Below are 57,039 nucleotides of genomic sequence, written 5' to 3'. Positions count from 1 at the left end.
CGCATGGGCAGCGCTGGTCGTCATTGTTCTCGTCACCGGCCAATCTCCTGTCGGATGCGCTTGCATAAGGCCTGTGTGTTGCAATTTCGGTTTCGAGGAACCGTACAATTTGATGAATGGGCCAAATGACGTCCCTGCTCGAGCCAAAACATCAAACCGCGGTTACTCCGGGGGAAAGCTGCGCCGCAACGGTTAACAAAAGAAATATCCGGGGCTTCGCGGCCGGCCGACTATTGCGGCGGTCCGAATATGCCCATGCCGGCAGTCCTGGCCGTCGCCTCTGCCTTGCTGTAGATGCCGCCGGGCGCCGCCATGGCCCAGCCATTGGCCACCAGCCAGGCGCCGACATCCTGCTTGCCGAGCTTGCAGGGCGCGGCAATGGCGAAACGGTCGGTCTCCGGCGGCACGAAGCATTTCAGCGCCCGCCCGCGCAGCCAGGCATTGAAGGCCGCGCGGGCTCGCTGACCGCAAGGCCAGGCCGCCTCGCCAAACGAACAGCTTTGGTCCGGATCGACGCCGAGCGTGCCGCTAATGGCCACCGTCCTGCCCATCGCCTCGAAAGCGGCCGAGGAGGTGGCGATCGGACGGTAGAGCAGGGTCTCCCGCCAGTCGTCCGGCATCGGCGTTTCCGGCCATGACGCCAGACCGAGTTCGCCAAGCGGCAGGCGCGGCTCGATCCGCTCGATTGCCGATACTTCGAGCGGCGGCGGTGCAATGAGGTCCTGTGCGATCTTGCGTGCCGGCTGTTGTGGTCCTGTCTCCAGAGGAGATGCAACTGCTGCGATCGGCTGCTCGCCGTCGACAGCCTGTGCCGGCGCAAGATTGGGCCGGTCGACCGCGAGCAAGGCACCCGCCCAGATGATCAGTAAGGCCCCGGCCAGCAGCCCGACGGCCCCGAACGCGATCGCCAGGCTGGGCCTTTGCGCCGGACCCGCGCCGCTCATCGCCCTGCTCGCTTGGCTTCCCGCCGAAGCCGATATCGCCTGGGAAAACGGCATCGATCCTTCGCTGAACCCGTCCGCGCCGGCGATCCTCGCCGTCGGTGCAAGCATATCACAGGCTTTGGGGACCTGCCGCCGTTAAGCCTTGTGCAATCAATGCCGCCTATTCTGCGCCTCGGATCGTCGAGGATGATATGAAGCGCAAACCGGTACTGCTCTTTGCCTTCCCAGCCCTCATGCTGCTCATTCTGGCGGCGGAGCGAACGGCGACGTTCCTGCTTGGAACCTATCCGTCCAGTCCCGCAATGTGGCGGATCTGGCTTGAACTGCGTCCATTGGCAACGATGTTCTGGCAGCAGGTCGATCTCTATCTGGGTGGCTCGATCGTGCTTGACGCCGCCATGCTGGCCACCGCGTCCATTCTCTGCTGGATGGCCTGCCGGGCGAGGGGATCGGCCGCCTTCTTCCTGGCCAACCATGTCGCCCTGCTTTTCGCCGGCCTGATGATCGCCGTCAGCAGTCATTCGGAAACGGCGAGCACGATTGCCTCATTCACGGCGCCGAGAGGCCTTCAGTTCTCGCTGATGGTCGACTTCACCCTGAAGAACAGCCTGGTGCTGGCTCTCGGCGCTGCCGCATGCGCCTATTGCCATATCGCCTTCCTTAGCGAAGCCAGGGAGCGCACCGAAGCACGCGCGATCCGCATCCTGGCGCTGCAGCGAGATCTTTAGCGCTCTGCGCCAACCAGGCCGAGTGATCTAATTAATCTTCCGATAATAGACCTTGCCGTCCGCCTGCTGGATGCGCTGATAGGCGGGGTTCGGTGGCGGGGCAACAGCCGGGGTCCGCTTTCTCGGCGGGCGCGGCATCTCGATCGCATCCGGCTCCGCCATGTTTTCGGCAACGGCAGGGGCTTCCTCCGCCGTGCTTGTCGTGACCACCGTCGACTCGGGCGCGCTCGACATGCTCTCGTCGCTAGCGGCAACGGGCGGGTTCTGCTCAAGCCGGGCAACGTTGCGGTCGATTTCGTTGAAATCCGATTGCAACTGGCTGTCCAGTTTTTCGAACCGGCTCTGGAAGCCGTTGTTGATCGTATCGAGGCGGGCACCGATGCGCTGCTCGAACTGGCCGAGCTGCTCTAGCCGGGCTTCGACGACGCGCAAATCGTTCATGCCGCGGTAGAGATAGACCGCGGCCGTCAGGTTCACCAGCGTGACCAAAGCTGCACCCGCGACAACGACACCGATGGTGCCTTTGCGGCTTGGCTTGCCGGCGACGACTTCCTGCGCGCCGAGTTCGATGGCCGGCATGTCCGGGTCGCTGATCATAGTCATTCCACCACCACCTTTGCGCCCACCGCGACGCGCTTGAAGAGATCGATCACATCGGTGTTGGTAAGGCGAAAACAGCCCGATGTTCCGTCGAAGCCGACCCCTTTGGGATCGTTGGTGCCATGGATGCGGTAGAGCGTGTCGCGCCCGTCCCGGGAGAGGTAAAGGGCGCGAGCGCCAAGCGGATTATAGGGACCGGCCGGCACCATGGCCGGCAGCTCCGGCTGGCGGGCGCGCATTTCCTTGGGCGGCCGCCATTCGGGCCATTCCGTCTTGGCGCCGACCTTGACGGTTCCGGTCCAGCCGAAGCCGTCGCGGCCGACGCTGATCTGGTAGCGCAATGCCTGCCCCTGGCTGGTCACCAGGTAGAGCGCCTTCTCGTCCTTGCGGATGATGATCGTGCCGGCCTGCTCGCTGGTAGCGAAGGCGACCGTCTTGCGCAGGCTGGGGCCCATGGCCGGCAGCGGCGGGCGGTCCAGCAGCGCGGACCGGGCCTCGGCGAGATCGCAGGCCGACGCCAGTGCCAGGCCCATCATGCAGGCGCCGGTGAGCCCTTGCGCGAAGCGGCGGTTAGCGAGCGGCATCGTCCAGCCGTTCCTTGAACATCCGCTTCAGATCCTTGTTGAAGCGCGCCCGCCCGTCCACCTCCAAAGGCAGGATGGCACGGTTCAAGGCATCGGTCAAAAGCGCGTTGTCGAGCGCGACCGACTTGATGTGCGGCGCCTTGAAGATCTTTTCCAGTTCGCTGCGCGAGAAGTGGTTTCCGAACCATTTGCGCTTGTGCTTGTTGGCGACCAGCGTGATGCTGACCTTGTTGCCGCGCAATTCCCGGATCTTCTTGTAGAGCCGCTTGCCCTGGCGCAGCGAGGCGACGTTGAGCTCGAAGACGATGAAGATCTCGTCGCTCGTCGACAGCACCGAATTGTGCCAGGGCGTCTCGATGTTCGGCAGGTCGATGACGATGTCGTCGAACCGGTAGGCGACGAGGTCGAGCAGCCGGAACACGAAATCCGCGCCCTGCGGCTCGAACGGCAGTTGCGGCCGCTCGAAGGAATAGAGCGTCAGGCCGGACGGGCGCGACAGCTTGATGACGTCCATCAGCTCGACATCGAGCCTTTCCGGCATGCCGATGATGCCGGCGAGGTCAAACTGGTTGAACTGGTTGAGATAGGCGCCGCAATTGGCGCTCTGGAAATCGAGATCGACCAGGCAGGTCGAAGCCGCGCGCTCGGACGATTTCGATGCCAGGAATTCCGCCGCCGACAAAGCCAGCGTGGTGGCGCCGGCGCCGCCGCTGGCGCCGATGAAGGTGATGATGCGGCTCTTGGTTCCCTGGTTGCCGGTGTCGTGGAAGGTGACGGCGTTGAGCAGTTCCTTGGCGTCGAGCGGCTTGTGCAGCCAGTCGGATGCGTTCATGCGCACCAGCGCCCGCGTCTGCTCCGACGTCAGTTCGTCGGACACCGCGATCAGCGGCACGGTTGCCCATTTGGCGCGCGCCTCGACGATGCCCGGCTGGCCGAGCAGTTCGCCATGGCCAAAGTCGAGGATGACGATGCCGGGGCGCGTGTCGGCGGGCGGCCCCTTGAGGAAGTCGTCCGTATCGGAAATCCTGACATCGTAGATCGCCAGCGCCTCGAGCCGTGTGGCGACATCGCGCTTGAAATTTGGATCGGACGAGAACAGGGCGACCTGTTTGCGTTTTGTCGGAAGGACCTTGGTGTTGATTGCATTCATGACGCGGTACTCTTCAAATCTTCGCCCGTGACCGTACTCAGCATGGAGGGCATTGTGAGGTTTCCGTATCCGAGCAGCCCGCCCAGAAAGAAGAACTGGTAGGTCATGCCCTGCAGGCTGACGCTGATCGTCGGCACCGGTCCGCCCAGGCGGGTCTGGTAGCCGAGGCCGGTGGCCACGTAGGTGACGACGACATTGTTTCGACGCAGGCCAGGGAAGAAGTGACACATGCCAGGCCGCGTGGTGGGGCGCTGGGCTGCGGTGATTGTCGGACAGGTGTCGTCGTTGGTGACAGCCGTGTCTCCCCGGAATATGCGGCTGAAATTGTTGGCGTTGAATGTGCCGCCATTGCTGCAAGATCCGGTGGTGCCGGCGTAAGTGCAAACGAAAGGTCCATAGATGCCGGCAACGACCGGCGCGCCTGGCGTCGTTGTCGGTGCGGCTGTCGCAAGCGCGTCAGCAACGGGATCGGAAATGGACGCCAGCCGGGCGCCGACCTGCACGGCCTTGGTCGCCGCGTTCCATTGGTAGAAGGCATAGCCGAAATCGATGAAGCCGAGAGTCAAGCTGAGGAGCAGCGTCAACGCGATGGCCATTTCCACCATCGTCGTTCCGTCTTCCGATGTCACGAACCGCTTCAGCATGATCAAAACCGGATCAACCGCTCCTGATGACTGGCGTTGAGCGTGATCGGGCCGATGCCGAGCAGCGACAGCATGCCCACGCCGTTGTAAGTGAGGGTACCCGACGCCGTCACGACGCAGACTTGGGATGTCGTCGAGAGGTAGAGAACGACCCCGTTGACGTCGACCGTGTTGTAGCAAGTGGAAGTGTTGATGGTCACGTTTAAACCAGGAACGCGCTCAGTGCCCGTGTCAGCTACATTGCCGCGTTCGGCAATGTTTTCTGCAACGACGGCACAGTTAATTGTCAGGTTGGCTTGAGTGTAGATTTGGCTGTTGCAACGCGCGGCGAAACGCGCTCCATCGTCAAGGCCGGCTTCCATCAACAGCTTGTCATGGATGAGATTGCCGAACTCGAAAACGCCCGCCGACAAGAGCAGCATCAGCGGCGCAACCAACGCCATCTCGAGAAGCACGGTGCCGCGCTGGTCGAGGCAGAAGCGTTTGAAACAGCGGGACAACATTCTCGACATCGCCGTCACCGATAGAGCTGGGCTTCGTCGCGCAGGAAATTGTCGAGTGTACCCTGTCCCCCACGCCCGGTGATATCGACCAACTCGACCATGACAGACGCGTCATCAGACGGAGAAGATACCGGCTCGGTGAGGAAGAAACTGCCGAACGCCTCGACCGGCAGATTGGTGCTGTGGCCGGAAAGGTCATTTGTCTGCTCTAGCGCGTTGCAATTGAGGATCGCGCCATAGATCAGGCGCCGATCAACCGTTGTGACTGGTGGTTGGCATGAATTCGGCGGCGTTCCAACCTCGCCTCCGATCGAAGCAGTGCCGACAAGGCCAGCTGATATTTCGTACTTGTAGACCTGGTAACGCGTCGGGGTGGTCGTATTCCACGAAGATGGATACGTCGCGTTGCCAAAGTTCACCTGCCAGTAATTCCCGGTGCCGAGCAGCAAATAGTCGCCATCGCCCATTCGTCCGTTCATCCATGGCGTGGTTTGGTCGCGCGGAAGACCCTTGTTGCCGGCGCCGTTGAACGTCAACTGATTGTATTGGGGACATTGGCTTCCGCCGCCACCACCACCGCCGTTGCCGCCATTGCCGTTTCCGTTGCCATTCCCGTTACCGCCTCCAGATGAAGCACCCTTTCTGACATTGACGGCAGGACCATATTCAGGGCTGTTGAAATGACTGCCGCCTGCTCTGATGCCGAAGCGGACATTGAACGCATCCTGGACCGGGCCAGCATTCTGGCCTGTCTTGGTGGTGACCCCTTCAGCGGAGTAGCAACCAATGGGTCGCGATGTGGCGATTGTCTGCGCAAGTGCCTGCGCACCGTTGCCGACACCTTCCGGCGGTTCGAGAAAACCAAAGTTGCCCGGACCGGCTGCTGCCCCGTTGCCAACCTTGCGGAGTTCGATGAGGCGACGGTGTAGGGCAGGGTTTGAGACGGCCTGCTCAAGTGTGTATCCGCCTGCATTGTTCGTTCCGTTCGCGTCCAATTCATACGGGTTGCAGATGAAGACGGGAGTGAAATCACAGACGCCACTTGTGAAGCCTGCAACAGCGACGGCTCCGACAGGAAAGCTGTTGTCGGCCGTATTTCCTGAAAGGAAAGATACAGGGAAAATGGACGTGAAGCCTTGGGGCTGCGACGTTACCTGGATGAAGCGTGTCACGCTTGGCGAGACCGCATAGTTGGCTGATGTGATCGGGCTAGAGTCGTTTGCCGGTATGCTGGAGAGGAAACACCACGAGATCTGCCCTTTCGACCGGCACGCGGAATAGGTCGGGTCCACAGTGGCGGTTCCGTTGCCGGTGGACAGCGCTACGGTGCCTCCATTCGAGAACCTTGTGCTGTTTGAAACGAGACTGGTTAGGGCGTTCTCGGCGCGCGTCCATGCGTCGGATCGGCCGTTCAGTTCGGCAGCGCCGGCAAGTGCCAGTGCGTCGGTGCCTTTCTGCAGATCATTGTGAAGATTGTTGACCCGGCTCATGTCGATCGTCAGCAGCGAGAAGCCGATGATCGCCGGCAGCATGATGCTGACGAGGATAAGCGCCATACCCCTCTGATCGTGCCAGAACGCGCGAATAGTTCGCAACATGGCTTTACTCTTAGCTCCCCTGGCGCCAGGACCCCTCGTTTGCCTGGCACATGCAAAACCGCATCCTTCTGTTCAATTCGTGGTGTTGCCTACGTTGACTGTGATGCTCGGCGCTGGTGGTGGCGGAGGCGGAATCTTGTACCTCTGGGCGACACCGGCGGCGCGCGCACCGTCGCCATCGATGGTGGTGTTCTTCGAGTTCGGATTGAGCGGGTCGACCGTCTGCAGCAGTGAATTGAACTTCTGCGCATCGCCGGCAGCCAATGTCACCGTGTCGTAGTTGTTCAGATAGTCGGCGGCGCAGCCCGTCAGCGCGCCGGCGCTCAAGAGGAGGATCAGGACGCTATTTCTTGACATAGAGCATCTTGTCCTTCGATTTGAGGTCCAGCATGTGGCCATAGGGGCCGGTGACGCCTTCGCCGAGTTCATATTTGCGGATCATGTCCTTGTTCACCTCGAGCTGCCCGAGGATGAAGAACTCCGGATCGTTGGCCGGCCGCGTCTTGTCGAACGGTGTCGCCAGCTGCTCGCCGGGCTTCACCGGCCGCACGATATGCGGCGTGACGACGACGACCAGTTCGGTCTCTTCCTTCTGGTTGCTCGAATTCCGGAACAGCGTGCCAATAACGGGCACCTGGCCGAGCCAGGGCACCTGTCTCTGAAGCTTGGTGGTCTTGCTGGACAGAAGTCCGCCAACGGCGAAACTCTGGCCATCGCGCAGTTCGACGACGGTCGACAGCTTGCGGTTGGTGAAGATCGGGTCGCCGGCATTGGTGAAGCTGGTTAGATCGCTCACCTCAGGCGCCAGTTTCATATGGATCTTGTTGTCCTCCATCACCACAGGCGTGAACAGCAGATTGACGCCGAACTGCTTGAATTCGACCTGGACCTCGCCATCAGCGCCGATGCTGCGGATTGGGATTTCGCCGCCGGCGTTGAAGCTGGCCTGCTCGCCTGAAAGCGTTGTCAGATTGGGTTCGGCCAGCGTGCGCACCACGCCCTTGGCCTCAAGTGCCTCGATGATCAGATCGACCTTGATGTTGCTGTCGATGACGCGGGTGATCAGCGCGGCAAACGGATTGGTGTTCGACAGCAGGCCGGTGAGCAGGTCTCCCGGTCCCAGCACTATATTGTCTTCGTCGACGGTGGCGATGCCAGTTCCGGTGCGGGATGTGCCGCTGCCATTAGTGCTCCTGATCGACACGCCGAGGTCGCGGCCGGCATTGCGCTTGGCTTCGAGAATACGCACTTCCAGATTCACTTGCTGGCTGTCGTCGACGATCACGGAGTTGATGATGGCGTCGGGGCCATATTGCTGCGCCACCTCCATGATCGACGCCAGCGTCGCGCCGTCCTTGACGTGGCCGGCAAGCCGGACCTTGCCGTTGATCGAACCGATCTCGATGCGCGATTTGGGCGCCACCTGGCGGATCGCCTGCGCCATGTCGCTGACATCGACGCCGACCTCGACCTGGATCACGCCGAGCGAACGCTTGTCCTCGGAAAACAGGTTGACGGTGGTGGTGCCGGCGCTCTTGCCGATGACATAGAGCGTCTTGTCGGTCATCGGCTGGGCGTCGGCGATCTTCTCGTCGCCGACAACGATGTCGCCCAGCGTCGCGTTGACCTGGATCGTCACCGATTGCGACGTGGGGATGAAGACACGGTGGACGGTGGGGTTCGACACGTCGATGTTGCGGTCTGCAGCATGAGCCGCCATGCCCAGCGGCCCTAGCGCTGCAAAACAAGCGAGAGCGGCCACCGCCAGTCGTCCCCAGAACGCACGCATCTACGCTACCCCCCTTGCCGGCTGATTCGGACTCCGCCTATCCTAATATGCCGGTATTACTTTTGTCGCGGCACATCATAGGTTTCGAGTTTTATACCTCGAAAGACACCGACTGTCGCCCGCGCCGGTGGTTCCGGCTGCACATATTTGACCACTTCCTTTACAACTTCCTTTACCTGCGGCGCAGATGCCACAGCTGGGGCCGGCTTGACCTTGCTCAGATCGTCGAGCTTGCTTCCGACCCGATCCACGGCCTGCGTCAGGCCGGCCAACTTATCGTCGGCGCGTTTGCGCTCGGCTGCCGCCTCGGCTTCGGCTGCTGCCTGCTTGTCAAGCTCGGCCTGCCTTTTGGCGACATCGTCGGGCGTGTCGCCGGTAAGATCGGAAAGAGTTACGCGCTCGTTCGTTTCGCCCTTGCTGGCCGCCGCCTGGCGAAGCGCCAGCGAAAGCTGGCCCGCACCGGCGGCCAATGTCAGCTTCTGCGCATCCTTGGTGCTGACTTCGAGCGTCACCGACTTCACCACCGTCGGGCTGTCCTTGCTCTCATCGGCAACCTGGTCGATGGCGAGCACCTTTATGCTCTGCAATAGCACGTCGACAAAACTCTTGTCCGTGCCGGTGTTGTCGCGTGCATTTCGCGTTAGCAGCACATCGACCCGATCGCCGGGAAAGACAAATCCGGCGACGCCAAGCACGTCATTGACCCTTATGGAAACGGCTTTCATGCCTTCGCTCAGCACTGCCGATAGCGTGGCGCGCTGGCCTGGGCCGGTGATCTTGCTGGCGAGAACCGGCTCGTTGGCGCCGATCGTTTGCAGTGCCTGCTTCGTGCCTTCGCCGGCGAGCACTTCTTTTGTCGTCTTGAAAGCGCCGGTTGGTACTGCACCCGCCGGCCATGCGATCTCACGCAATTTGTCGGCCGACAACGTGTCGCCGAACTTCAGTGCCACCGCTGCCACCACAACTGTGTCGCGCTGGGCGCCGTTAGCCTCCGCCATCGCGCTGCGTTGGCCAGCCAGCCAGATGTTTACAAGTACGACCGCCAGAACGCCGAAGACGCCGGCGAGGATGATCATGATCAAAGTATTGGCGCGCATCGACCCAACCCCAAGCCCATTGTGCATTAGCATCGCCCGCCCTGGGCGACAGGTCCGGGCATCGCTGCCCGGACCTGAGATAGTTCAGATATTAGCTTCCGGTGCCTGCTGCCGCGTTACAGGTGCCGATACCGCTGCCGTTGAGCGCAGTGCACAGGCCTGTGAATCGGCCCGTAACCCAGCCGCCGATCGCGATAACCGTCAGGACGACGGCGACTGCGATGATGCCAAGAAGAATAGAATATTCGACCATGGCAGCGCCGTTATCGTCGTCGCGGAACTGCCGGGCCATCGTCATGAGCTTGTTCATGCCAATTTCTCCCTTTGGAGGTTTGAACCCGACGAGACAGAGCTAAGGATGAACCCCATACCCAGCATCCCCCGTCGACTTGATCTAAGTCCCACAAAAAAGCGATGTCAAATGGGATTAACAGTTCCTTAACCTTCGAATACCTGATCGGAAACCAGTTCAATTTCGACAAGGGATTGATTCGATTTGTTTTTCAAGCGTCCTTAACCATTCGTTCATAAATTCGCCCCACCTGTGGCGGAAGCACCATCATATTAGGGTATGTGCATAGTCCTTTATATGTAAGGGTTTACCGAGGTTCCGTGGCGACACATTCGCACGTTGCAGGGCGAAACGTTTCGTGAGGTTGGAGATGAGGTGTGCCCCTGCATACACAGTCTCAAAATAAAACGATTTTTTAGGGTCTCGTCTTAACTATGTTGTAAGTATTCGACCACCACAGTCGGGCTCGGCGCTTGTGCCTTGCGTGGTTAACGCTTAGTTTCTGACCTTGGGGATTCCAAGGGGACCAGGGCGATATGTTAGGCCGCTTCATCAAGGGACCGAATGAGCCGCGGGCATTGCAGCCAGCGCCGGCTGTTGTGGCGGCAAATGGAGCGGCAAATGGCCCGGCGGTCGAAGCCGAGCCGCAAGGCAACGATTTCCTGACGCTCAAGGTCGAGCTTCACCGCCACCTCATCGATCGCTTCAACCTGACCGCTCTTGAAAGCGCGTCCAAGGACGTGATTCTCAACGAGATCCGACCGATCGTGCGAGAGTTCGTTCGCGCTCGCGCCGTGCCGTTGAATGCGCGAGAACTCGACCAGCTGACCAGCGACACGGCCGACGAGATGCTCGGGCTGGGACCGATCGAACCGCTGCTCAAGGATGATTCTATCGCCGACATTTTGATCAACACCCACAACCGCGTCTTTATAGAGCGCCGCGGCGTGATCGAGGAAACCGCGATCCGTTTCCGCGACGAGGCGCACCTGCTGCGTATCATAAACAAGATCGTCTCGGCCATCGGCAGGCGCGTCGATGAATCCGCGCCTATGGTCGATGCCCGACTGGCAGACGGTTCGCGCGTCAACATCGCGGTGCGGCCCATCTCGGTCGACGGCCCGCTGGTGTCGATCCGCAAATTCTCCAAGCATCCTTATTCGCTCGAGCGCCTGATAGCATTTAACTCGATCCGCCCCCACATGGTCGATTTGTTGCGGATCGCCGTGCAGGCGCGCAAGTCGATCCTGGTTTCGGGTGGTACCGGCAGCGGCAAGACGACCTTGCTCAATGCACTGTCGAGCTACATTCCGTCCGCCGAGCGACTGATCACCATCGAGGATGCGGCGGAGCTGCAACTACAGCAGCCGCATGTCGGCCGGCTGGAGACGCGCCCGCCCAATGTCGAGGGCAAGGGCGAGGTTCGTCAGCGCGAACTGGTCAAGAATGCACTGCGCATGCGTCCCGACCGCATCATCGTCGGCGAGGTTCGCGGCGAGGAGGCCTTCGACATGCTGCAGGCCATGAACACCGGCCATGAAGGCTCGATGACCACCATCCATGCCAACACGCCGCGCGACGCACTATCGCGCCTGGAGCAGATGGTCGGCATGGCCGGCATGCCGATGACCCACGAATCCATCCGGGCGCAGATTGCGTCGGCCATCGACATCATCGTGCAGACGCAACGCCTCTCGGACGGCGGCAGGCGGGTCATCTCCATATCGGAACTGACCGGCATGGAGGGCAATGTCGTCCAGCTCCAGGAACTTTACCACTTCGTTCGCCGCGAAGTAACGCCGGAAGGCAAGATCATCGGTGATTTTCGCGCCACCGGCGTGCGCCCCCGCTTTGCCCAGGAAGCCATGACGCTCGGACATCAGTTCGCCCAGGACGCTTTCAACCCGCAGGTCCCACTCTAGATGCCGACCGGTCAGACACTGCTCTATTTCATCTATGTGTTGGCGGCCGCGTCGGTCATCCTCGCCGCTGAATCGCTCTATTTGTCCTATGCCGGCCGGCGCGTCAGAATTGGCACTGTAAATCGGCGCCTTAAGCGCCTGGCAGAGGAGGCACCCGCCGAGCAGACCCTGCAGGGTCTGTTGCGCGAGCGTGGATTGACAGATACGGGCGACTTTGTTTTTCGCGCCATTGGGTTGAACCGGCTCTACACGCAATCCGGCATCACTGGCAGTCCGCTGGCTTTCGCATCGATGTTCCTGCTTGCCGGGTTAGTGCTAGCTATGATCTTGCATTTGCTCTTCGGGTTTTCCGCTATCGCAGCGCTGATCATTTTTCTGCTGGTGGGCTTTGGGTTGCCGCTTCTTGTCCTTCGCCGTGCCCGCAGCAAGCGAATCCAGAAATTCGCCAGGCAACTTCCCGATGCACTCGACATGATCGTGCGTTCGCTGCGCGCCGGACATCCGGCTTCCGTGGCAATAAGCCTTGTCGCTCGTGAAATGCCTGATCCGCTCGGCACCGAATTCGGCATCGTCGCGGACGAAATCACTTTCGGCCTCAGCGTTGAAACTGCTGTGAAGAAACTTTCCCAGCGCGTCGGCTTCGAAGGCCTCCATCTGCTTTCGGTGTCGCTCTCGATCCAGTCCAAGACCGGTGGTAACCTTACGGAGATCCTTGCCAATCTCTCATCAGTGCTCCGCGAGCGCCAAAAGCTGCGATTGAAGATCAAGGCCCTTTCAGCCGAGGGTCGAATCTCGGCTTGGGTTATCTCCCTGTTCCCGGTTGTGATGTTCTTCATTCTACAGATCGCTGCTCCGTCCTACTACGGGACCGTCTGGAACAATCCAATCATCCTCCCCGCCTTCTTGATTTTCGGATCGTGGGCGCTGTTGGGCGACTTTATCATGTACCGAATGGTCAATTTCGATTTCTGACCGGAGCGAAGCATCAGCGTGTTCTCAAACCCTCAGGATATAGGTTTCCTTGTTACTATCGCCGTCTTCCTGGCTGCGGTTGCGCTGTTCCTGTTCGGTGCTCTTGTCCTCCTGCCGGCACTGCAGACTCGAAAGCTGGTCGCAAAAAGCCTCATGGCCGAGGGAATTGCCGACCGTCGTTCGCTCGCTGGTCAGGAGCAACTCGCCAAGATCGCTGCACAGAAGCCGATTGACGCCTATTTCCGCACAGTTGAGAAGGAGCGTGACGAACCAAATACGCTTGAAGCCAAACTGTTTCGTGCCGGCTTTTACCAGTCAGGTGCGCCCCTTATCTACACCCTGTCGCGCATGGCCGCCGTCGGCATTGGCTTTCTGGCTGCCTACGCGCTCCTTTCCCGGGTGCTGCCTCCGGAGTTACCCGGCTTCATTGCATTCACCGGCGCCGCCTTGTTCGGACTTGGATGTCTTGTTGTTCCGAGCATTGCGCTTGATCGGTTCGAGAAGGCGCAGATGCAGACCTATCGTCGCGGCTTTCCGGATTTCATGGATATGATGATCACCTGCGCCGACGCCGGCATGAGTCTGGAGGCGGCGGTCGAGCGCGTCAGTCAGGAATTGGGCGGGACCCACAAATGGCTTGGCATCCAGCTTTCGATCATGAACCTGCAATTACGTGCCGGAAAGCCGTTGCGCGAGGCGCTGCGCAGTCTGTCGGACCGCATTGGTCTCGATGAGGCGCGGGCTCTGGCAGTGTTGTTCAGGCAGTCGGAAGAACTCGGCACCAGTCTCACGGAGGCCTTGCGCGTCTATAGCGACGAAATGCGCAGCCAGAGAATTCTTAGCGCCGAGGAGCGTGCCAATGCGTTGCCGGTCAAAATGATGATTCCATTGGGGCTGTGCATTTTTCCGGTTGTCCTGATGATTCTCATGCTACCGGTAATCATCCGAATGAGGGGCATTTTCTTCTAGTTATTCAAATGCTTTGGTCCTAATGTGGCGTCGGGGAATCCCTAGGGGACTTATATATGAGATGGCAAAATGCGGCCGCAGCCGGCCTGTTGATCATGGCGATTGCCGGCTGCCAGACGGACGCCACCGACGGTGTCGTTCGCACCAACGAACCCTCCAAGGGCGACGTGACGGCTTTCGGCGATGCTTTCGACGGGCTGAAGACGGTCAGCGATGTCGAATACTATGCCTCGGACCTGGCTGTCGCCGAAGCCAAGAACCAGTTCCGCGCGGAAAATTACGGCAATGCCGGCGCCCTGTTCTACAAGGCGACGCAACTCGCACCCAATGACGGTGTTGCCTGGCTGGGCCTCGCCGCCTGCAGCGACCGCATCCATCGCTTCGACCTTGCCGACCGGGCCTATGGCCGGGCGTTCAAGCTGATTGGCGGGACACCGGAATATTACAACAATGTCGGCTATTCCTATCTGCTGCGCGGCAAGCTGCAGGACGCGCGCACCAACTTCCTCAAGGCCTACGAGCTGGCGCCCAAGGATCCGACGGTCGCCAACAATCTGAAGCTCCTAGCCTCCAGCGTGCAGAACGTCGAGCGGTAGAGCGCTCTATGCTGCTCGCCGCATCGCTGCTGCTGAAGGCGTTGGCGATCCCTCTGCTTGCGAGGATCGCCTGGCTCGACTTCACCACCCAGAAGATATCCAACAGCAACGTGCTGTTGCTGCTTTGCATGGGCGCGGGCTCGCTGCTGTTGGTGGCCGTTCAGTCCGGATCCTGGTGGGACATGGGGCTGAGCGCGCTTGCCGGCCTGCTGCTGTTTGTCGTGCTCTTCCCGTTTTGGGTCTTGCGCAAGGTCGGCGCCGGCGATGTCAAGCTGCTGGCGGTCATCCCGTTCCTGATCGGCGGCACCGGTCTCGTCGTGTTTTCTCTACTGCTGCTGGTCTTCGCCGTGGCCATGGCCGTGGTGGTGAAGAACCCGTTTCTGCTGCCGGCAGGCGCATTTCGCCTCTATGTCCAGCATATGGACCGCAAGGGCGTCGTGCCGTTCGGCGTGCCGATTGCGCTCGCGGCGATCTGTTCGATCGTATTCCTGATCTACGCCAGCGTGATGCTACTCACCAGCTCCGGGGTATTGCAGCAGCTTAGCTGAATCGACGGCCCTCAAAACCCCGACGTCGACTTCTCGACCAGCTTCAGCGCGCCCTTCTCAACCCGGTAGAACGGCATCGAGCGCTGGCTTGATCCGTCCGCCCGGAACCGGAACAGGCCCGTCGACCCGCGGAATCCGCTCGGGTTCTCCAGCACCTGCTTGCTGAAGCCGTCGGGGCCGACGGCGCTGGCGATGCCGGCGGTTAGCGCGACCATGTCATAGGCGTAGGCGACGTTGACGTCGGGCAGGTAGTTGTACGTCGTCTTGAAGCGGTCGGCGATCGGCCCGGTCTCGCCCTGGTCGAGGGTCGCGATATAAGCGCCTTCGAACAGCGGATCCATCGGGTGCTCCAGCCAGCGGTCGGTCCCGATGAGCGATGTCGTCTTGCTTGGAATGCCTTTCGATTTCAGTGCGGCTAGCATCGGCGACGGACTGGCGTCTCCGCTGGCGACGATGACGGCATCCGGGGCTTCCACCAGCGAGCCCATATCGGCAATCGCCTTGGCGCCGCCGTCGGCCAGCGAATAGGGCAGGGTGACGGCGAGCGAGGCGCCATAGATGCTGAGGCCGTTGGCGACCCGCTTTTCAACAGCGCCGGCATTGGCGCCCGACGCAACCAGAAGCACGAATTTCTTGGCGCCCTTGGTGGCGATGGCCGCGGCACCCGCTGCCGCGCTGTCGGCTTCGCTCAGCCGCACCGCGTAGACGCCGGGGCCGCCGGCGAAATTGTCAGCCAGCGCCAGCACCGGCGGCCGGTTCGAGCCCGACAGCTTGGCGATATTCTGCGCTGCCGGCAGTTCGCTCGGACCGATGACGACCTTCGATCCTGTCGTGATTGCCCTGACCGCCAGGTCCTTGGCGTAGCCCGAGTCGCCGCGCGTGTCCTCGACGGTCAGCGTGATGAGGTTGTTGCCGAGGTCGGTCATCGCCAGCCTGGCGGCGTCGAACATCTTGCGGCCGTCCTGTCCCGTGGTCCCCGGGGCCGACAGCGGCAAAAGCATGGTGATCTTCGTCGAGCCCGTGCCGAGCGACTGCGTCGCCTGCGGCGCGGTGGCGGCAGCGACGCCGGCCGGCGCTTTGGGCGCGGCGATCTGGGCCGGGTCGAGCACCTCGCTCACGCTGCCTTTCGACTGGCAGCCGGACAGGGTCGCCGCGAGCGCCAGCGCGATCGCCCCCAACTGCTTTTTCTTGGCTCTCATCGACTGCAGGCCGGTGTCCTGGCCTTTCCGGTCAGTTCATGTATTCGACCATGCGATCGTGAAAGCACTCGCATTTGTTGAGATAGTCTTCGTCGCGGTAGTTCGTCTTCAGATAGCCATAGGCCTTGCCGCAGGCGACCTTGGCCTCCGATGCCCAGACGAAGGCCGGGCGGGCCGAATGGATCCACTCCGAGCTGTTGGCGACGGCGACCGATTCGTCCATCAGCTTGACCACCTCGGCCTTGAGGTCGACGATGTTTTCGGTCAGCACCAGATTGGAGGTGCCCACGACACGGCAATAGTCGCCCGTCGGTCCGTCGATGATGTCGGCGGCAAAGCCCGTCGATCCGGCCAGCAACAGCGCGGCGGTGGAAACCAGTAGTCTTGCAGAACGCTTCATCATGAATGCCCCTCCATATCCCAAATATATAACCCTGCTAATACATAGCACGGTCCAATGGCTTAGCGCCACGCCGTTAGACCAGATTTGCCGTGGTCGTGTGCGTGGTTGTTCCGTCGTCGTAAAGCAGCGTGATCGTGTTGGCCGCAGGCAGGTTCTGCAGCGTCGCGACGTCGACGAAATTGGCGCCGTTGGCGGTGCCGTCGGCATCGACGCTGAGCGTGCCCGTTCCCGCATTGTAGTTCACGAAGTCGCCGACATTGGCGCCGCCGGGAGCCGTGTCGAACAAGGCCGACAGGTCGATCTTGTCGCCGTGCCCGCCAAGACCGCTGTAATCGACAATGAGATCCTTGATGTCCAGGCCGTCGAGCTTGAATGTGTCGGCTCCCGCGCCGCCGGTCATGGTATCCTGGCCGAGACCTCCGATGAGCAGGTCGTTGCCGTCGCCGCCGTTCAGAGTATCGGCTCCGGCAAACCCTTGCAGGATATCGTTGCCGCCATTGCCGGTCAGCGTGTCGCCATTGGCTGTGCCCTGCATGGTCTCGGCATCCGCCGTGCCGGTATAGGTAACACCGTTGACAACGTGAACGTCCAGTTGCTGTGCCGGTGACGTATCGCCGTCCGCGTCTTTCACGGTGACGTTGAAGGTCAGATCGGCATTCTGGGCTGTCGTCGTGGTGCTGACCAGGCCGATATCGGAGATCTTGAACCCAAGATCATTGGTATCGGAGCTCAGGTTTTGGGTTGTGGTGCTCGCCCCGCCGGCACCGATGGCGCCGTTGAGATTGATGGCCGTGCCGGTGATGCCTTCATCGGTCGGTGTGACTTGTGCGCCCACCAGCACGTAGTGCTGACCGGCAGCGTTGTAATCGTTCGATTCGATGATCAGCAGGCCGTCATTGTTGTCGAGCGTTACGCTGGAGTAAATGCCCGGACCAGGGCCCGCGCCTCTGAAGATGTCGCCGTTCTCGACATACATTGCCTTGGTTGTATAGGTGCCGGCAACCGTGTCGTAGAGTTTCAGGATGACGATGAAGTCTTCGGAGTTCCCGATGCCATCGAATTTCAGGAACATCGAACCGACCTGGGCATCGGGCGCCAGGCCCGTAAATCCAGTGGGGTTCGTGGTGAAGAAGTCCATGTCAATGACTTCTCCCTTGCCCATCGTATCGCCGGCAACGCCATTAGCTATTCCGGAGATGGACACGAATGCCGAACTCTGGGTGAGCAGTTCTCCGTTCACATAGGTAAGCGTACTGCCGTCAATCGAACCCGATTGCAGGTTGTTGGCATCAGTGCCGGCACCCTGTTCCGCATAGCCGGTGAACTGGATGAACAGGTTTGTATTGACCTGGGCCACCGCCACATCCGGCTGGGTGTTGTCAACCGTCGAGGATCCCGGCTGATAGCCGACGATGGAAGACGAATTGCTCACTGTGCTGATCGTTACCGCGGAGATCGGGTCGGCCAAGTCCACGGTGTAAGTTCCCGCCACCTTGTCGAAACTGATGGTGCCCGTTTCCTGGGTGGCCACTCCACCCGTGAGATAGCTGAAGCTGAGGTTGAAGACAGCCACTGTTGACGTCTCGGACGCCCAGGTTACGGTCGGCGACGTGATCGCGTTTCCTGCCACGGTGCCGGCCAATGTGATGGCGGCAAAGTCAGAATTCAGGCTGCTGTACGTCGTGCGTCCGTCAGCACCGATGGAGTAGTCGAACACACCGGTGCCGCTGACGGTCCCGCTGTTGGCGAAATAGAGATCCGTCTTGTCGAGAACCGTCGGGCCATCGTCATCGAAGGTGACCTGGTTCGACACATCGGCCGTGTTGCTGGTCGCCGTGTCGTTGTCGCCGTCCTTCACCGTAACCGTCACGCCGAGGCTGCCGCTGGCAAGCGCCAGCGTCTCGTCGTAACTGTTGAAGCCGTTGCCGGCCGTCGCTTCGGCCGGATGATCCAGCGACAGATACTGCTCGACCGTAACCGCGCCTGTTGCCGCATTGATCGAGATCGCAAACGCCGCCTGGCCATTGAACGTGCCGCCGGACACAACGCCGACAACCACGCCGTTGACCAGTTGCAGGTTGATCGCCGAGCCGTCCGTCAGCGTCAGGCCGGAGCTGGCGTTCATTACCGTCAATGCGTAGACCGTGCTCGCAGAAGCCGCGGGACCATCCGCGCCGAACAGCGCGCTTACAGTCACCAGCGCTCCTACGCTGGTCGCTGTCGAGATATAACCCGAACCCGACACATCGGGATCGTCGCCCTTCACGATTGCGCCCGTGTTGATCGTGGCAACGCCGCTCGAGGTCGCCGTCTCGTCGAGCGCGGCCTTCACCGCCGACGCCGCTGTCACCGACACTGACGGAATGTGGTCGTCGAAGCCGATGTTGCCGCCGAGATCGGCACTCACGGTGCTGGTCGCCGTGTCGTTGTCGCCGTCCGTCACCGTTGCTGTCGCCGACAGCGTCACCTTGCCGGCGGCAAGGTCGATATGGGCGTTGTCGTTGGTCGCATCGACGTCCTCAGGCAGATGGTCGATCTGCTGGGACTGCGTCAGCGTCACCGTGCCGGCCGCATCGACGGCGATCCTGAAGATCTCGCCATGCGACACCGTCGAGCCGACCACGTCATTGCCCACCTTGGTCAGCGTGATCGCCTCGCCCTGGCTGGTCAGGCCCGAAGCCGCATCGGCGACCGTCAGCGTGTAGCCGCTGATCACCGTCGTGCCGGCGCCATCCGCGCCATAGCTCGGCGTCACCGCCGCCAGGAAGGCGGCCGCGAAGCTCGCATTCGCCGTGTCGGAGGCGGCCCCGATCGTCTGGGCATCCTGCGTCACCAGCGTCAGGCCGCCATCCGCAACCGTGCCGACCGTCAGCGACGGCGCATCGTCGTTGAAGGTGATGGTCAGTGTGCCGGATGCCGTCGAGCCGTCGGCGTCGGTGATCACATAGCCGAGATCGGCCGTTGCATTGTCTTCATTGTTCGGGCCGCCCGTATGCAGCACGTTGTCGGTCAGCGTCACCGTGTAGGCACCGGTCGCCGGATCGGTGACATGGACCGAGAACAGGTCGCCGCGCGGGCCTGTCGCCGTCAGCGTGTTGTTGAGGGAGTTCCAGCTATAGGTGACGTTCTCCTGGCCGACCGTGCCGCCGGTGCCGTTGAGCGTCGCGAACGAGAAGCCGTTGGCGCCGGCGCCGTCGCCGCCGAGACTGCCGCCGAGCGTACCCGAGAACGAGGCTTCGTTGTTGTCGCCATCGGTGTTCGGAACCGCGATGTCGCCCGTCGTGCTCGCCGGATTGCCGCCGGCAAGCGCGTCATCGTCGACAGAGGCGGCCGCTGAGCCGCTCGTTGGCGTATTGGCGTCGGTCACCGCAAAGCTGATGCCGGCCGTTGCGGTATCGCCGTCGCCGTCCGTCACCGTGTAGGTCGCCGATGCCGCGCCCGTGCCGGCAACCGGACTGTTGGCCGTGAACGAGTAGCTGCCGTCGGCCTTGACCTTGATGAAGCCATCGCCGATGTCGATCGCCTGCGAGTAGTTGCTGTCAGCCGGATTGAACACCAGCGCCGTGCCGTCGATATGCGTCACCGTGGCGCCGTCGGCGCCGGCGACGAAATCCAGCGTGCCGGTCAGCGTCGTGCCTTCGGCAACGTTCTGCGAAGCTTCCGCGCTTGCGGTGGGAGCATCGTCATTGAAGGTAACCGTCAACGTGCCCGATGCGGTCGAGCCGTCGGCATCGGTGATGACGTAGCCCAGGTCGGCCGTCGCGTTGTTTTCGTCATTGGGACCCTGTGCCTGCAGCACGTTGTCGAGCAGCGTCACCGTGTAGGCGCCGGTCGCCGGATCGGTCACATGAACCGAGAACAGGTCGCCGCGCGGGCCTGTCGCCGTCAGCGTATTGTTGAGGGAGTTCCAGCTGTAGGTGACGTTCTCCTGGCCAACCGTGCCATTGGTGCCGTCCAGCGCTGCAAATGAGAAGCCGCCGGCGCCGTCGCCGCCGAGACTGCCGCCGAGACTGCCGGAGAAAGTTGCTTCGCTGTTGTCGCCATCGGTGTTCGGAACCGCGATGTCGCCCGTCGTGCTTGCCGCATTGCCGCCGGCAAGCGCGTCGTCGTCGACAGAGGCCGCCGCCGTGCCGGTTGTCGGATGGTTGGCATCCGTCACCGCAAAGCTGATGCCAGCCGTCGCCGTGTCGCCGTCGCCGTCGGTCACCGTGTAGGTCGCCGATGCGGCACCCGTGCCGATGACCGGATTGTCGGCGGTGAACGAGTAGCTGCCGTCGGCCTTGACCTTGATCGAACCATCGCCGATGTCGATCACCTGGGAGTAGCCGTCGCCCCCGAAGATAAGTGCCGTGCCGTCGATATGCGTCACCGTGGCGCCGTCGGCGCCGGCGACGAAGTCCAGTGTGCCGGTGATCGTCGCGCCCTCGGCGACGTTCTGCGAGGCTTCCGCACTTGCCGTCGGCACATCGTCGACGATGTTGACGACGAGCGTGCCGTTGACGCTCTGGCCGTCCTGGTCGGTCAGCGTTACGGTTAAGTTTTCGAACAGGCTGTTCTGGTCGAGGGCGTGGGCATGCGCCTCATTGTCGTTGAGCGTGTAGGTGTAGCTCACTTCGCCTGTAGCTTGATTGTAGGCCGTCACCGACAGCGTGTTGCCGAGCGCGGTCGTGAACGAGCCGGCGGTGAACGCCCCATTGGTGATGAAGTTGTGGCCCTCGATTGCCAGCGCGGCGATGCCGTCCGGTGAGGAGATCGTGAAGGTGCCCGCACCGGTCTCGGCCGTGCTTGCCGGATTGGAGCCGGGTCCGCCCGGCGTGCCGACATTCAATGCCTCTTCATCCACCGTCACGTCGCCGCCACCGGCTTCCGGCGTCAGGTCGGTGATCACAGGCGGTGAGTTGCCGATCGAGATGGTCAGCGTGGTGTGCGAGGTGTCGCCGTCGCCGTCCTTGATCGTATAGGTGAAGACGTCATTGACGCCGCCGGCGGTGCCGGCGTCGCGAACATAGGAGTAGGTGCCGTCGGCATTGAGCGTCAGCTTGCCGTAAGTGCCCTGGATCTGCACGCCGAGCGTGGCGGCATTGTCGACATCGGTATTGGTGTTGCCGGCGGCAACGCCAACCACGGCCGCGCCATCGGCGCCCTCGGTATCGGCATTGCCGTCCGTTGCGTTGGCGTCGGCGCCATCGGTTCCGCCGGCCAGCACATTGCCGGTCGCCGGGCCGAACTGGCCGGCCGCGATGCTGTCGATGTCGGCGACCGCCGTCGGCACGTCGTCGATGATGGCGACGGCAAAAGTGGTGCTGGCCGTATCGCCGTCGACATCCGTAACCGTGATGCTGAAATTGTCCGGAACCGTGTCGTTGGGGTCGAACCCGTTCGTGTGCTCGGGATGGGTGACCGACTCGGTGACCGTGTAATTGTATTCGATGGCACCGGTGCCCGGATCGAAGGAGACGATCGTGATGTAGCCGAACTGCCCCGGGATCTGCTGCCCGACGCCGCTCACGGTGACGCCGTTGATGACGATCGAGCCGATACCGTCCGGTGCGTCGATGTTGATCGTTCCGATGCTGGAGGTTTCCGCGTCGCTCGGCGCGTCGCTACCTGGCGATTGGGCCGGGCCTCCGTCCAGGCCGGTTTCGCTGGCCGCCTCGTCCGGGGCGAGCAATGACGTGGCCACCACGGAAACTTGCCTGTCCACAATAGACGGGAAGAGCTCGCGCCGGTCCAATTGCCCAAACTGCAGGGCAGTCGGAGGCAGCAATGCCGAGAGGTCGAACCCGTCGCCGATGCCGCCGGGGGGAACCGAGAAGTTTCCGCCGGCGCTGTCCGGGCCGTTGCCAGGTCCCGCCGAGATCGAGCCATCGGCGCCGAAGGCGACATCGACATGGCTTGCTTCCAGCGCTGCGATCAAGGCAACGCGCGGCACCTCGACATCGCCGAGGATGAAGGTCGGCACGTTCAGGGCGCCGTCCTTGATGACGATCGCCGACCCGTCGGGCTGTTCGAGCACCAGATTGCGGCCGTCGACACGGATGTTGTCGATCGAGACATTGGCTGGAAGCCTCACCACGTTGCTGGCGTCGGCGACATAGTCATGCGGCGCAGGCGCTGCCGGCGCGTTTGCCGCCGCAGCAGGTGCGCCTTCCACTGGTGGATTTGCCGCCGCTGCCGCGGGCGCTTGCGGCTGCACGGGTGCGCCGCTGCCTACATCGACCGGAACCGAATCGGCTGCTGCCGGAGCTGGCTGCCCGGTCGCTGCCTGGGCGACCTGCATCTCTGCCGGTGCCGTCGTGCCGTTGTGTTCGCTGGAAGCCGAATGCTCGTTCCAGGAGCCCGAAAAATTGTCCAACTCGATATTGGTGGTCATCTCTGAAACCCCTCCGGTATTTCCCGGAAAGAGACAGGGGTGGCCTCTCCTTTGCAACAGTCCTTCAATCTATTTCATATATTGGAATATACAGGCATGAGCATTTTTTACGCATGGTAAACCGCTGCCATATAGCCAGCTATATCTTGCCTTCCGTGAGCCCTTTTCGGCGGCCGGCGGGCTGCAGCCGTCTGGTCAATATAAGTATAAATTAAATTAGAATTTTAAATAAAGTAGATAAAACCAATTGCTGGAAACTTATCCACCTTCCTTTCCAATAATTTGAGGCGAGACTGGTAGCGTCCACAGTCAAAGGTGGGCGTTATGACAATAAAAAAAGCTTCTCCGGCATCAGCCCCGTTTAGGATTCTCCTGCTGGCGATCGGCCTTGCGGGCGTGCCGCATTCGTCGTTGGCGAGCGCCATGTCGGGTGATTCGGTGCCTGCCGGTGCGCTGCTCGAAAGGCTCCAGGCGCCGTCCAGCCTGGGCGGCGTTTCGTTGGCGAGGCCTCAGCCCTGGCAGCCTGCCGCGCCCTACCGCGTCGGCTCCGTCTCCGGCAGTTACGCTCCTGCCGAGGCGGATGGCGCAAACACCTCTTCGATAGCGGAAGCCAATACCGGCATCGACCCGATGCAGACGGCGGCGATCATCCCGGGCGTGTTCGGGTCGGTTGCCCTTTCGATGCGCAACTTCCCGGTCGCGGCCCGCTGGGCGCCTGTCTACAAGGCGATCGTCGGCTGTTCGGCGGGCAGTGCGTGCGAGCGCAAGAACGCAGCGTTCGTCGCGATGGTGGACGCGGCCAAGGCCAAGGGGTTCAGCGACAAGCTGGCCTTTGTCAACACCAGCATCAATCGCCTGATCGCCTACCGCAAGGACAGCGCCGTCTACGGCAAGCTGGACTATTGGGCGAAACCTTCGGAAATCCTCGAGCGGCGCGCCGGCGACTGCGAGGATTTCGCCATCCTCAAGATGACGGCGCTGCTGCAGGCGGGCATTCCGGCGCAGAGCATGTCGCTCGTTGTCCTTCAGGATCGCAAGAGGAAGTTCTTTCACGCTGTGCTGTCGGTGAGCACGGCCAGCGGCGCCTTCATTCTCGACAGTCTTGGCAATGCCGTCCGGCGCGACAGCGATCTCCCCGACTATGTTCCGCTCTATTCCTTCAGCATGGATCGGGCCTGGATCCATGGCTCCAGAACCGGTGGCGCCGAGATGGCCGACATCAAGGGTGGTTTCACGACGATCGCCCCCGGCGAAGGCTTGCAGCCGGATATGGTTTTCGCGGACACGATTTCGACCCCCCTCGGCCCGCAGTGAACTGCGCACTATTTAGCGGCTAGCCGTTGAAGACGAACGCCATCAACAATTCAGGTTCGGCCACCGGCGCGCGCACCGCGCTCAGCTGACCCCGGTAGCGGCGTTCGCCGGCGCCGATGACGAAACCGGTGGCGACCGGCGTCTCGCCATTGGTCTCGAGCCGCGCGAATATGTCGGCCACATTGAGGTCGAGCGCCAGCTTGAGGTCGTGACGCGCATCGTCGTTTGGTGCTGTCGGCAGCTGCCGCTTGACCAACTGCTGGAACGGCGCGTTGAACGTCAGGATCTTCTTCGACGATGACAGCGCGAAGGCAGGCGAGGGACAGGCGACCAGAATGGCGTTGATCGTCCTGATCGAGGCGAGCTTTCGCAGCATCAGATTTTCTTCCGCCATGCCGCGCATGCAGGCGACCCGGATCGCCGACGTCAGGTTCCCCTGATCGGCATGGCTTTCGGCGATCTCGTCGACCAGCATGCCGATCGTGCATTTCCGGGCTTCGGCCATCTGCTTGAGCGACGCCCAGAACGCGCGTTCCAGGCGAATGCCGCGGCGTATGCCGCCTCGTGCGACGACCCGGAACTCCGGGCCGAAATCATCGGCCGCAAGCGGCAGCATCAGCCGCTCGCCTTGGGTGGCGGGAAGGGCGGAGCTATCGTTCACTCATGGCCTCCTGGCGCGCTTTGTTGATCGGCTTCAGCAGGTAGTTCAGGATCGTCTTGCGCCCGGTCTTGATGTCGACCGAGCAGATCATGCCCGGGATGATCGAATAGGCCTTGCCGTCCCTTTCCAGCGTCGACGTGTCCGTCGCGACGCGCACCTGGTAGTAGGGTTCGCCCGTCTTCTGGTCGACCAGGCTGTCGGCGGTGATGTTCGAGACCTTGCCTTCGATGCCGCCGAAGATCGAGAAGTCGTAGGCGGTGACCTTGATCAGCGCATCCTGGTTCTCACGAATGAAGGCGACATCGCGTGGCGAAACCCGCGCTTCGACCAAAAGGGTCTCGGAGGTGGGCACGATGCCGGCCACGACGGCGCCGGGCTGCACGAAGGCGCCGACCGTGTTCAACTCCATCGTGTTGACGATGCCGTCCACCGGCGAACGGATGTCGGTGCGCGCGACCTTGTCGGTGGCACCGCGAATGGTCTCGTCCACCACCGAAAGCTCGGCCAGCGCCTGGGTCAGGTCGTCCAGCGCTTCCTGTTGCAGCTGGAGACCGAGCTCGTCGACCTGCAGCTGCGCTTCGGTGATGGCACCCTTGGCCTTCTTTATGGTCTCGCCGGCCAGGTTCAGCTGGCCATTGAGCTCAGCCTGCTGCCCATCGACGCGGATCTGCTCGGTCCTGGCCATCAGGCCTTTTTTGACCATCGCTTCGACCAGCTTTGCCTCCTGGTCGCTAATCACCAGGTTCTTGGTCAGGCGGTCGGCATTGGCGGTTGCTTCGTCCAGTTCCTTCTCGCGCTGGTCGAGGCGCGATTTGAGCACCGACAGCTTGATATCGAAATTCTGGCGCCGGGCGATGAGCAGTTTCTGCTCGTTGTCGCAGATCTCCGGTGCGACCGACTGGATTTCCTCCGGGCACGGAAAGGGGCCGGAAAGGCTGCCGGCCTGCTCGAATTTGAGCCTCGCGATGCGCACCTGCAATGCGCGCGCCTTGGCCTGCTGTTCGCCGAGGCTGGAGGTGTTGACCGTGTTGTCGAGCCGGATGATGAGGTCGTTCTTCTTGACCACCTGGCCGATCCTCACCGCGATTTCCTGAACCACGCCGGCCTCGCTGGCCTGGATGATCTGGGTCTTGGATGCGGGTATGACCTTGCCGTCGCCGCGCGCGATTTCATCGACTTCGGCGAACGACGCCCAGCCTACGAACGAGACGAACAGCGCCCCGATGATGAATATGGACGCCGACGCAAACAGCGGTGGGCGGTCTTCCCTTGCAAGCATTTCCCACGTCCCATTATATTGAAATGGTTCAATATAATCCGTTTTGTCAGGCGCTGTTCTTCTGCAGCGCCTGTATGACTTGTTCCTTCGGCCCGTCGGCGACGATCCGGCCTTGATCGATGACGATGAGGCGATCGGCGAGTTCGAGCATGCTGAAGCGGTGGGTCGAGACGATCAGCGTCGTGTTCCGCTCGAAAGCCACCTTGAGCTGCCTGATCAACTGCCGTTCCGAGGCAAGGTCCATCGACCCCGACGGCTCATCCAGAAAAACGATCTTCGGCTTGGTCAAAAGCAGCCGCGCGATCGCCACTGCCTGCCTCTGGCCGCCCGAGAGATTGGTGCCGCGCTCGCCGACATTCATGTCGTAGCCACGTGGGTGACGGGAGACGAATTCGTCGACGCCGGCAGCCTTCGCGGCGTCGATGATCTCCTCGTCGGAGGCTTCCGGGGCCGCCATCAGGAGGTTCTCCTTGATGGTGCCTGAAAACAGATCGCCGGCCTGGGCAACGATCCCGACTGCGGCGCGAACCTCCGAAGGGTGATATTGGCGAATGTCGATGCCGTCGAGCAGCAGTTCTCCCGAGGTCGGCAGGAAAAGCCTGCCGATCAGCCGCCCCATCGTTGTCTTGCCGGATCCGATGCGACCGATGATGCCCACCCGCTCGCCCGGTTTGACGGAGATGTTCAGCCCGCTCAGAACCTCGTTCTCCGAACCCGGATAGACAAAGCCGACATTCTTGAAGACCATCGCGCCGTTGCGGATCGGACGGTTGACGAAGCCGACCGTATCCGGCCGGTCCTCCGGTTGAGACATGATCGCGTTGACTATTCGCAGCGACAGCATGGCCTGGCGGAACCTGGACAGCGTGATGGCGATCTGGCCAAGCGGCGCCACCGCCCGGCTGGCCAGCATGACAGTGCCGATGATCGCGCCCGTCGACACATAGCCCGCGGAAAAGGCGTAGGCGCCGGCCACGACCAGCGCGACGGTCACCAACTGCTGGATGGATCCGGTGATGTTGCCGGCGGCGGCCGAAAGCTGCTTGATCTTTTCCGACGTGTTGGCAGCATTCTTGGAGTGCTCGCCCCATTTGCGCAGCAGATAGGCCTCGGCGCGCAGCGACTTGATCGTCTCCAGGGTCGAAATGGATTCGACCAACAGGGCTTGGCGCTGCGCGGCTTCGTTCATCGAGGCGGCGACACGCTTGCCGATACGGCGCTGCGTGATCAGGCCGACGATGACTGAAATCACAAAGGCCAGCGCCGGTATGATCACCAGCCAGCCACCTATCGCATAGATGACCAGCAGGAAGATGAAGACGAAGACCGTATCGATGAAGACGCTGATGGTGTTGGAGGTGAAGAACTCTCGCACGAACTCGTATTGGGTCACCCGGTTTGCGTATTCACCCGTCGAACTGGGCCGCGCCGACAGTGACGAATTGAGCACTTTCTCGAACAGCAGATACGAAATCCGCAGATCCGCCTTGCGCCCGGCATAGTCGATGAGCGAGGCGCGGGCCGTCTTCAAAAGCAGATCGAACACAATGACGGCGCCGATCCCGACCGCCAGGACCCAGAGCGTCGCGACCGCTTTGTTCGGCAGGATCCGGTCATAGACGTTCATGGTGAAGATCGGCGAGGCGATGGCGAGCAGGTTGATGAAGACCGCCGACAGCACGACCTTCGAATAGGTGCGCCAGAACGCGCCCATGGTTCCGGTCAGCCAGTGCCGTCTTTCGATCTTCGCCGCCGAGCCGACCTTCATCGCCTCGGTGGTGTTGGCATAGGTGATCGAGAAAGAGGCGCCGCCGCTGATATAGCTTTCGACCAGCTCGGATTTGCCGATCGTGGTGCGGCCGTTCTCCTGGGGAGCGGTCAGATAGTCGCCGCCTTCGATTTCCGCGAGCAGGGCGACCGGCAGCTGGCTGGCGCGAAAGACGATGGCCGGAAGGTCGAAGCGACCGCGCACGAAATCGCGGTGGTTGAATTCCGCGACCTCCAGGCCGATGCGCTCGGCCAGATGCCTGATGTCGCCGGCCTCGATGCGCGTCTCCGCGATCGGAACGCCGGCGAACAGCACGGTCTCCGCGCTCGGCCTGCCGAGATAGGCGGCAACGGCCGAAAAGCAGGCCTTGAAGGCCTCTTTGGGCGACAGGATATTGGGCTGCTGGTTCACGATCCGCTCCCGAAGGACCCGCGATCGATCTTACATCGGCTGCTTTTTCCGGACTGGAGCGAGGATGTCGAAGGGCAGATCGTTCTTCTGTTCCGACGGCGTCCGTGCATAGGTTTCAGTGTCGGCGGTTGCCGGCACGGCGAATTCGGACCGCGCATAGGCCGCGGCCTGTTTGGCCGGCTGGATGTTCATCGTCTTCAGCAACTGTCCCGTTGCGGCCAGCAGCCGATACTGGGCGAAAAGTGACGCGTAGGATGCGGTATCCGCCAGCGTCGCCGTGTTGAACCGCGTATTCTGCGCGTCCAGCACGTCGAGCAGCGATCGCTGGCCGACCTTGAACTGTTCGCGATAGGACGCGACCAGCCGTTCGTTGGCGGCAGCCTGTTGCCGCAGCGTCTTTGCCAGGTCGGCTTGCCGGAAGCGACGATCCCATGAGGTCCGCACTGCTTCCTCGATCTCGCGCTGGACCTGATGCAAAGCGAGGCGCTGTTCGCTGGTGCGGCGGATCTGTTCCTGCTCGTTGGCCTTGTCGATGCCGCCGCGGTAGAGGTTCCAGCGCAGCACCAGCCGCGCCTGCAGGTCGTTGGTGTCGCCATCGTCGCCATCGATGTCGGTTCCCGCCCGGGCGCGACCTTCGGCGATGATGGAGGGTCCGAATTTCGCCCGTGCTGCGTCGACAAGGGAGGCCGCCGCGTCGATGTCGCTGTTGGCCATGTGCACGCGCGGATTGCTTTCCCGCGCCAGCCCGATTGCTTCATCGAGCGACCTTGGCAGTGCGGCGGAGACATCGCCCGGCCTTGAAGCGTTGGTCAGCGGCTTTCCGACGGTTTTGAAGAAGCGTATCTTGGCTGCTTCCAGTTCCTCGGTGGCTTCCTGCATGCGCGCCTTGGCGGCGAACAGCCGCTCCTCGGCCTGTTGCCGGTCTGCGTCGTTCAGCGCCCCGCCGTCGATACCCTGCCGGATGTCGCCGAGTATAGCCTGGTGGAAGCCGAGGTTTTTCTTGGCCTCGGCAACGATCGACGCCTGCAGCATGTATTCCAGATAGTCCTGGACAACGGAGAGCCCGATGAATTCGGACCGTTCCAGAACCCGGAACGAAGCGCCGTCGACGCGCGACGCCTGACGGGTCAATTCGGCCCGTCTTGCGCCGCTGTCATAGAGCGTCTGCGAAATCGTAAGATCGGTTTCAACGGGATAGAGCGCGTCGTCCTCGATGGAAAGCGCGCGCCGGGATGGATTGTCGAGGCGCCGGGCGCCTGCCGACCCTTCCAGATCGACGCTGGGAAGGTAAAGACCTTTCGCCTGGCGCAGCTCGAATTCGATTGCTTCGCGGTTTTCAATCGCCTGGCCGATCTCCGGATTGGATTCGACGGCGACTGCCATTGCTTCTTTGAGAGAGAGTGCGCCGGCGCTTCCGCAAGCCAGCACTGACACCGTCACGGCAAGCGCAATACGCCAGCCGACGGTCACTTTACCCGTCCTGTTCATGTCTACCCCGTGACTTTCCCCGCGCCTTTGTTGTTTTTTTGGCGCTTAATTGCCCAAGCCTGCCACCGGAGCTTGCGGCGAGTATCTATCAGATTTTCAAAGGATGTGAGTACTTAATGATTTAGACGCCTCTAAAACCGGGCGTTCGCGCCATTAGACCCAATAGATGTAGCAAAAATGGCACATAGGGCCTTGCGTCGCCGCACTGTCATTCAGCGCGAATCGGGCCAGAAGCACGAGTCTCCTGGAAAACTGCAGGCCCGCACTCGCGAAAGCCGCCCGGTCGCCGCTACTGACCCTGCTGCAGCATTTCAGCAGTAATGCGCCCCGTTGGTAAATATGTCGGGAATGCAATGCTTTCTCTCAGCGTCAGCTCAATCCTTTGAGACGATTGGCCTGCAAGCCTGGTCGCTCACGCCACCGACCACCCGCCATCGACCAATATATTGACGCCGGTGATCATCGACGCCGCCGGCGAGGCCAGGAACACCACTGTTCCCGCGACATCGATCGGGTCGCCGATGCGGCCAAGCGGAATGTGCCCCAGCACATGCGCGTGAAAGTCGGGCTCGGCCAGCGATGGACGTGTTCCGTCGGTCCAGATGAAGGTTGGCGCGACGCTATTGACGTTGATCCGGTGTTGCGCCCATTCGGCGGCCAGGCAGCGCGTCAGGTGGTTGATCGCGGCCTTGCTCATGCAATAGATCGCCTCGCCCTTCAGCGTCACCGTACCGGCCTGCGAGCTGATGTTGATGATGCGCCCGGATTTCTGCGCGATCATCAGTTTTGCAACTGCTTGCGTAGTGAAAAACGTGCCCTTGAGGTTGACGTTGACGGTGAGGTCGAAATCTTCCTCGGTGACGTTCTCGGCCAGGTTTTCCGGCCCGAGCCCGACATTGTTGACCAGCACATCGATGCGGCCGAAGGCGGCGTGCGCCTCGGCGACAGATTTTCGCACCGTAGCGAGATCGGCGAGATCCATCCGCACGGCCAGCGCCCGGCGGCCGATGCGCTCGATTTCGGCGACAAGCTCTGCGCCGTCGGCAGCGCTGCGCACACTGACGATCATGTCGGCGCCTGAGCCGGCGCAGGCCAGCGCGCAGGCGCGCCCGATGCCGCGCGAGGCGCCTGTGACCAGCACCACCTTGCCGGCCAGATCGAATTTCGGCGTGAATTCCGCTGTCATCTCGTCCTCCCTGGAAGTCTCCCTTCCCGAACATTAGCCGGTCGCGCTACGAAAGCCAGAAGCCTGCAAATCGCTGCGCAAAATCTATTCGGGTTCTGCACAGCGTGCGCAACAAATTGCCACGAGCGGCTGGTTTTGTTGGCAAACGGGGATCGTTCCCTGTATTGCGGGCCAAAGGCAAAAGCGTGGACGTTCTTGTATGACAAATGTCGCCCTGACCGGGCTTGCCCGCGACCTCGCCAGGCGCGCCACCGAGGGTAAGCCGGTGCGCATCGGCGTCATCGGCTCCGGCGAGATGGGCACCGATCTGGTGACACAGGGCATGCTGATGCCGGGCATTTCGGTCTGCGCGGTGTCGACCAGGCGTCCGCATACCGCCCGTGACGCCATCCGCATCGCCTATGGCGACGAGGCGATGGCGGTGGAAGCGGACACGGCCTCGAAAGTCACCGCCGCGATCGAGAATGGAAAAATCGCCATCACCTCGAACGAGATGCTGGTGACCAGTCCACTGATCGACGTCGTCATCGACGCCACCGGCAAGCCCGGCGTCGCCGCCGATTTCGACCTGAAGGCGATGGAGCACGGCAAGCACCTGGTGATGATGAATGTCGAGGCCGACGTCACCATCGGCTGCTACCTCAAGCAGCAGGCCGACCGGCTCGGCGTCGTCTATTCGGTCGGCGCGGGTGACGAGCCGTCGAGCTGCATGGAACTGATCGAGTTCGCCGCCGCTCTCGGCTACACCATCGTCTCGGCCGGCAAGGGCAAGAACAACCCGCTCAACCACGACGCCGTGCCTGACGACTATCGCGAGGAAGCGATCCGCCGCAACATGAACCCGCGCATGCTGGTCGAGTTCGTCGACGGCTCGAAGACCATGGTCGAGATGTGCGCCATCGCCAACGCCACCGGCCTGGTGCCCGATGTTCCGGGCATGCACGGCCCGAAGACCGACCGCGATGAACTGGCCAAGGTGCTGATCCCGAAGGCTGATGGCGGCATTCTCTCCAAAAAGGGTGTCGTCGACTACACGGTCGGCAAGGGCGTCGCGCCCGGTGTCTTCGTCATCGTCGAGGCGACGCATCCGCGCGTCATCGAGCGCATGGACGATCTCCATGTCGGCTACGGCCCCTATTACAGCTTCTTCCGACCCTATCACCTGACCTCGCTGGAGGTGCCGCTGACCGCCGCCCGCATCGTGCTCTACGGCCGGCCCGATATGGTGCCGCTGCCGAAGCCGGTGGCCGAGGTCTGCGCGGTCGCCAAGCGCGATCTTGCCGCCGGCGAGAGTTTCGACGCCATCGGCGAGACCTGCTACCGATCCTGGACCATGACCGTCGGCGAGGCCCGCGCCAATCGCGCCGTGCCCGTCGGACTGCTCGAGGGCGGCAAGGTGCTGAAGCCTGTCAAAAAGGGCGAGTTGCTCACCGCCGACAACGCCGCTCCCGACCAGACGACCAGGCTGTTCGCCCTGCGCCGGCTGCAGGACGAAATGTTGTACGGGTCAAATTAAGGGTTACTTCCCCAACTCTATCGACCTCAGCCGCGCCGCTTCCACCGCCTCGGTGAGGAGTTTGGTCAACCGCTCCTCGCCCATCAGCACGGCAAGGGCGGCGGCCGTGGTGCCGTTGGGGCTGGTCACCTGCTGGCGCAGCAGGCCCGGTTCCTCACCGCTTTCGGCGGCCAGCGATGCGGCGCCATAGACGGTCTGCATGGCGAGCAGCTTGGCGGTTTGGGTCGGCAGCCCGGCCTTCACTGCCGCCACGGTCAGCGCCTCGATGAAATGGAAGATATAGGCCGGCCCTGAGCCGGACACTGCCGTCACCGCGTCCATCAGGCTCTCGTCGTCGATGGTGGCCACTTCCCCGCTCGCCGACAGCAGGTCGGCGACGAAACGCCTGGCGTCGTCGGAAACCAGCGGGTTGGAAAACACCACCATCATGCCCTTGCCGATGGCCGCCGGCGTGTTCGGCATGCAGCGCACGATCGGCGCGCGATGGCCGAGGATCGCCTCGAAGGTGGCGACAGGTGTGCCGGCGGCGATGCTGACGAAGGTGGTGCGGCCGTCGCCAAAGCGCTTGTAGGCGGCGGTCACGTCGCGGATCACCTGCGGCTTGACGGCGATGACGACAAGCGCTGGCACCGCATCCGCCGGAATTGCAGCGGCATCGGTCGCCGCGCCGCATCCCAGTGCTTCGGCACGCTTGCGCAGATCGTCATTGGGCTCGACAACGAAGACTGCTGCCGGGGGAAGCTTGCCGGATTTCAGCCAGCCCCAAAGCATGGCGTAACCCATATTGCCGCAGCCGGCGAGAACGAGCCTGATCGTCATTGAAGAACCTCCGCGAAGATGGCTCTCAATAGACGCTCGCGGCGGGACGGGAAAGCCCTCGCCGGAGGAGCAATCAGGAAGGCCGCACCGCAATCGGCCGCAGCGACACTTGCCTCAAACCAAGCACGCCGAGCACGAAGAACAGCCAGACCGGGTCGCCGCGGTGGAAGAAGAAGCTTTCCAGGAAGGCGTTCAGCGCCGCGAACAGCACTACCATCATGAAGAAGTCGCCGAGGTAGATGTTCTCCTTGCGCAGCGGGATGCGCATGTAGTCGCGCAGCGGCGCAATGAGGAAGGTGTAGACCGCAACGCAGAGCGCCGGGATGCCCATCAGCACGGCAATGTCGAGATAGCCGTCATGGCCGTGCACAATGGTTCTGATATCCCAGGGCCGGTCGAAAGGCTGGTCCTGGTTGAGCAGCAGCGGCGTGCCCCAGAAGCTCTCATAGCCGTAGCCGGTCCAGGGCTTCTTCGCCAGCATGTCGCCGGCGAACTCCCACAGCGTGGTGCGCCCGGTATAGGTCAGGTCGGGAAAATAGATCGCCGCCAGATGCTTCACCGGCGGCAGGAAGACGATGCCCAGCGTGCCGACCGCCGTGGCGATGATTGCCGCCGTAAACAGGATCGGCGTGCCGAGCCGCATGCCGATCAAGCTAGGCAGCACCACGATCAGGATCGAGAACGGCACCAGGCCCGCCGTCGTCTTGGAGCCGGTATGCAGCATGAAGATCATCGCCGCGCAGAAGATTATCGCGCCCCACCAGCGTTGCCCGCGCCGATAGAGATAGAGGCCGGCAAAGCTGAAGCAGGCCATGATCGGCCCGGCGATGTTCTTGTGGGTGAACACACCGCGCCACAGGCCGGCATGCTCCGGCTCCTGCGAGTCGGCCGTGTGCATGGCCTCGTGCGGAAAGACGATGAGGCCGAGGTAGGAGAGGCCCATGACGACGATGGCGGTGAAGATGATGACTTTCGAGAAAGCCTCGCCGTCGCGCGGCAGCACCAGGATCGTCGCCATCGTCAGGATGCCGATCAGCGTGAAGGATGCCGCGCGCATCGCCGACGGCGGATCGGTCGCCAGTACGACCGACAGCATGAAGCAGCCCAGCATCAGCATCCAGGACGGGCTGAGCAGCGAGCGCACCACACGCGGGTCGGCGAAGGCCACCAGCGAGAAGATCGAGATCGCGCCGAGCGACGAGAAGCCGAGCTGGTTGACGATGTCGCCGCCTTCGCCGGTGAGCTGGGCGCCGGCCGGCTGAAAGGGGCGGAAGGACACCAGGATCATGGTGAACAGCAGCGCCGCGATCGCTGTCGCCACGCCCTCGCGCGTGAACGCCGCGCTGAGCGGTGCGCGCTCAGTTCTTCTCAGGCTGCCGGTATTGCTCATTGGCATATCCGAATTCGGCGAGCACGCGGCCGAGCGCGACATGGATGGGGTAAAGTGCCGTCGCCGGCGATCCGGTCCGCACCAGCCGGACCGCGCCGCGCAGCGGCGAGGCGGCAAGCAGTGCCAGGCTCTTCGCAAACACTTTGGCGCCGGCAAGCGGCGTGCCGGCACGTTTCTTCTTTTCGACTAGGGTCGAGATCACGCCGTTGCGCAGGCTGCGGGCGCGGATCCAGTCGGCCGCGACACGACGGGCCGGAACGGTCTCCTGTACCTTCGCCTCGGCGCACCAGCCGAGCACGAAGCCCCTCTGCGCCGCCCGGCTGAGGAAATCGGAATCGCCGCCGCCCATGAAATTGAATCTGAGATCGAGGAAGGGCGGCCCCATGGCGGTCAGCACGTTGCGCCCGACCAGCAAATTACCGGAGGAATAGAGCGCCGCAACAAGCCCGGTTTCCCGGTAGGGTGACGCGAAGACCGGGTGTTCCGCCCATCTCGCATGCGCCGGTTCGGCAAACACGGGCACTTGCGGGCCGCCGACAATGTCGGCGCCGAGCGTCTCGGCCGCCTTGCACATGTTCTCCAGCCAGAACGGGTCGGCGATCTCGTCGTCGTCGATGACCAGCAGATGCCTGAAGTCGGGGAAATGCACGATCGCGGTCTGCCAGCCGGCATTGTAGGCGCTGCAATTGCCGCGCTCATGCGCGATGATCACCACACCGGCGATCTCGCCGCGCTCGAACAGCGGCAGCGCCGCCTTGGCGCCGTCGCGCGCCTCGGCCTCGTTTTCCATGACGATGACGGCGAAGCGCCTGGCGGTCTGTTGCGCCTTGAGCGACGCCAGCGTCGCGAGCACCTGTTCGGGCCGTTTGAAAGTCGGCAGCGTGACGACGGCTTCGATGGTCTTGGCGGCGAGCCTCGGAGACCGTCCCGCGATCGATACCGAACCGTCCGATGGCAATGGGATCATCCGTGTCCAGCCGCCTGATGATTTTGGTTTTCGATAGCACCCCGGTGATAACGTTTCGTTAATCACCTTTCGCGGCGAAGCCCGCAAAACCGAGACTCCCGGCCTCGATTGCGTTCACTTAATCAAGGGTTCACCCCGCTTTGCTATCTGGGCTGCACTGGATAGGTGAGATGCATCTGCTGTTCGCCACATCGATCGTGCCCGACGGCGCTCTCGCTTCGGGTTACGAAATCGCCAACGCTGCGATCATCGCTGCTTTGCGGCGCGCCGGCGCGCGAGTCACCGTGATCGGCTTCACCTGGCCGGGAAAGCCTGCCGCCGATCCGGAAAACACAATCGTGCTTGGCGCCGTCGACGTGCGCACCGAGAGCGCCTCGCCACTGCAGAAGCTCGCCTGGGTTGCCAGGGCGGTGCTGTCAGGTCTCACCTTCGCATCGGTCAAGCTGCGCGTGGTCTCCGACGCGGAAGTCCGCGCCGCCGTCGAGCGCGCCGGGCCTTTCGACGGCTATGTACTCAATTCCGTGCAGTTCGCCGGCGCCTTCGAAAAGCTGTTCGGCGACCGTCCCTCGATCTTCGTCGCCCACAATGTCGAACATCGCTCGGCGCAAGAAAATGCGGCCGCCGCGGGTAGCATTCTCCAGCGCCTGCTGTTTTGCCGCGAGGCACGGCTGCTCAAGAGCGTGGAAGACCGGCTTTGCCGCCGGGCTCGCTTCGTTTTCACTCTGGCCGATGAAGACCGCGTAGCGCTTGGCGTCGCCTCAGATGATCGCTCGGTGGTGCTGCCGCTGGTGACCCGCGCCGATGCGCCGGCAAGAACGGGCCAGCGCCGCATCGAATGCGACGCAGCACTGATCGGCACCTGGACCTGGCAGCCGAACCGCATCGGGCTCGACTGGTTCCTGGGCAAGGTGGTGCCGCATCTGAGGCCTGGCTTCCGCATCAGGATCGCCGGCGGTATGCCGTCCGGCATCACGTCCACGCATCCTGGTGTCCAATTCGTCGGCCGCGTGCCTGACGCGCAAGCCTTCGTGCGCACTGCGGCCGTCATTCCGCTGATCAGCACGGCCGGCAGCGGCGTGCAGTTGAAGACCATCGAGACCTTCGAGCTCGGCCTGCCTTCAGTCGCCACCAGCCGCTCGTTGCGCGGCATCGATCACCGGCCGGACAATTGCGTCGTCACCGACGATCCCGTTGCCTTCGCCGCGGCACTCGAAACTGCTGCTTCCGCTGTCAGGGATGTCGATGGCGGCGCTTTCCATCGCCGCCAGGTGAGGGCGCTCGACGCCGCGATCAGGCTCGGCCTGAACAAGCTTGGTCCGGTCAGGCAGGAGGTGTTTGCATGAATATGCACACCGCCCGCGCCGCCATCGGGCGCGACACGTTGAAGACGATCCTCGGCATTCCGGTCCTCGCCATCCGTTGGGACGACGCCATCACCATGCTTGCCCGGCTGATCGCCGAGCGTCGCTTCACCAAGGTCAGCTTCCTCAACGCGCACAACGCCAACATCGCCTATACCGACCCGACCTTTGCCGAAGCGCTCGATGACTTTCTCATCCTGCCTGACGGCGTCGGTGTCGACATGGCGGCAAAACTTCTCTACGGCGCGCCGTTCCCGGACAATCTCAACGGCACCGATTTCATCCCGGCCTTCCTGAAGGCGTCGTCCCGGCCATTAACCGTCGGCTTGCTCGGCGCGACGCGCGTCAACGCCGAGGCGGCGTCGTCGAAGCTTTCGGCGCTCGCCGTGCAGCACAAATTCGTCGTCATCCATGACGGCTATTTCTCCGCCGCCGAGGAGCCGACGATCGTCGACAAGATCGAAATGCTGCGGCCCGACGTGCTGCTCGTCGCCATGGGCGTGCCGCGCCAGGAACTGTGGATCGCGCGCCACATCGACCAGCGCCATTGCACGCTGCCGATCGCCGTCGGAGCGCTGCTCGATTTCCTCAGCGGCACCGTGCCGCGGGCACCGCTGTGGATGCGTCGTCTGCGGCTCGAATGGCTGTTTCGCCTGTGGATCGAACCCGGCCGCCTCTGGCGCCGCTACGTGGTCGGCAACCCATTGTTCCTGTGGCGTGTCGTCGGGCAGAAACTCTCGGGCGCCGGAGCAGGTGCCGGAGCAAACCATTGAACAGCCGGTTCGTGCCTGACGCCGCCGCAGGGTCCGATCCGCTGCGGCAGACGCCGACGGCCGCGGTCGTGACCGCCAGCTATGCGCCGGATTTCGAGCGCTGCCGTCTGTTGTGCGAAACGATGGACCGCCAGGTGTCGGGTGTCGCGCATCACTACATCCTGGTCGAGCACCGCGACGTGGCGCTGTTTCGCCAATTGGAGACCGGCAGCCGCACTGTCGTCGACGAGCGGGACCTCTTGCCGCGTTGGCTGCGTGTCGTCGACGATCCGGCGAGCCTGTTTCGTCGCCGCGTCTGGCTCAGCCTGAAGACCCAGCCGCTGCGCGGCTGGCATGTGCAGCAGCTTCGCCGCATCGCCATCGCGGCGCATGCGAAGGAAGACGTGCTGGTCTTCTGCGATTCCGATGTTGCCTTCGTCAAGCCGTTCGACCTGAGCGCCTTCTGTCGCGACGGCAAGGTGCGGCTGTTCCGGCGTGACGGCGTCCTGTCCGGCGAAGGGCATGAGGAGCATCGCATCTGGTCGCGCAACGCCGGTTCGGCGCTAGGCATCGATAGATCCAAGGTTTCGACGCACGACTACATCTCGACGCTGATCGCCTGGCGCCGGCAAACCGTGACGGCGATGTGCGCCCGGATCGAGAAAGCCCATGGCCGCAGCTGGGTCGAGGTCGTTGGATCGAAAAGAAAATTCTCCGAATGCATGATCTACGGCCGCTATGTCGACGAGGTGCTGGAGCGCGCCGGCCATTTCCGCGGTTCGGAAGAGTTCTGCCGCGTCCACTGGACCGGCGAGGCGCTGTCGGACGACGAGTTCCGCCGCTTCGTCGCCGCCATGGCGCCGCAACAGGTGGCGATCGGCATGCAGTCCTTCATCGGCACCGATATCGGCCGCATCCGCCGCCTGATCGACCTCACCTGATCAGGGCGAAATTGTGCTAGATTGCCTTAGCCGGCTTGCGCATCGCTGAATAGGTGAGCAGCGCCGAGGCGATGTAAAGCAGCAGGAAGACGAGGTTGAGCGACAGCACAAGATTGGGCGTGTCGGCGATCGCGGTCAGCACATAGGTCAACAGCACCGCCTTCAGCCCGGCCAGCAGGCCGAGGTTGAGCGCCCTGACCGCCGTCTGGCCGCGCGCGAACAGAAGCTCGGCCTGGTATTCGACCAGGTTGCGAAGTCCTGGAACGCAGATTGCCAGCGCCACCAGCGGTGCCGCCTCCGCGACATTCCTGCCCAGCGCATTGGGGAAGAAATGCAGCACGATGCCGAGCGCCGCCAGCGCCAGCGTCGAGACCAGGAACACGCCGCCTTCTATGCCGCTCTTGACCGCCAGCCGCGACAGCTGTTCCGGCGCCCGCATCATCCGCTGCACCAGCATCATCGAGAAGGTGCGGATCGGGATCGCCGTCAGGTCGACCAGCCGCATGATGATAGCGTAGATACCGGCAAGATGCGGCCCGCCGATCGCCAGCACCAGGAGCTTGTCGAACTCCATCTGCAAATAGAACAGCACCTCGGCACCGGCGACGTAGATCGAATCGGCAATCCGCCTGAGGTAGAGCTCGGTGCGTAGCCTCAGCCGCTGGCGCGGATAGAAGAAGCCGAAGGCGATAATCAGCGAAACGGCATTGGCGCCGACATAGTACCAGGACCAGACGCCGACCGTGTGTTGCGCCGCAAACATGAACAGCACCGCGCCGGCGGCCCGCAACGCTGTCGCCAGGATCGTCAGCACGGCGGCGCGGCCGAATTTGCCGAGGCCGTTGTTGACGATCAGCACCACCTCGACCGGCCGCCACAAAAGCGCCTCGGCAAAGACGATGGCCGCGAAGACCGAAAGCGGCACGGTGCTGGCAAAGAAGACCAGGTAGACGCCGTATGAGGCGGCGGCCAGCAACGGCAGCGACACGACGCCAAGCAGCAGGAAGCCGGCGGTGAAGGTGCCGATCAGATTCGGGCGGATGGTGGCGGTGCGGTACAGCGCCGAGATGAAGCCGAAGGCGAGGATGCGCGACAGCATGACGCCAGCCGCCGATGCGGTGGCGAACATGCCGAACTCGGCGATGGACAGCGTGTTGGCCAAGGCGATGAAATAGGCGAGCGAGAACACCAGCCGCCCGCCGGCGCCGCTGATGGCGGAGAAATAGTCGATGACAAGCTTCCGCCGTGCGGCCACGAAGGTGCCGATCCGGGCGAAGGTCCGCCTTTGCGGTATGTCACTGGCTTGGGTCATGTGTCCGGCAGAACATAGGCCGGAAAGCTTAACGTGCGGTTCTGGACGCCTCGATCGCACCTGAAAACGATGCAATCAAAGCGCGAAAACTCTGCCTTCCTCATCCGAAAATTAACCATTTGTTTCCTATGCCTGTTTAGCGTGGCTTAACGATTGGCCGACGCCTTTCCCAAGCCGCCGAACAGTAAAGTTCCAAGAAAATGGTCGACAGGGAAAACCGAGACGACTGGAGGCGTGAGCGCTCTCTGCTGGCGCTCGGTCAGGCCATGCGTGGCGAGGACGAGGCCGACGCGTCGCTGGTGTCGATCGGCGACCGGGCAGACCCGGCATGGCGCGAGGATGCCGCCGCACGCCACCGTCTCGCCCGCTCACAACGCGAGGCGCGGTCGAACCCGCCTGCGACCACGGCAGAGCCCGGCCAGTATCAGCCCGGTGGCGGCCCCGTTTTGGAAGAGGCCTCGCCCGAGGACGGTTGGGCGGCTCGAAACAGTTACGCGCAGGCCGGGCCGCGCGAAGAGCCAGTTGTCCGCCCCTCCCAGGACTACCGCGCCAAAGCCGCCTTCGAGCCTCGATACGCCAGCGAAGAGCGGCGGCCCGCAGGGGCTGATGACGACGGGCAGGAATGGAAGCCGCTGATCGATCCGGCGCATGTCGTTCGCCGCATTGCCCGTTCGAAGCTGCTGATCCTGTCGACGACAATACTGGGTGCGGCGCTCGGCATCGCCATCGCCCTGTCGACGCCGAAGAAATACGAAGCCACCACCCAAGTGGTCATCGAGCCGGGCGACCTGAAGCTTTCCGACAACGATCTCACTCAACCGGTCGGGCAGCCCGATGCCGCGCTGGCCGTCGTCGAAACCCGGATCAAGATGGTGTCGTCCGGCAAGGTCCTCGACCAGGTCGTCAAGGATCTCAATCTTGTCAACGATCCGGAGTTCAACGGGCAAGGTTCCGGCGGCCTTGGCGTCATGTCGCTCATCCGCTCGATACTGTCACGCCAGGATGGACCTGGCGGCGCCGATGACATTCGCCGCCAGGCGCTGGCGGTTGGCAATCTGGCCGAGAGCCTGTCGGTCGAGCGCAGCGGCAAGACTTTTGTCGTTTCCATCAGCGCCACCACCCAAAGTGCCGAGAAGTCGGCGAACATCGCCAACACGACGAGAACCGTCTTCCAGGAGGAGGCGGCCAACTACCAGTTCGACATGGCCGGACGCGCGACGAACCAACTGACGTCCAAGCTCGATGACTTGCGCAAGGGTGTCGAGGCGGCCGAGCGCAAAGTCGAGGATTTCAGGGCCACGCATGGTCTTATCGACGCGCAGGGCCATTTGATCAGCGACGACCAGATGCTGAAGCTCAACGAGCAACTCTCCGTTGCCCGCGCCCGCACGCTGGAGCTCAATGCGCGAGCGGCGTCGACGCGTTCGATCAACGTGAATTCGGTTCTCAACGGCACCTTGCCGGAAGAAATCAACTCCAACATGATGAGCGAACTGCGCTCGCAATATGCGACGCTGAAGCAGGAGGCCGACCGCGCCGCGGTACGGCTTGGGCCGCGCCATCCCGAATTCCAGGCGCTCAGTGCCCAGCTCGATGGCGCGCGCGAGCGCATCGCCGGCGAACTGCGTCGTATCTCCTCTTCACTGCAGGTCGACCTCAAGCGCGCGGTCCAGGTCGAGCAGGACCTGGCTTCGCGCCTGGCGCAGGCAAAGGTCCAAAGCGGCGACGTCAACAACGACCTGGTCAGCTTGCGCGAACTGGAGCGTGACGCCGCGGCCAAGCGTTCCGTCTATGAGCGCTATCTTCTGCGCGCCAAGGAGACCGGCGAACAGGAAAACATCAACACCACCAACATCAATCTGATGACCGAGGCTCGACCCCCACTCGAACCAAACGGGCCGTCGCGCGCCGTGATTGCGCTTGCCGGACTGCTGCTCGGGCTGGCCGCCGGCATCGGCCTCGGCGGCATGCGCGGCGCCTATGAGAGCGTGCGCGAAACTGCGGCGTTCCGGTCCCGGAGCAAGACCGACAAAAGCAGGCCGGCTTTCGACGACAAGGCCTATCGCGCTGCACCGCCGCCGGCCGCACCGGCCGCGCGGCCACCTGCTGCACCGCAAGTTTCGAGGCCCCAGGCCGTCGACGTTGGGACCGAACAGTCCGGACCGATTGGCGCAGTGCTTTCAGCCATAGGCGGGCTTCTTCCAGGCAAACAGCAGAAGCCTGCCACGATGCGCGCCGACAAGCCCGTCTCGCCCCCCGTCGCCCAGGCGACAAAGCCGGTACGGAACGCAGATCCGCAACCGAAGTACCAGCAGGAGACTCCGCGCCAGTCGATGTATCCGGCTCCTCGGGCGGAGGCCTACTCCCATGCCAGCCAGCCCGAATACCCTCCGGCCCGGCAGACGCCGCCGAGCCCCACTCAACAGCCAGTGATGCCTCCGGTTGGGCAGGGACCGAATCCTCCTCAGGAACCGGACGCCGATCAGCAGACCCAGATCGATGAAATCCGCGACAGCCTGCGCGAATTCCGCGATGCGGTGCGCGAACTGACCGAAAGCCGTTCAAACCGCCGCTATTTCTAGAACTCCCGGCAACCGATAAAAGCGGCCGGTTTCGAGTTTACGGCATGTGACGGCGTTTTGACGGGATTGCCCGCTGGAATTTTCGTGAAAATGCCGCGCTGCATGGTGCCCGAAACCGCAAGGCGTTTCCGGGTGCATCGATGTGCAACCAGAGATCGAGCGTGCACGGACAGGCGCGCTCCAGGCAGAACAGTGTTGAAGGTGGTCCATGGCCGAATTGATTGACGGAAAAAGCGTCGCCGAAGACGTGGTTCAGAAGGTCAAGGCCCTGACCGCGGAACTGGTGGGCAAGGGTGCGGAGAAGCCCGGCCTGGCGGTGGTGATCGTCGGCGAGGATCCGGCAAGCCAGGTCTATGTCGCCTCCAAATCCCGCACCGCGAAGGAATGCGGCTTTCATTCGCTCCAGCACACGCTACCGGCCGACACCTCCGAACAGGCGCTGCTCAAGATCATCGGCGATCTCAATGCCGATCCGGCCGTCAACGGCATTTTGGTGCAGCTGCCGCTTCCCGCCCATATCGATTCCGGCAAGATCATCCAGGCCATCGCACCGGAAAAGGACGTCGACGGTTTCCATTTCATCAATGTCGGCAAGCTCGGCACCGGCGAACTCGATACGGCCTTCGTACCGTGCACGCCGGCCGGCTCGATGCTTTTGATCGAGCGCGTGCGCGGCAAGGACCTGTCCGGCCTCAACGCGGTCGTCGTCGGCCGCTCCAACATCGTCGGCAAGCCGATGGCCAACCTTCTGCTCGCCGCCAACTGCACGGTCACCATCGCGCACAGCCGCACCAGGGACCTGCCGGCGCTCGCCCGCACCGCCGACATTCTGGTGGCGGCCGTCGGCCGACCCGAAATGGTCAAGGGCGACTGGGTCAAGCCGGGCGCTACCGTCATCGATGTCGGCATCAATCGCATCGCCGCGCCCGAAAAGGGCGAAGACAAGACCCGACTCGTCGGCGACGTCGCCTATGCTGAGGCGGCGCAAGCGGCCGGCGCCATCACCCCGGTTCCCGGCGGTGTCGGACCGATGACCATTGCCATGCTGATGGCCAACACTGTAGCTTCCGCCTACCTCGCGGCCGGGATGAAGCGGCCGTCCTTCTGACCCGGAAAGCTTGAGCGTTGCCAAACCTTACTGCTTCCGTCGAACGGCCGCTCACGAACGAACCCGTTCAAGGCGGCCGGCAGTTCGCCTTCCTGCTGGTCGACAAGTTTTCGATGTTTTCGCTGGCTGCGGCGATCGACACCTTCCGTTCGGCCAACCGCCTGCTTGGCCGCGATTTCTATGGCTGGACGACGGTCTCGGCCGACGGCGACGCCGTCATGGCCTCCAACGGCTTGCCGCTCAAGATCGACTATTCTGTCGCCGACTTGCCTCCTGTCGACATCCTGTTCGTCTCGGTCGGGCTCACCACCGAATTCCCCGGCAAGAGCAAGGTGCTGGCGGCGCTGCGCAACTGGGGCCGGCGCGGCAACGCGCTCGGCGCGCTCTCGGTCGGCTCCTATCTGCTCGCCGAAGCAGGGCAACTCGAAGGCTATCGCTGCACTATCCATTGGGAGAACCGCGCCGGCTTCATGGAGCGCTTCCCCGACATCAACTGCACCGGCAACGTCTTCGAAATCGACCGCAAGCGCTATACCTGCGCCGGCGGCACCACCTCGATCGACCTGATGCTGGAGATCGTGCGCGGCGATTTCGGCTCCAACCTCGCCAACGGCGTCGCCAATCAGTTCCAGCACGAGCGCATCCGCTCCGCCGGCGACCGCCAGCGGGTCGGGCCGGAGCGCGACCTGACCGGCAAGTCGGAGAAGCTCAGGCGCATCGTCGAACTGATGGCCGATCACCTCGACGAGCCGCTGTCGGCGGTGCAGCTCGCCAAATCGGCGGGCCTGTCGGTACGCCAGGTCGAGCGCCTGTTCCTGCGCCATCTCAGCGTCACGCCCGGCCGCTACTATATGCGGCTGCGGCTCGAGCGGGCGCGCGAATTGCTGCGCCAGACCAATATGCCGATCCTCGACGTGGCGATCGCCACCGGCTTCACCTCGCACTCCTATTTTGCCCAGAGCTATCGGCTGCAATTCGGTCGCCCGCCTTCCGAAGAGCGCCGCACGACCTATTGACCTGCGGTTCTCGCAGTCTCGGACTTGTGTCCTGACGCCGGGTCAAATACCTTTCCGGCGCGGACCAGAGGGCGATCTCGGGAGATTTTGATGGCGGGACTTTTGCGGAGCGTCGCTGCGGCGATCCTCCTTTTGTTAATGACTTCGGTTGGCTTTGCCGCCGGCAAGGTCGTCATCGTTCTCGATGCGTCAGGCTCCATGTGGGCTCAGATCGACGGCAGGCCGAAGCTCGAAATCGCGCGTGAATCGCTGCGCAACGTGCTGCAGTCGGTGCCGGCCGACGCGGAAATCGGCTTCATGGCCTATGGCCATCGCCAGAAGGGCAGCTGCGACGACATCGAACTCATCGTGCCGCCGCAGGCCGGCTCGGCCAGCGCGATCTCGGCCGCCGCCGACAGCATGAAATTCCTCGGCAAGACGCCGCTCACCTCCGCCGTCAAGCAGGCGGCCGAGGCGCTGAAATACACCGAGGACAAGGCAACAGTCGTTATCATCACCGACGGGCTTGAAACCTGCGGCGGCGACCCTTGCGCGCTCGGCAAGGAGCTGGAAGCGTCCGGCATCGACTTCACCGCCGACGTCGTCGGCTTCGGGCTGACCGCCGATGAGGGCAAGCAGATCGCCTGCCTCGCGGAAAACACCGGCGGCAAATACATCCAGGCCTCCGACGAGAAAGCGCTGCAGGAAGCGCTGGTCGAGACGGTGGCGGCGCCGGCACCGGCGCCCGAACCTGCTCCGGCCCCTGAGCCGGCGCCCGCGCCGGAGCCTGTCAAACCGGAGTTCAATTTCATCCCGACCGTCGTTATGGCCGAAGGCGGCGAGCCGCTCACCGACGGCAATGCCTGGGAGATCTACAAGGCTGGGTCCGACGGCACGCGCGGCGAATCCGTCACCACCCAATATGGCGCTTACAAGGGCAATCTGGAGCCGGGCGACTACGTCGTCGTCGCCCAGGACGGCGAGGCCAAGGTCGAGCAAAAGATCAAGATCGAGGCGGGCCAGGTCTACACGCCGCTCTTCACCTTGAATGCCGGCACGCTCATCATTCATCCGCGGCCGAGCCCGGGGGCGGACGTCGTCGATGGCGCGGCCGTCGTCATTGACTATCCGGGCGCCGATCACCCTGCGACCTACTATGGGACAACGAAAGTCCTGTTGCCGGCCGGTGACGAGAAAGTGACCGTCACGATCGGGCAGGGCGAGGTCACAGAGACGATTGCGCTGGCTGCCGGCAAGACCGTGGAAAAGGACATGATCGCCGGTGTCGGCCGTGTCGTCGCCAATGCCTATTATACCGCCGGCGGCGACAAGGCCGACGCCTCAGGCATCGGCTTCAAGGTGCTCAAGGCAAAAAAGAAGATCGACGGAACCAGGGACGAGGTCACCTATTCCTACGGGCCCGACAGCAAGTTCGATCTGCCGCCGAATGACTACGTGCTGATTGCGACGGTCGATCTCGCCGTGGTCGAGCAGCCGTTCACCGTCAAGGTCGGCGAGTTTCAGGACGTAAAGGTTGCGTTGGATGCCGGCGTGCTGGCGATCACCGCGCCCGGAGCCTCGAAGATCGAGATTTTCGAGATGGAGAAGGACATCAACGGCAACCGCAAGTCGCTCGGCTATGCCTACGACCAGAAGTATCAGGCGGCGATACCGGCGGGCGACTATACTGTCGTGTCGGAGAAATCGGACAACAGCTCGAAGGAAGGCACCGTAACGGTCAAGGCCGGCGAGCGATCCGAACTGACGGTGCAATAGGATCCTATGGGCGAACGCAAAAGGGCGGCCGCAAGCCGCCCTTTTTCATGAGGAGGACAAGGCGTCCTTCAAGCTGTTCCGAAGGCGCTGGCGCCGTGGTCGGCGCGGCCGACCAGTTGCCGGAACCCGGCGAACAGCTCGCGGCCGAAACCGAATTCATTGCCGATGAGGTCGGCATCCGCCGTGCGGCGCAAGGCAAATTCCGTCCCCGGCACCAGCACTTCCAGCGTTCCGGCATCGGCATCGAGGCGGATGATGTCGCCCTCGTGGATCCTGGCGATAGGGCCGTCCTCGACCGCCTCCGGCGTCACATGGATGGCCGCCGGCACCTTGCCGGAAGCCCCCGACATGCGACCGTCGGTCACCAGCGCCACGCGCTGGCCGCGATCCTGCAGGATGCCGAGCACGGTGGTCAATTTGTGCAGTTCCGGCATGCCGTTGGCCTTCGGCCCCTGGAATCGGATGACGGCGATGAAGTCGCCGGTCAAAGTCCCGGCCTTGAACGCCTCGTTCAACCCTTGCTGGCTATCGAAAACCTTGGCCGGCGCCTCGATGACGCGCCGTTCCGGCTTCACGGCGGACGTCTTGATGACGGCGTGGCCGAGATTGCCTGAAAGCACTTTCAGCCCGCCGGTCGGCTGGAATGCCTTTGCGAACGGCGCCAGCACCTTCTCGTCGCCGCTCTCCAGCGGCGAGGCCTCGCGCACCACGCTGCCGTCTTCGCCGAGCCTAGCCTCGACCGCATAGGGCCTCAAGCCTTCGCCCCACACCGTCTGCACGTCCTCGTGCAGTATGCCTTCGTCGAGCAGCTCGCGGATCAGGAAGCCTAACCCGCCGGCGGCGTGGAAATGGTTCACGTCGGCAAGGCCGTTCGGATAGACCCGTGCCAAGAGCGGCACGGCTTCCGACAGGTCGGAAATATCCTGCCAGGTAATGGCGATGCCGGCCGCGGCAGCCATGGCGATCAAATGGATGGTGTGGTTGGTCGAACCGCCGGTGGCGTGCAGGCCGACGACGCCGTTGACGATCGAGCGCTCGTCGATCATGCGGCCGACCGGCGTATAGGCATTGCCGAGCGCGGTGATCGCCAGCGCCCGCTTCGTCGCCTCGCGGGTCAGCGCATCGCGCAGCGGCGTGCCGGGATTGACGAACGAGGCGCCCGGCGTATGCAGGCCCATGATCTCCATCAACATCTGGTTGGAGTTGGCGGTGCCGTAGAAGGTGCAGGTGCCCGGCCCGTGATAGGATTTGGACTCGGCCTCGAGCAGTTCGGCCCGCCCGGCCTTGCCCTCTGCATAGAGCTGGCGGACCTTGGCCTTTTCGTCGTTGGGCAGACCTGTCGTCATCGGTCCGGCCGGCACGAACACTGCCGGCAGGTGGCCGAAGGTCAGTGCGGCGATTACCAGCCCCGGTACGATCTTGTCGCAGACGCCGAGATAGACGGCGGCGTCGAACATGTTATGCGACAAGCCGACCGCGGCGGCCATGGCGATTACGTCGCGCGAAAACAGCGACAGCTCCATGCCGGGCTGTCCCTGGGTGACGCCGTCGCACATCGCCGGCACGCCGCCGGCCACCTGGGCGATACCGCCGGCCTCGCGCGCCGCTTCCTTGATCAGCGCCGGAAACGTCTCGAACGGCTGATGCGCCGACAGCATGTCGTTGTAGGAGGTGATGATGCCGAGGTTCGGTACCTGGTCGCCGCCAAGCGCCACCTTTTCCGATGGGCTGCAGACGGCAAAGCCATGCGCGAGGTTGCCGCAGGACAGCACCGCCCGTTTGGCGGTGCGGTTCGACGCCTCGGCGATGCGGCCGAGATAGCGTTCGCGGCCTGGCTTGGAGCGCTGGCGGATCCGTTCGGTGATGGCTTCGATGTCGCGTCTGGCTGTCATGGCGGTCGGTCCTTTCAAGTCCCGGAAAACATCCTCCCACCGTCTGCCGGGACCATTGGCGAGTTGAAAATCAGGGTGCCCAGAAAACCTCTACGGCGCTGGGCGCCGCCTCGAGCACGGCACGGATCGGCTTTTGCGGTCCCGGCCCCATGGCGTTCTCGAAGGCGCTGCGTTTCTCCTGGCCTTCTATATGGAGCGCGATGAAGCCGGCGGCGACGATACGCGCCAGCGACAGCGTCAGCCGCGGCTCGCCGGCGCTGTCCGCGTGGACCGGCAGAACGATCCTTGGCGAGGACGGGTCGAGCAATGTGGCCAGGTCGTCCGCGTCGGGAAAGAACGACGCGGTGTGGCCGTCGCCTCCCATGCCGAGCACGACGACGTCGAGCGGCCAGGGCAGCGACTGCAATGCCGCGTCGTCGGACGCCGCGGCGGTCTCGATGCTTGTCGCCTCATGGTAGAGCGGCACGAAACGTGCGGCCGCGGCCGCGTTCTGCAGCAGGTTGGCGGCCACCAGTCCGGCATTCGAGCGCGGCGAGGAGGCCGGCACGAAACGCTCGTCGACCAGCGTCACCGTGACCTTGTCCCAGGCGATCGGAATATGAGAGAGCGCGGCGAAGAACTTCGCCGGCGTCGTGCCGCCGGAGACGGCGAGCAACCCGGTGCCGCGCTCGGCGATCGCCTTGGTCAGGCGGCCCGCGACATGGCCGGCGAGTGCGGCCGCCAGCTCCGGGCGATCGGCAAAGCCGTTCCAGCTAAAGCCGGCGTCGCTCAATTGCTCTCGTGCCATGTCCGCCCGTCGCGTTCGATCAGCGCAATCGAGGCCGATGGCCCCCATGTGCCGGCCGTATAGCCCTGCGCCTCCTGCCTGGCGCTCTCCCAGGCGTTCTGAATCGGGTCGATCCATTTCCACGCGGCCTCGACCTCGTCGCGGCGCATGAACAGCGTCTGGTTGCCGCGCACGACATCCATGATCAGCCGCTCATAGGCGTCCGGCGCGCGTCCGTCGAAGGATTGCGCGAAGCTCATGTCGAGCGGAATCTGGCGCAGCCGCATGCCGCCCGGACCGGGATCCTTGATCATGATGAACTGCTTGACGCCTTCGTCGGGCTGCAGCCTGATGACCAGCTGGTTGGCGAAGATCGGCCCGGCGCTATCGCCGAAGATCGAGTGCGGGATCGGCTTGAACTCGATGACGATTTCCGAAACCCGGGTCGCCAGCCTTTTGCCGGTCCTGAGGTAGAACGGAACGCCCGACCAGCGCCAGTTGCCGATCTCGGCCTTGATGGCGACGAAGGTCTCGGTGTTGCTGTCCTTGCCGAGTTCCTCGACATAGCCTTTCACCGGCCCGCCGGCCGAGGCACCGGCGCGATACTGGCCGCGCACCGTGTGCTTCGGCGCCTCGTTGCCATTGACGCGCTTCAGTGCCCTGAGCACCTTCAGCTTTTCGTCGCGCACCGCGTCGGCGTCCATCGACGACGGCGCCTCCATCGCGACGAGGCAGAGCAGCTGCAGCATGTGGTTCTGCACCATGTCGCGCAGCGCGCCAGCCTTGTCGTAATAGGTGACGCGGTCTTCCAGGCCGACCGTTTCGGCGACCGTGATCTGCACATGGTCGACATTGGCCGAATTCCACAGCGGCTCGTAGAGCGCGTTGGCGAAACGCAGCGCCATCAGGTTCTGCACCGTCTCCTTGCCGAGATAGTGATCGATGCGGAAGATTTGGCTTTCGTGGAAGTCGTCGCCGACCAAATCGTTGAGCGCCCGTGCCGAGGCGAGATCGCGCCCGATTGGCTTCTCCAGCACGATGCGCGAGTTCGGCGTGATCAGATTGTGCTCTTTCAGCTTGTGCGAGATGTCGCCGAACAGTGCCGGCGCCACCGCCAGGTAGAAGGCGCGGATGCGGTCGCTGTCGCCGATCGCCTTCTTCAACTTGTCGAAGCCGGCGCCGGTGGTCGCGTCGGCCGAGACATAGGAGAGCCGCGCCAGAAAGGTTTTCAGCTCCTTGGCGTCGATATCGGCTGGTTTCACATGATCCGATATCGCTTGCTTGGCGAAGGCCTGGAATTCCTCGTCGGTCATCTTCGAGCGCGAGGTGCCGATGATCCGCGTCGGTTCGGAAAACTGGTGGTCGCGCTGGCGATGGTAGAGCGAGGGCAGGAGCTTGCGTTCCGACAGGTCGCCGGTGCCGCCGAAAATGATGAAGTCGAAAGGATCGACGGGTATGATCTGGCTGGTCATGGTCTGTCCGCTTTGACGCCGGTCGCATTGACGGGGCTGATATAATCTAATCGATTTAAATTTTCCAGTGCCATGGTGTCACATCTAAGTCTGGAGTGTGCCCCTTGACACTGGCACAAGCCGGAGGTCTGTCGACGGACGATGGTTCCGGGAAGCCTTCGCACCTGCAACATAGAGCGGGATTGTGACGAAAGCCAAAGGAGAAATTGGCGTTTGCCGCACATCTTTCGAGGGTTGTGGCCGGCGCAATGGGTTGTCTTCATCATGGGTGAGAAAAGCATGCGCCTGGAAAACAAGGTCGCCATCATCACAGGTGCGGCGTCGGGCTTCGGCGAAGGCATGGCCAGGCGCTTTGCCGAGGAGGGCGCCAAAATCGTTGTCGCCGACCTCAATGCCAGGGGCGCGGAACGCGTCGCCGCCGAGATCGGCAAGGCCGCGATCTGGACCCAGACCGACGTTTCGCTACGTTCCGAGTTCGATGAGATGGTCTATGCCGCAAAGAGCGCCTTCGGCCGCATCGACATCATGGTCAACAATGCCGGCTACACCCACCGCAACGGCGACATGCTCGATGTCAGCGAAGAGACTTTCGACCTGATCACCGCCGTCAACATGAAGGCGATCTACCACGCGGCGCTTGCCGTGGTGCCGATCATGGAGCGGCAAGGCGGTGGCGTCATCCTGACCACCGCCTCCACGGCCGGTCTCAGGCCCCGGCCCGGCCTCACCTGGTACAACGCCTCGAAAGGCTGGGCGATCACAGCGACCAAATCGATGGCGGTTGAACTGGCGCCGAAGAACATCCGCGTCAACTGCCTCTGTCCCGTCGCCGGCGAGACCGGCATGCTGGAGAAATTCATGGGCGCCGACACGCCCGAGATCCGCGAGAAGTTCCGCGCCTCGATCCCGCTCGGCCGGCTCTCAACGCCGCTCGATATCGCCAACGCTGCACTCTGGCTTGCCTCGGACGAGGCTGCCTTCATCACCGGCGTGGCGCTGGAGGTCGATGGCGGGCGCTGCATCTGAGCTGCGACCGCCGGGAAACTGATCGCCCGGCTGTCCGGCTGCTATCCGGCGCTTAACCGCCACTGCCGATCGTCAGGCGCCAGTCTTGATGTAGGTCTTGTAGACCCAGCCGCGCTTGCCGTTATAGACGATCTGGCACCATTTCTTGCAGCTTATGACTTGCACCGAAGTCTTGGCTGGCACGGTGAGCATCGCGGCCGCTTTCTGTTTCGGGCCGGCCCGCATCGTGACGGCCTTGAGGATGCGTCCGGTAGCGGCGCTCGCTTTCTGTGGCTTGGCCTGGCTGTCGTCAGCTTGGCTCGCGGCCGCTGCCGCAACCTGCGGCTTTGGCGTGGGAATTGCGGCGGTCTGTGCGCCGTCCATGCTGTCGTCGGTCGCTCCATCCTCTGGTGCGGCGACGTTGGACAGCGCAGTCGTTGCGTCGTTTTTCGCTGCCGGCTCGGCGAAGGCCGCTGCCGACGGTTTGGCGTTATCGTCAGCAGGCTTGCTTGCCGCCTGCTCGGAGGTGGCGGTCGCCGTGCTGGCGGACGCGGCTTCCGTGTCCGCACCGGACCAGCGCGGGTCATTGGCCGCCAGCGCCGGGATGCTGGCCTCCTTGGCCGCCACCGCGGGTGAAACCGCGTCGGCCTTGCGCGCTGCCTGCGGTGCAGCCGCAGCCACCGTCGCATTCGCGGTCGGGGGCGCAATCTTCGTTGTTTTCACCGGAACGGCTGGAACGGTCTGCGCGGGGCTCGCGATTGCTTGCCGGTCGTTGGCCGGCAATGCCAGCCATAGCGCCACACCCGCGACGCCAAGCAGCGCGGCAGTGCCGACCGCTGCAATCACCAGATGTGCGTTCGAGCGGACTCCCTGCCAGAAAGAGGGCCGCATCTCATAACCGAACTGCATGGCGAAGCGCCGCCGTTCCGGCGCACCGAAACTGAAGGGCTCGTTCACTCCACTACCTCCAACATACGGGCCGACGTTCTTTCGATCGGCGCCAGAAATGCGGCTTTCGATCGGCATCGGTCCCAAAACCTAAGCGGGCAAGCCCGCGGAAGTCCCCGTTTGATAGCCCAGAACCGCTACCTTTTGCCGGCGATTGTGGCATCAGTGCGCCCTAACCGGGAATTTTGCACACTTGTTAAGGATTCTGCAACGTGTCGCTGGGGCAAGCCAACAGCAGACTTAACAGTCTGATTCCGCGTGGAGATGCCTTTTCTAGATCCTGTCCCGCAGCGCAAACCAGTTGAGCGCCAGGAACAGCAGCGGCGTGCGAAAACGTCGACCGCCGGGGAAGGGCGGTATCTTCAGGTCCTCGATCAGCTTCAGCCGGTCGCGATTGCCGGCGATCGTCTCGGCATAGAGCTTGCCGAAGAAGTGGGACAGCATGACGCCGTGGCCGGAATAGCCACCGGCCGAGATGACGTTCGGCATCACCTCGCGCACGAACGGTTTGCGCGGCACCGTGATGCCGACATAGCCGCCCCAGCCATGGGTGATCTCGACATCCTTCAACTCGGGATAGAGCTCCGATATCTGCCGGCGGATGTGGATATGGATGTCCTTCGGATCGTTGACGGCATAGATCTCGCGCCCGCCGAACAGCAGACGGCCGTCCCTGGTCTTGCGGAAATAGCGCACGACGAAGCGGGAATCGTCGACGGCCTCGCCGCCCGGCAGCACTTGTGTGTCAGTCCCGAGCGGCACTGTAGCGCCGATGAAGGAGCCGATTGGCATGATGTGCGCGGCGCTCACTGGCTCGAGCGTGCCGCCATAGGCGTTGACGCCGATCAGGCATTTTTCAGCAGTGATCGTGCCTTTCGGTGTCGTGACCCTTACCTTGCCGCCACTGGAGCTGATGCCGGTTGACGGCGTTTGCTCGAACAGCTGGGCGCCCGCTTCCGCCGCCACCATTGCCGTGCCGATCACCAGCTTCAGCGGGTGGATATGCCCCGTGCCGGTGTCGCGCGTGCCGCCGAAATAGGCGGTCGAACCCAGCCGCTTCGCCGTCTCACGGGCGTCCATGAACGTCATATGCGGATAGTTGAAGCGGTTCGCCATGATCTCGGCATGCGCCTTGTAGTCGTCGACGTAACGCTGCTTGTGCGCCACCGACATCTGGCCCGGCATGTAGTCGATTTCGATGTTGTTGACGGCAGCGAATTCAAGGAGGTGCGCCTTGGCCTCTTCGGCAAGGTCGAACAGCGCCTTGGCGCGGGCAAAGCCGTATTCCGCCTCCAGTTCCTCGGCCCAGGCGCGCTGGCCGGTACCAAGCTGGCCGCCATTGCGGCCCGACGCGCCGTCGCCGAAACGATGCGCCTCGATCAGCACGACATTGGCCCCCGCTTTGGCCAGATGCGCCGCCGCCGACAGCCCGGTGAAGCCGCCACCGACGATGACGACGTCGCATGTCCGGTCGCCATCGAGCGACGGGTACTCGGGCCTTGGTCCGGCCGTGTCCTCATACCAGGACCGCCCGGGTGAAATCGGAGATTGATAATTCATGATCGGTCAGACGTTGAGCAGCAGATACTCCCGCTCCCACGGGCTGATCACTTCCATGAAGGTCTCGAATTCTGCCCGCTTGATCGCCGCATAGGTTGCGGTGAACGACTTGCCGAGGAGCGCGCCGAGCTCTTCGTCCGCCTCGAACAGGTCGACGGCTTCGAGCAGGCCGCGTGGCAGGTCGATCTCGTCTTCATTGGCGGTCGTCAGCACCGGCGGCTCGGCCTTGATCTTGTTGGTCATGCCGATCAGCCCGCAGGCGAGCGACGCGGCCATCGCCAGATAGGGATTGGCGTCCGAGGAGGGGATGCGGTTTTCGACGCGCCGCGCCGCCGGGTCCGAGCGCGGCACGCGGAAGGCCGTGGTGCGGTTGTCGTAGCCCCATTTGTTGTTGACCGGCGCCGAGGCCGCCTGCGTCAGCCGGCGGTAGGAATTGACATAGGGCGCGAACATCACCAGCGCGTTCGGCACATGCTTCTGCATGCCGCCGATGAAGTGGAAGAAGGCGTCCGTTTCCGAACCGTCCTCGGCCGAGAAGACGTTGCGGCCGGTCTTCTTGTCGATGATCGACTGGTGGATGTGCATGGCCGAGCCGGGCTGGCCCTGGATCGGCTTGGCCATGAAGGTGGCATAAATCTCATGCTTCAGCGCCGCCTCGCGGATGGTGCGCTTGAACATGAACACCTGGTCGGCGAGTTCGATCGGGTCGCCATGGCGCAAATTGATCTCGAGCTGACCGGCGCCCTCCTCATGGATCAGCGTGTCGATCTCCAGGCCCTGGCTCTCAGAGAAATGGTAGATGTCGTCGATCAGCTCGTCGAACTCGTTGACGCCTGCGATCGAATAGCCGGCGCCACCGCCGATAGGCCGCCCTGAGCGCCCGACCGGCGGCGTCAGCGGATAATCCGGATCGGGGTTCTTGCGCACCAGGTAGAATTCGATCTCGGGCGCCACCACCGGCTTCAGGCCGCGTTTGTCATAGGCTGCAAGCACGCGCTTCAGCACATTGCGCGGTGTGAACTCGACCGAGCGGCCGTCCTGGTGGACGAGGTCGCAGATCACCGCGGCCGTCGGATCCTCTTCCCAAGGCACCACGGTCAGTGTCGAAAGGTCGGGCATCAGCTTGAGGTCGCCGTCGTCCTCCGGATAGTGGAAGCCGTTGCCGTCCTCCGGGTAGCCGCCGGAAATCGTCGTCATGAACACCGCCGAAGGCAGCGCCAGCGAGGTGTTGGAGGTAAACTTCTTCGACGGCATCATCTTGCCGCGGGCGACGCCGGCCTGGTCCGGGGTGATGCATTCGATGTCTTCGATGCCGCGCCATTCCAGCCAGGCGCTGACTTCCTTCCAGTTCTTGACGCCACGTTGGTTTTTCACAAAGGCAGGCGTACGGACACGTCCTCCGCGGCTCGACGGACGGACTTCCTTTTTCGCAGGCGGCATCATTCACCAGATTGGGTTGCGGATTGCCGAGTATAGCCGTGGCCGGCGATGGAAGGGAAGGGGAGCCGGTTGCCGTACGCCCCGCCAGTTGAAAATCGCTGCAGGCAGCTTAGGTTTTGGCCACCCGCAGACTCGGGCGGTCCCAGGGTGGAAGGCGTCGAATGCAAGACAGGCCAAAACTGACGACAATCGGCTTCGATGCCGACGACACGCTGTGGCAGAACGAGCAGTTCTTCCGCATGACCGAGAAGCGCTTCGCCGGGCTGCTCTCCGATCATGGCGAGCCGGAACACATTTCGGCAAGATTGCTGGAGGCCGAGAGGCGCAACCTTGGCGTCTACGGTTTCGGCATCAAGGGGTTCACCCTGTCGATGATCGAGACGGCGATCGAAATCACCGAGGGTCGCGTGCCGGCGCCCGTCATCGCTGAAATCCTCGCCGCCGGCCGTGAGATGCTGAGCCACCCGATCGAGCCGCTTCCCCATGCGCGCGAGACGGTAGAGAGGCTCGCCGGCGCCTATCGCCTGGTGCTGATCACCAAGGGCGATCTCTTCGACCAGGAGCGCAAGCTGGCGCAATCGGGCCTCGGCGATCTGTTCGACGCCGTCGAGATCGTCAGCGACAAGAGCGCGGCCACCTACACCAGGATCTTCGGCCGTCATGGCGACGGGCCTGAGAAGAGCATGATGGTTGGCAACTCGCTCAAGTCCGATGTGGTGCCGGCCATCGAGGCCGGCAGCTGGGGCATCCACGTGCCGCATGAATTGACCTGGGTGCTCGAACATGTCGAGCCGCCGTCGGCCGCGCTGCGCTTTCGCCAGATCGCCGATCTCGGCGAACTGCCCGCTCTGGTGGAGAGCATCACGACACCAGGCTGATGACATCGCGGCCATTGAACCGGCCGCCGAAAATTCAAACCGTCAGCTACGGCACAATCCGATCAACCGGTCGATCACCGGTTGTAGCCTTTCGGGTGTGATCGGCTTGGCGACCACGACATCGATCACGCTCGACAGGCCGAGGCTCTCGGGCGTGCCATTCTTGGTTGAAAGCAGGACCACCGAGGGTAGTGCCCTGCCCGAGGTCCGCCGCAGCGCGTCGATGCCGGACAGCAGCGTGTCGCAGTCCTTGTTGTCGGCTCCCCCGTCCAGCACGATCGCGCCGGGGATGAGGGAACGCAGCGCCTTCGCCGCCGTCTCGGGCGACTCCGAGATCGGCTTGAGCCCGGATTTCTCGACGATTTTCGAAACCACGACCCGGTTGATCGGTGATTTCCCAACGACGAGCACCTGTGAGAAGTCCGTTACCATCTCGATGCTCGCGCCGCGTTCCGACAGATCGAGGTGTTTTACAGTCCTGGTCTCGCGATTCAAAGGGGACATGGGCGGGCGGGCACTCATCTCTGTTTCAATGCAGGGT

At 63.0% G+C, this 57,039-nt stretch carries 48 protein-coding genes; 17 read left to right on the top strand and 31 right to left on the bottom strand.

The features are described from left to right. Positions 1 to 230: 230 nt before the first annotated feature. On the bottom strand, positions 231 to 944 hold the full coding sequence (locus AC04SI_RS26425; protein WP_488475199.1) for a thermonuclease family protein: 714 nt from the start codon (positions 942 to 944) through the stop codon (positions 231 to 233). 191 nt (positions 945 to 1,135) lie between these two features. On the opposite strand from AC04SI_RS26425, the gene AC04SI_RS26420 reads away from it, so the two are divergent. After that, entirely contained in the window at positions 1,136 to 1,672 is a 537-nt protein-coding gene (locus AC04SI_RS26420) for a hypothetical protein (protein ID WP_488475198.1), read from the top strand. A 27-nt stretch (positions 1,673 to 1,699) separates the two neighbouring features. Here AC04SI_RS26420 and AC04SI_RS26415 read toward each other — a convergent pair whose 3' ends face one another. From AC04SI_RS26415 to AC04SI_RS26370, 10 genes are all read right to left on the bottom strand, one after another. Continuing rightward, positions 1,700 to 2,269 (bottom strand): hypothetical protein, encoded by a 570-nt coding sequence (locus AC04SI_RS26415; RefSeq protein ID WP_488475197.1) that lies wholly within the window; start codon positions 2,267 to 2,269, stop codon positions 1,700 to 1,702. A 2-nt stretch (positions 2,270 to 2,271) separates the two neighbouring features. After that, positions 2,272 to 2,856, bottom strand: coding sequence for a L,D-transpeptidase (locus tag AC04SI_RS26410; protein WP_488475196.1), 585 nt, complete (start codon positions 2,854 to 2,856; stop codon positions 2,272 to 2,274). After that, positions 2,843 to 4,006: a CpaE/TadZ family protein gene (locus tag AC04SI_RS26405; RefSeq protein ID WP_488475195.1), complete on the bottom strand. Its 1,164-nt coding sequence runs from the start codon at positions 4,004 to 4,006 to the stop codon at positions 2,843 to 2,845. Before AC04SI_RS26405 ends, AC04SI_RS26410 begins: the two co-directional genes overlap by 14 nt. Beyond that, positions 4,003 to 4,650, bottom strand: coding sequence for a TadE/TadG family type IV pilus assembly protein (locus AC04SI_RS26400; protein ID WP_488475194.1), 648 nt, complete (start codon positions 4,648 to 4,650; stop codon positions 4,003 to 4,005). The genes AC04SI_RS26405 and AC04SI_RS26400 overlap by 4 nt, the downstream gene beginning before the upstream one ends. A 2-nt stretch (positions 4,651 to 4,652) precedes the next feature. Beyond that, positions 4,653 to 5,162 (bottom strand): TadE/TadG family type IV pilus assembly protein, encoded by a 510-nt coding sequence (locus tag AC04SI_RS26395; RefSeq protein WP_488475193.1) that lies wholly within the window; start codon positions 5,160 to 5,162, stop codon positions 4,653 to 4,655. Between the two features lie 5 nt (positions 5,163 to 5,167). Next, the gene (locus tag AC04SI_RS26390) at positions 5,168 to 6,709 is read right to left on the bottom strand and encodes a pilus assembly protein TadG-related protein (protein ID WP_488475192.1); all 1,542 of its coding nucleotides are present in this window, start codon (positions 6,707 to 6,709) and stop codon (positions 5,168 to 5,170) included. 114 nt (positions 6,710 to 6,823) lie between these two features. Then, a complete protein-coding gene (locus AC04SI_RS26385; protein ID WP_488475191.1) occupies positions 6,824 to 7,108 on the bottom strand; it encodes a hypothetical protein in 285 nt (94 codons plus the stop codon). Next, positions 7,095 to 8,540, bottom strand: a complete 1,446-nt coding sequence (locus AC04SI_RS26380; protein ID WP_488475190.1) for a type II and III secretion system protein family protein — start codon at positions 8,538 to 8,540, stop codon at positions 7,095 to 7,097. Before AC04SI_RS26380 ends, AC04SI_RS26385 begins: the two co-directional genes overlap by 14 nt. A gap of 56 nt (positions 8,541 to 8,596) precedes the next feature. Then, positions 8,597 to 9,637, bottom strand: a complete 1,041-nt coding sequence (gene cpaB / locus AC04SI_RS26375) for a Flp pilus assembly protein CpaB (protein WP_488475189.1) — start codon at positions 9,635 to 9,637, stop codon at positions 8,597 to 8,599. Positions 9,638 to 9,728: 91 nt separating this feature from the next. Then, on the bottom strand, positions 9,729 to 9,947 hold the full coding sequence (locus tag AC04SI_RS26370) for a Flp family type IVb pilin (protein WP_488475188.1): 219 nt from the start codon (positions 9,945 to 9,947) through the stop codon (positions 9,729 to 9,731). A 518-nt stretch (positions 9,948 to 10,465) separates the two neighbouring features. Between AC04SI_RS26370 and AC04SI_RS26365 the strand changes: the two genes are divergently transcribed. The 5 genes from AC04SI_RS26365 to AC04SI_RS26345 are packed head-to-tail and all read left to right on the top strand — an operon-like array spanning position 10,466 to position 14,936. Continuing rightward, entirely contained in the window at positions 10,466 to 11,851 is a 1,386-nt protein-coding gene (locus AC04SI_RS26365) for a TadA family conjugal transfer-associated ATPase (protein ID WP_488475187.1), read from the top strand. Continuing rightward, positions 11,852 to 12,823 (top strand): type II secretion system F family protein, encoded by a 972-nt coding sequence (locus tag AC04SI_RS26360; RefSeq protein ID WP_488475186.1) that lies wholly within the window; start codon positions 11,852 to 11,854, stop codon positions 12,821 to 12,823. A gap of 18 nt (positions 12,824 to 12,841) precedes the next feature. Beyond that, a complete protein-coding gene (locus AC04SI_RS26355; RefSeq protein WP_488475185.1) occupies positions 12,842 to 13,792 on the top strand; it encodes a type II secretion system F family protein in 951 nt (316 codons plus the stop codon). Between the two features lie 56 nt (positions 13,793 to 13,848). Further along, positions 13,849 to 14,388: a tetratricopeptide repeat protein gene (locus tag AC04SI_RS26350; protein ID WP_488475184.1), complete on the top strand. Its 540-nt coding sequence runs from the start codon at positions 13,849 to 13,851 to the stop codon at positions 14,386 to 14,388. Between the two features lie 8 nt (positions 14,389 to 14,396). After that, on the top strand, positions 14,397 to 14,936 hold the full coding sequence (locus tag AC04SI_RS26345; protein WP_488475183.1) for a prepilin peptidase: 540 nt from the start codon (positions 14,397 to 14,399) through the stop codon (positions 14,934 to 14,936). Positions 14,937 to 14,947: 11 nt separating this feature from the next. On the opposite strand, the gene AC04SI_RS26340 is transcribed toward AC04SI_RS26345, so the two are convergent. From AC04SI_RS26340 to AC04SI_RS26325, 4 genes are all read right to left on the bottom strand, one after another. After that, on the bottom strand, positions 14,948 to 16,135 hold the full coding sequence (locus AC04SI_RS26340; RefSeq protein WP_488475182.1) for a type 1 periplasmic-binding domain-containing protein: 1,188 nt from the start codon (positions 16,133 to 16,135) through the stop codon (positions 14,948 to 14,950). Positions 16,136 to 16,166: 31 nt separating this feature from the next. Then, positions 16,167 to 16,535, bottom strand: coding sequence for a hypothetical protein (locus AC04SI_RS26335; protein ID WP_404281621.1), 369 nt, complete (start codon positions 16,533 to 16,535; stop codon positions 16,167 to 16,169). Between the two features lie 76 nt (positions 16,536 to 16,611). Continuing rightward, positions 16,612 to 22,911: a DUF5801 repeats-in-toxin domain-containing protein gene (locus tag AC04SI_RS26330; protein WP_488475181.1), complete on the bottom strand. Its 6,300-nt coding sequence runs from the start codon at positions 22,909 to 22,911 to the stop codon at positions 16,612 to 16,614. Between the two features lie 224 nt (positions 22,912 to 23,135). Continuing rightward, positions 23,136 to 23,336, bottom strand: coding sequence for a hypothetical protein (locus tag AC04SI_RS26325; protein ID WP_488475180.1), 201 nt, complete (start codon positions 23,334 to 23,336; stop codon positions 23,136 to 23,138). Here AC04SI_RS26325 and AC04SI_RS26320 point away from each other — a divergent pair. After that, positions 23,335 to 24,225 carry a transglutaminase-like cysteine peptidase gene (locus tag AC04SI_RS26320; protein ID WP_488475179.1) on the top strand — a complete coding sequence of 297 codons (891 nt, stop codon included), beginning with the start codon at positions 23,335 to 23,337 and terminating at the stop codon, positions 24,223 to 24,225. The two genes, AC04SI_RS26325 and AC04SI_RS26320, sit on opposite strands and share 2 nt — an antisense overlap. 19 nt (positions 24,226 to 24,244) lie before the next feature. Here AC04SI_RS26320 and AC04SI_RS26315 read toward each other — a convergent pair whose 3' ends face one another. From AC04SI_RS26315 to AC04SI_RS26295, 5 genes are all read right to left on the bottom strand, one after another. Further along, entirely contained in the window at positions 24,245 to 24,841 is a 597-nt protein-coding gene (locus AC04SI_RS26315; RefSeq protein ID WP_488475208.1) for a ribbon-helix-helix domain-containing protein, read from the bottom strand. A 34-nt stretch (positions 24,842 to 24,875) separates the two neighbouring features. After that, complete coding sequence (locus AC04SI_RS26310; RefSeq protein WP_404281075.1) at positions 24,876 to 26,165, bottom strand: HlyD family type I secretion periplasmic adaptor subunit; 1,290 nt, start codon at positions 26,163 to 26,165, stop codon at positions 24,876 to 24,878. 46 nt (positions 26,166 to 26,211) lie between these two features. Then, positions 26,212 to 28,344 (bottom strand): type I secretion system permease/ATPase, encoded by a 2,133-nt coding sequence (locus tag AC04SI_RS26305; RefSeq protein ID WP_488475178.1) that lies wholly within the window; start codon positions 28,342 to 28,344, stop codon positions 26,212 to 26,214. Positions 28,345 to 28,374: 30 nt separating this feature from the next. After that, entirely contained in the window at positions 28,375 to 29,832 is a 1,458-nt protein-coding gene (locus tag AC04SI_RS26300; RefSeq protein ID WP_488475177.1) for a TolC family outer membrane protein, read from the bottom strand. A 412-nt stretch (positions 29,833 to 30,244) separates the two neighbouring features. Beyond that, positions 30,245 to 31,018, bottom strand: coding sequence for an SDR family NAD(P)-dependent oxidoreductase (locus tag AC04SI_RS26295; RefSeq protein ID WP_488475176.1), 774 nt, complete (start codon positions 31,016 to 31,018; stop codon positions 30,245 to 30,247). Positions 31,019 to 31,217: 199 nt separating this feature from the next. Here AC04SI_RS26295 and AC04SI_RS26290 point away from each other — a divergent pair, with 199 nt between their 5' ends. Next, on the top strand, positions 31,218 to 32,534 hold the full coding sequence (locus AC04SI_RS26290) for an NAD(P)H-dependent oxidoreductase (RefSeq protein WP_488475175.1): 1,317 nt from the start codon (positions 31,218 to 31,220) through the stop codon (positions 32,532 to 32,534). Positions 32,535 to 32,537: 3 nt separating this feature from the next. Here the strand turns inward: AC04SI_RS26290 and proC are convergent, their stop codons facing one another. The 3 genes from proC to AC04SI_RS26275 form a co-directional block, all read right to left on the bottom strand. Beyond that, positions 32,538 to 33,353: a pyrroline-5-carboxylate reductase gene (gene proC, locus AC04SI_RS26285; protein WP_404281085.1), complete on the bottom strand. Its 816-nt coding sequence runs from the start codon at positions 33,351 to 33,353 to the stop codon at positions 32,538 to 32,540. 73 nt (positions 33,354 to 33,426) lie between these two features. After that, complete coding sequence (locus AC04SI_RS26280) at positions 33,427 to 34,743, bottom strand: O-antigen ligase family protein (RefSeq protein ID WP_488475174.1); 1,317 nt, start codon at positions 34,741 to 34,743, stop codon at positions 33,427 to 33,429. Continuing rightward, entirely contained in the window at positions 34,712 to 35,710 is a 999-nt protein-coding gene (locus AC04SI_RS26275) for a glycosyltransferase family 2 protein (RefSeq protein WP_488475173.1), read from the bottom strand. The genes AC04SI_RS26280 and AC04SI_RS26275 overlap by 32 nt, the downstream gene beginning before the upstream one ends. Positions 35,711 to 35,880: 170 nt before the next feature. Here AC04SI_RS26275 and AC04SI_RS26270 point away from each other — a divergent pair, with 170 nt between their 5' ends. The 3 genes from AC04SI_RS26270 to AC04SI_RS26260 are packed head-to-tail and all read left to right on the top strand — an operon-like array spanning position 35,881 to position 38,764. Then, positions 35,881 to 37,053: a glycosyltransferase family 4 protein gene (locus AC04SI_RS26270; protein WP_488475172.1), complete on the top strand. Its 1,173-nt coding sequence runs from the start codon at positions 35,881 to 35,883 to the stop codon at positions 37,051 to 37,053. Further along, on the top strand, positions 37,050 to 37,844 hold the full coding sequence (locus AC04SI_RS26265; protein WP_488475171.1) for a WecB/TagA/CpsF family glycosyltransferase: 795 nt from the start codon (positions 37,050 to 37,052) through the stop codon (positions 37,842 to 37,844). The genes AC04SI_RS26270 and AC04SI_RS26265 overlap by 4 nt, the downstream gene beginning before the upstream one ends. Next, a complete protein-coding gene (locus AC04SI_RS26260) occupies positions 37,841 to 38,764 on the top strand; it encodes a DUF6492 family protein (RefSeq protein WP_488475170.1) in 924 nt (307 codons plus the stop codon). Before AC04SI_RS26265 ends, AC04SI_RS26260 begins: the two co-directional genes overlap by 4 nt. 16 nt (positions 38,765 to 38,780) lie before the next feature. On the opposite strand, the gene AC04SI_RS26255 is transcribed toward AC04SI_RS26260, so the two are convergent. After that, positions 38,781 to 40,076, bottom strand: coding sequence for a lipopolysaccharide biosynthesis protein (locus tag AC04SI_RS26255; protein ID WP_488475169.1), 1,296 nt, complete (start codon positions 40,074 to 40,076; stop codon positions 38,781 to 38,783). Positions 40,077 to 40,276: 200 nt separating this feature from the next. Between AC04SI_RS26255 and AC04SI_RS26250 the strand changes: the two genes are divergently transcribed. The 4 genes from AC04SI_RS26250 to AC04SI_RS26235 all read left to right on the top strand — a co-directional run bounded on the left by AC04SI_RS26250 (position 40,277) and on the right by AC04SI_RS26235 (position 46,537). Beyond that, the gene (locus AC04SI_RS26250) at positions 40,277 to 42,658 is read left to right on the top strand and encodes a GumC family protein (protein ID WP_488475168.1); all 2,382 of its coding nucleotides are present in this window, start codon (positions 40,277 to 40,279) and stop codon (positions 42,656 to 42,658) included. 208 nt (positions 42,659 to 42,866) lie between these two features. After that, positions 42,867 to 43,766 carry a bifunctional methylenetetrahydrofolate dehydrogenase/methenyltetrahydrofolate cyclohydrolase FolD gene (folD, locus tag AC04SI_RS26245; RefSeq protein ID WP_488475167.1) on the top strand — a complete coding sequence of 300 codons (900 nt, stop codon included), beginning with the start codon at positions 42,867 to 42,869 and terminating at the stop codon, positions 43,764 to 43,766. Positions 43,767 to 43,783: 17 nt separating this feature from the next. Continuing rightward, positions 43,784 to 44,782: a GlxA family transcriptional regulator gene (locus AC04SI_RS26240; protein WP_481838759.1), complete on the top strand. Its 999-nt coding sequence runs from the start codon at positions 43,784 to 43,786 to the stop codon at positions 44,780 to 44,782. Positions 44,783 to 44,872: 90 nt separating this feature from the next. After that, complete coding sequence (locus AC04SI_RS26235) at positions 44,873 to 46,537, top strand: vWA domain-containing protein (RefSeq protein WP_488475166.1); 1,665 nt, start codon at positions 44,873 to 44,875, stop codon at positions 46,535 to 46,537. 68 nt (positions 46,538 to 46,605) lie between these two features. Here AC04SI_RS26235 and edd read toward each other — a convergent pair whose 3' ends face one another. The 3 genes from edd to zwf all read right to left on the bottom strand — a co-directional run bounded on the left by edd (position 46,606) and on the right by zwf (position 50,667). Beyond that, positions 46,606 to 48,429: a phosphogluconate dehydratase gene (gene edd / locus AC04SI_RS26230; RefSeq protein WP_488475165.1), complete on the bottom strand. Its 1,824-nt coding sequence runs from the start codon at positions 48,427 to 48,429 to the stop codon at positions 46,606 to 46,608. 70 nt (positions 48,430 to 48,499) lie between these two features. Further along, a complete protein-coding gene (pgl, locus tag AC04SI_RS26225; RefSeq protein WP_488475164.1) occupies positions 48,500 to 49,216 on the bottom strand; it encodes a 6-phosphogluconolactonase in 717 nt (238 codons plus the stop codon). Further along, positions 49,198 to 50,667 carry a glucose-6-phosphate dehydrogenase gene (gene zwf, locus AC04SI_RS26220; protein ID WP_006202754.1) on the bottom strand — a complete coding sequence of 490 codons (1,470 nt, stop codon included), beginning with the start codon at positions 50,665 to 50,667 and terminating at the stop codon, positions 49,198 to 49,200. The genes pgl and zwf overlap by 19 nt, the downstream gene beginning before the upstream one ends. Before the next feature lie 279 nt (positions 50,668 to 50,946). Here zwf and AC04SI_RS26215 point away from each other — a divergent pair, with 279 nt between their 5' ends. Next, complete coding sequence (locus AC04SI_RS26215; RefSeq protein WP_040582923.1) at positions 50,947 to 51,693, top strand: SDR family oxidoreductase; 747 nt, start codon at positions 50,947 to 50,949, stop codon at positions 51,691 to 51,693. Positions 51,694 to 51,765: 72 nt separating this feature from the next. Here AC04SI_RS26215 and AC04SI_RS26210 read toward each other — a convergent pair whose 3' ends face one another. The 3 genes from AC04SI_RS26210 to AC04SI_RS26200 form a co-directional block, all read right to left on the bottom strand. Next, positions 51,766 to 52,629 carry an SH3 domain-containing protein gene (locus AC04SI_RS26210; protein ID WP_488475207.1) on the bottom strand — a complete coding sequence of 288 codons (864 nt, stop codon included), beginning with the start codon at positions 52,627 to 52,629 and terminating at the stop codon, positions 51,766 to 51,768. A 264-nt stretch (positions 52,630 to 52,893) separates the two neighbouring features. Then, on the bottom strand, positions 52,894 to 54,180 hold the full coding sequence (locus AC04SI_RS26205) for an NAD(P)/FAD-dependent oxidoreductase (protein ID WP_488475163.1): 1,287 nt from the start codon (positions 54,178 to 54,180) through the stop codon (positions 52,894 to 52,896). A gap of 6 nt (positions 54,181 to 54,186) precedes the next feature. Continuing rightward, positions 54,187 to 55,623, bottom strand: coding sequence for a glutamine synthetase family protein (locus AC04SI_RS26200; RefSeq protein ID WP_404281113.1), 1,437 nt, complete (start codon positions 55,621 to 55,623; stop codon positions 54,187 to 54,189). Between the two features lie 158 nt (positions 55,624 to 55,781). Between AC04SI_RS26200 and AC04SI_RS26195 the strand changes: the two genes are divergently transcribed. Next, positions 55,782 to 56,498, top strand: a complete 717-nt coding sequence (locus AC04SI_RS26195) for an HAD family hydrolase (protein WP_488475162.1) — start codon at positions 55,782 to 55,784, stop codon at positions 56,496 to 56,498. 42 nt (positions 56,499 to 56,540) lie between these two features. Here the strand turns inward: AC04SI_RS26195 and AC04SI_RS26190 are convergent, their stop codons facing one another. Further along, on the bottom strand, positions 56,541 to 57,002 hold the full coding sequence (locus tag AC04SI_RS26190) for a response regulator (RefSeq protein ID WP_488475206.1): 462 nt from the start codon (positions 57,000 to 57,002) through the stop codon (positions 56,541 to 56,543). Positions 57,003 to 57,039 lie beyond the last annotated feature (37 nt).

The organism is Mesorhizobium sp. CNPSo 4689, assembly GCF_057784325.1.
This window is presented reverse-complemented; position numbering and strand designations above follow the sequence as displayed.

Bases quoted from the DNA above. Each gene is read 5' to 3' on its own strand.
- AC04SI_RS26205 (WP_488475163.1), bottom strand. From the start codon at position 54,180: ATGAATTATCAATCTCCGATTTCACCCGGGCGGTCCTGGTATGAGGAC.
- AC04SI_RS26420 (WP_488475198.1), top strand. From the start codon at position 1,136: ATGAAGCGCAAACCGGTACTGCTCTTTGCCTTCCCAGCCCTCATGCTG.
- AC04SI_RS26385 (WP_488475191.1), bottom strand. From the start codon at position 7,108: ATGTCAAGAAATAGCGTCCTGATCCTCCTCTTGAGCGCCGGCGCGCTG.
- AC04SI_RS26415 (WP_488475197.1), bottom strand. From the start codon at position 2,269: ATGATCAGCGACCCGGACATGCCGGCCATCGAACTCGGCGCGCAGGAA.
- AC04SI_RS26190 (WP_488475206.1), bottom strand. From the start codon at position 57,002: ATGTCCCCTTTGAATCGCGAGACCAGGACTGTAAAACACCTCGATCTG.
- AC04SI_RS26310 (WP_404281075.1), bottom strand. From the start codon at position 26,165: ATGCTTGCAAGGGAAGACCGCCCACCGCTGTTTGCGTCGGCGTCCATA.
- zwf (WP_006202754.1), bottom strand. From the start codon at position 50,667: ATGACCAGCCAGATCATACCCGTCGATCCTTTCGACTTCATCATTTTC.
- AC04SI_RS26325 (WP_488475180.1), bottom strand. From the start codon at position 23,336: ATGGCGCTCGCCAACGACGAATGCGGCACGCCCGCAAGGCCGATCGCC.
- AC04SI_RS26320 (WP_488475179.1), top strand. From the start codon at position 23,335: ATGTCGGGTGATTCGGTGCCTGCCGGTGCGCTGCTCGAAAGGCTCCAG.
- AC04SI_RS26265 (WP_488475171.1), top strand. From the start codon at position 37,050: ATGAATATGCACACCGCCCGCGCCGCCATCGGGCGCGACACGTTGAAG.
- AC04SI_RS26200 (WP_404281113.1), bottom strand. From the start codon at position 55,623: ATGATGCCGCCTGCGAAAAAGGAAGTCCGTCCGTCGAGCCGCGGAGGA.
- AC04SI_RS26360 (WP_488475186.1), top strand. From the start codon at position 11,852: ATGCCGACCGGTCAGACACTGCTCTATTTCATCTATGTGTTGGCGGCC.
- folD (WP_488475167.1), top strand. From the start codon at position 42,867: ATGGCCGAATTGATTGACGGAAAAAGCGTCGCCGAAGACGTGGTTCAG.
- AC04SI_RS26215 (WP_040582923.1), top strand. From the start codon at position 50,947: ATGCGCCTGGAAAACAAGGTCGCCATCATCACAGGTGCGGCGTCGGGC.
- proC (WP_404281085.1), bottom strand. From the start codon at position 33,353: ATGACGATCAGGCTCGTTCTCGCCGGCTGCGGCAATATGGGTTACGCC.
- AC04SI_RS26345 (WP_488475183.1), top strand. From the start codon at position 14,397: ATGCTGCTCGCCGCATCGCTGCTGCTGAAGGCGTTGGCGATCCCTCTG.
- pgl (WP_488475164.1), bottom strand. From the start codon at position 49,216: ATGGCACGAGAGCAATTGAGCGACGCCGGCTTTAGCTGGAACGGCTTT.
- AC04SI_RS26340 (WP_488475182.1), bottom strand. From the start codon at position 16,135: ATGAGAGCCAAGAAAAAGCAGTTGGGGGCGATCGCGCTGGCGCTCGCG.
- AC04SI_RS26280 (WP_488475174.1), bottom strand. From the start codon at position 34,743: ATGAGCAATACCGGCAGCCTGAGAAGAACTGAGCGCGCACCGCTCAGC.
- AC04SI_RS26335 (WP_404281621.1), bottom strand. From the start codon at position 16,535: ATGAAGCGTTCTGCAAGACTACTGGTTTCCACCGCCGCGCTGTTGCTG.
- AC04SI_RS26290 (WP_488475175.1), top strand. From the start codon at position 31,218: ATGACAAATGTCGCCCTGACCGGGCTTGCCCGCGACCTCGCCAGGCGC.
- AC04SI_RS26250 (WP_488475168.1), top strand. From the start codon at position 40,277: ATGGTCGACAGGGAAAACCGAGACGACTGGAGGCGTGAGCGCTCTCTG.
- cpaB (WP_488475189.1), bottom strand. From the start codon at position 9,637: ATGCGCGCCAATACTTTGATCATGATCATCCTCGCCGGCGTCTTCGGC.
- AC04SI_RS26365 (WP_488475187.1), top strand. From the start codon at position 10,466: ATGTTAGGCCGCTTCATCAAGGGACCGAATGAGCCGCGGGCATTGCAG.
- AC04SI_RS26350 (WP_488475184.1), top strand. From the start codon at position 13,849: ATGAGATGGCAAAATGCGGCCGCAGCCGGCCTGTTGATCATGGCGATT.
- AC04SI_RS26380 (WP_488475190.1), bottom strand. From the start codon at position 8,540: ATGCGTGCGTTCTGGGGACGACTGGCGGTGGCCGCTCTCGCTTGTTTT.
- AC04SI_RS26270 (WP_488475172.1), top strand. From the start codon at position 35,881: ATGCATCTGCTGTTCGCCACATCGATCGTGCCCGACGGCGCTCTCGCT.
- AC04SI_RS26275 (WP_488475173.1), bottom strand. From the start codon at position 35,710: ATGATCCCATTGCCATCGGACGGTTCGGTATCGATCGCGGGACGGTCT.
- AC04SI_RS26255 (WP_488475169.1), bottom strand. From the start codon at position 40,076: ATGACCCAAGCCAGTGACATACCGCAAAGGCGGACCTTCGCCCGGATC.
- AC04SI_RS26315 (WP_488475208.1), bottom strand. From the start codon at position 24,841: ATGCTGCCGCTTGCGGCCGATGATTTCGGCCCGGAGTTCCGGGTCGTC.
- AC04SI_RS26300 (WP_488475177.1), bottom strand. From the start codon at position 29,832: ATGAACAGGACGGGTAAAGTGACCGTCGGCTGGCGTATTGCGCTTGCC.
- edd (WP_488475165.1), bottom strand. From the start codon at position 48,429: ATGACAGCCAGACGCGACATCGAAGCCATCACCGAACGGATCCGCCAG.
- AC04SI_RS26425 (WP_488475199.1), bottom strand. From the start codon at position 944: ATGAGCGGCGCGGGTCCGGCGCAAAGGCCCAGCCTGGCGATCGCGTTC.
- AC04SI_RS26405 (WP_488475195.1), bottom strand. From the start codon at position 4,006: ATGAATGCAATCAACACCAAGGTCCTTCCGACAAAACGCAAACAGGTC.
- AC04SI_RS26390 (WP_488475192.1), bottom strand. From the start codon at position 6,709: ATGGCGCTTATCCTCGTCAGCATCATGCTGCCGGCGATCATCGGCTTC.
- AC04SI_RS26235 (WP_488475166.1), top strand. From the start codon at position 44,873: ATGGCGGGACTTTTGCGGAGCGTCGCTGCGGCGATCCTCCTTTTGTTA.
- AC04SI_RS26395 (WP_488475193.1), bottom strand. From the start codon at position 5,162: ATGTCGAGAATGTTGTCCCGCTGTTTCAAACGCTTCTGCCTCGACCAG.
- AC04SI_RS26330 (WP_488475181.1), bottom strand. From the start codon at position 22,911: ATGACCACCAATATCGAGTTGGACAATTTTTCGGGCTCCTGGAACGAG.
- AC04SI_RS26195 (WP_488475162.1), top strand. From the start codon at position 55,782: ATGCAAGACAGGCCAAAACTGACGACAATCGGCTTCGATGCCGACGAC.
- AC04SI_RS26400 (WP_488475194.1), bottom strand. From the start codon at position 4,650: ATGCTGAAGCGGTTCGTGACATCGGAAGACGGAACGACGATGGTGGAA.
- AC04SI_RS26370 (WP_488475188.1), bottom strand. From the start codon at position 9,947: ATGAACAAGCTCATGACGATGGCCCGGCAGTTCCGCGACGACGATAAC.
- AC04SI_RS26410 (WP_488475196.1), bottom strand. From the start codon at position 2,856: ATGCCGCTCGCTAACCGCCGCTTCGCGCAAGGGCTCACCGGCGCCTGC.
- AC04SI_RS26295 (WP_488475176.1), bottom strand. From the start codon at position 31,018: ATGACAGCGGAATTCACGCCGAAATTCGATCTGGCCGGCAAGGTGGTG.